Annotated in this window: 48 protein-coding genes and 3 pseudogenes (1 of these 51 running past the window's edge); 22 read left to right on the top strand and 29 right to left on the bottom strand. The window is 77.0% G+C overall.

All coding sequences use genetic code 11. From position 1 onward, the window contains the following. Positions 1–1,131: the 3' end of a putative bifunctional diguanylate cyclase/phosphodiesterase gene (locus ACRYMN_RS12615; protein ID WP_432495531.1), read on the top strand. It extends 1,251 nt beyond the left edge of the window; only the last 1,131 of its 2,382 coding nucleotides appear in the window; the start codon falls outside the window, past its left edge; its stop codon occupies positions 1,129–1,131. Beyond that, positions 1,128–2,051, top strand: a pseudogene (locus tag ACRYMN_RS12610) (GNAT family N-acetyltransferase); the annotation flags it as partial. The gene ACRYMN_RS12615 and the pseudogene ACRYMN_RS12610, both read left to right, overlap by 4 nt. Here ACRYMN_RS12610 and ACRYMN_RS12605 read toward each other — a convergent pair. From ACRYMN_RS12605 to ACRYMN_RS12595, 3 genes are all read right to left on the bottom strand, one after another. After that, positions 2,018–2,695 (bottom strand): metallophosphoesterase family protein, encoded by a 678-nt coding sequence (locus tag ACRYMN_RS12605; protein ID WP_432495529.1) that lies wholly within the window; start codon positions 2,693–2,695, stop codon positions 2,018–2,020. The pseudogene ACRYMN_RS12610 and the gene ACRYMN_RS12605 sit on opposite strands and share 34 nt — an antisense overlap. An 11-nt stretch (positions 2,696–2,706) precedes the next feature. Then, positions 2,707–3,945, bottom strand: a complete 1,239-nt coding sequence (gene serA, locus ACRYMN_RS12600) for a phosphoglycerate dehydrogenase (RefSeq protein WP_432495527.1) — start codon at positions 3,943–3,945, stop codon at positions 2,707–2,709. Between the two features lie 140 nt (positions 3,946–4,085). Continuing rightward, positions 4,086–4,796: an NAD(P)H-binding protein gene (locus ACRYMN_RS12595; RefSeq protein WP_432495525.1), complete on the bottom strand. Its 711-nt coding sequence runs from the start codon at positions 4,794–4,796 to the stop codon at positions 4,086–4,088. 103 nt (positions 4,797–4,899) lie between these two features. Between ACRYMN_RS12595 and ACRYMN_RS12590 the strand changes: the two genes are divergently transcribed. Next, positions 4,900–5,736, top strand: coding sequence for a transglutaminase-like domain-containing protein (locus tag ACRYMN_RS12590; RefSeq protein ID WP_432495523.1), 837 nt, complete (start codon positions 4,900–4,902; stop codon positions 5,734–5,736). A 45-nt stretch (positions 5,737–5,781) separates the two neighbouring features. Here the strand turns inward: ACRYMN_RS12590 and ACRYMN_RS12585 are convergent, their stop codons facing one another. After that, on the bottom strand, positions 5,782–6,159 hold the full coding sequence (locus ACRYMN_RS12585; protein WP_432495521.1) for a TraR/DksA family transcriptional regulator: 378 nt from the start codon (positions 6,157–6,159) through the stop codon (positions 5,782–5,784). Positions 6,160–6,292: 133 nt separating this feature from the next. Between ACRYMN_RS12585 and ACRYMN_RS12580 the strand changes: the two genes are divergently transcribed. Further along, positions 6,293–6,751 carry a pilus assembly protein CpaE gene (locus tag ACRYMN_RS12580; protein ID WP_432495519.1) on the top strand — a complete coding sequence of 153 codons (459 nt, stop codon included), beginning with the start codon at positions 6,293–6,295 and terminating at the stop codon, positions 6,749–6,751. A gap of 57 nt (positions 6,752–6,808) precedes the next feature. On the opposite strand, the gene ACRYMN_RS12575 is transcribed toward ACRYMN_RS12580, so the two are convergent. The 3 genes from ACRYMN_RS12575 to ACRYMN_RS12565 all read right to left on the bottom strand — a co-directional run bounded on the left by ACRYMN_RS12575 (position 6,809) and on the right by ACRYMN_RS12565 (position 8,949). Then, on the bottom strand, positions 6,809–7,714 hold the full coding sequence (locus ACRYMN_RS12575) for a proteasome assembly chaperone family protein (protein WP_432495517.1): 906 nt from the start codon (positions 7,712–7,714) through the stop codon (positions 6,809–6,811). 59 nt (positions 7,715–7,773) lie between these two features. After that, positions 7,774–8,268 carry a transcriptional regulator NrdR gene (nrdR, locus tag ACRYMN_RS12570; protein ID WP_432495515.1) on the bottom strand — a complete coding sequence of 165 codons (495 nt, stop codon included), beginning with the start codon at positions 8,266–8,268 and terminating at the stop codon, positions 7,774–7,776. A 174-nt stretch (positions 8,269–8,442) separates the two neighbouring features. After that, complete coding sequence (locus ACRYMN_RS12565; protein WP_432495513.1) at positions 8,443–8,949, bottom strand: LysM peptidoglycan-binding domain-containing protein; 507 nt, start codon at positions 8,947–8,949, stop codon at positions 8,443–8,445. 341 nt (positions 8,950–9,290) lie between these two features. On the opposite strand from ACRYMN_RS12565, the gene lexA reads away from it, so the two are divergent. Further along, complete coding sequence (gene lexA / locus ACRYMN_RS12560) at positions 9,291–10,013, top strand: transcriptional repressor LexA (RefSeq protein ID WP_432495511.1); 723 nt, start codon at positions 9,291–9,293, stop codon at positions 10,011–10,013. 45 nt (positions 10,014–10,058) lie between these two features. Here lexA and ACRYMN_RS12555 read toward each other — a convergent pair whose 3' ends face one another. The 3 genes from ACRYMN_RS12555 to hflX all read right to left on the bottom strand — a co-directional run bounded on the left by ACRYMN_RS12555 (position 10,059) and on the right by hflX (position 14,739). Beyond that, positions 10,059–10,727, bottom strand: coding sequence for an aspartate/glutamate racemase family protein (locus ACRYMN_RS12555; RefSeq protein ID WP_432495509.1), 669 nt, complete (start codon positions 10,725–10,727; stop codon positions 10,059–10,061). A gap of 95 nt (positions 10,728–10,822) precedes the next feature. Beyond that, positions 10,823–12,832: an ATP-dependent DNA helicase gene (locus ACRYMN_RS12550; protein ID WP_432495543.1), complete on the bottom strand. Its 2,010-nt coding sequence runs from the start codon at positions 12,830–12,832 to the stop codon at positions 10,823–10,825. A 260-nt stretch (positions 12,833–13,092) separates the two neighbouring features. Next, entirely contained in the window at positions 13,093–14,739 is a 1,647-nt protein-coding gene (gene hflX, locus ACRYMN_RS12545) for a GTPase HflX (RefSeq protein ID WP_432495507.1), read from the bottom strand. Positions 14,740–14,868: 129 nt separating this feature from the next. Here hflX and ACRYMN_RS12540 point away from each other — a divergent pair, with 129 nt between their 5' ends. After that, positions 14,869–15,501, top strand: coding sequence for a class I SAM-dependent methyltransferase (locus ACRYMN_RS12540; protein WP_432495505.1), 633 nt, complete (start codon positions 14,869–14,871; stop codon positions 15,499–15,501). 4 nt (positions 15,502–15,505) lie between these two features. On the opposite strand, the gene dapF is transcribed toward ACRYMN_RS12540, so the two are convergent. Continuing rightward, on the bottom strand, positions 15,506–16,468 hold the full coding sequence (gene dapF / locus ACRYMN_RS12535) for a diaminopimelate epimerase (protein ID WP_432495503.1): 963 nt from the start codon (positions 16,466–16,468) through the stop codon (positions 15,506–15,508). Continuing rightward, positions 16,465–17,430: a tRNA (adenosine(37)-N6)-dimethylallyltransferase MiaA gene (gene miaA / locus ACRYMN_RS12530; RefSeq protein ID WP_432495501.1), complete on the bottom strand. Its 966-nt coding sequence runs from the start codon at positions 17,428–17,430 to the stop codon at positions 16,465–16,467. The genes dapF and miaA overlap by 4 nt, the downstream gene beginning before the upstream one ends. 57 nt (positions 17,431–17,487) lie before the next feature. Here miaA and ACRYMN_RS12525 point away from each other — a divergent pair, with 57 nt between their 5' ends. Then, the gene (locus tag ACRYMN_RS12525) at positions 17,488–17,811 is read left to right on the top strand and encodes an antitoxin (protein ID WP_432495499.1); all 324 of its coding nucleotides are present in this window, start codon (positions 17,488–17,490) and stop codon (positions 17,809–17,811) included. Positions 17,812–17,839: 28 nt separating this feature from the next. Then, positions 17,840–17,989, top strand: coding sequence for a hypothetical protein (locus ACRYMN_RS12520; RefSeq protein ID WP_432495497.1), 150 nt, complete (start codon positions 17,840–17,842; stop codon positions 17,987–17,989). A 124-nt stretch (positions 17,990–18,113) separates the two neighbouring features. Here ACRYMN_RS12520 and miaB read toward each other — a convergent pair whose 3' ends face one another. Next, entirely contained in the window at positions 18,114–19,670 is a 1,557-nt protein-coding gene (gene miaB, locus ACRYMN_RS12515) for a tRNA (N6-isopentenyl adenosine(37)-C2)-methylthiotransferase MiaB (RefSeq protein WP_432495495.1), read from the bottom strand. Between the two features lie 108 nt (positions 19,671–19,778). Here miaB and ACRYMN_RS12510 point away from each other — a divergent pair, with 108 nt between their 5' ends. The 4 genes from ACRYMN_RS12510 to ACRYMN_RS12495 all read left to right on the top strand — a co-directional run bounded on the left by ACRYMN_RS12510 (position 19,779) and on the right by ACRYMN_RS12495 (position 23,199). Then, positions 19,779–20,564: an amino acid ABC transporter ATP-binding protein gene (locus ACRYMN_RS12510; RefSeq protein WP_432495493.1), complete on the top strand. Its 786-nt coding sequence runs from the start codon at positions 19,779–19,781 to the stop codon at positions 20,562–20,564. A gap of 71 nt (positions 20,565–20,635) precedes the next feature. Then, on the top strand, positions 20,636–21,535 hold the full coding sequence (locus ACRYMN_RS12505) for a glutamate ABC transporter substrate-binding protein (protein ID WP_432495491.1): 900 nt from the start codon (positions 20,636–20,638) through the stop codon (positions 21,533–21,535). Between the two features lie 99 nt (positions 21,536–21,634). Continuing rightward, positions 21,635–22,285, top strand: coding sequence for an amino acid ABC transporter permease (locus tag ACRYMN_RS12500; protein WP_432495489.1), 651 nt, complete (start codon positions 21,635–21,637; stop codon positions 22,283–22,285). After that, positions 22,282–23,199, top strand: a complete 918-nt coding sequence (locus ACRYMN_RS12495) for an amino acid ABC transporter permease (RefSeq protein WP_432495487.1) — start codon at positions 22,282–22,284, stop codon at positions 23,197–23,199. The genes ACRYMN_RS12500 and ACRYMN_RS12495 overlap by 4 nt, the downstream gene beginning before the upstream one ends. 168 nt (positions 23,200–23,367) lie before the next feature. Here the strand turns inward: ACRYMN_RS12495 and ACRYMN_RS12490 are convergent, their stop codons facing one another. The 3 genes and pseudogenes from ACRYMN_RS12490 to recA all read right to left on the bottom strand — a co-directional run. Beyond that, positions 23,368–23,664 carry a putative quinol monooxygenase gene (locus ACRYMN_RS12490; protein WP_432495485.1) on the bottom strand — a complete coding sequence of 99 codons (297 nt, stop codon included), beginning with the start codon at positions 23,662–23,664 and terminating at the stop codon, positions 23,368–23,370. 62 nt (positions 23,665–23,726) lie between these two features. After that, complete coding sequence (locus ACRYMN_RS12485; protein ID WP_432495541.1) at positions 23,727–24,233, bottom strand: regulatory protein RecX; 507 nt, start codon at positions 24,231–24,233, stop codon at positions 23,727–23,729. 95 nt (positions 24,234–24,328) lie between these two features. Then, positions 24,329–25,363: pseudogene (gene recA, locus ACRYMN_RS12480) on the bottom strand (recombinase RecA); the annotation flags it as partial. Between the two features lie 291 nt (positions 25,364–25,654). Between recA and ACRYMN_RS12475 the strand changes: the two are divergent. Continuing rightward, the gene (locus ACRYMN_RS12475) at positions 25,655–26,623 is read left to right on the top strand and encodes an SMP-30/gluconolactonase/LRE family protein (protein ID WP_432495483.1); all 969 of its coding nucleotides are present in this window, start codon (positions 25,655–25,657) and stop codon (positions 26,621–26,623) included. A gap of 28 nt (positions 26,624–26,651) precedes the next feature. On the opposite strand, the gene ACRYMN_RS12470 is transcribed toward ACRYMN_RS12475, so the two are convergent. Then, positions 26,652–26,873 (bottom strand): DUF3046 domain-containing protein, encoded by a 222-nt coding sequence (locus tag ACRYMN_RS12470; RefSeq protein WP_432495481.1) that lies wholly within the window; start codon positions 26,871–26,873, stop codon positions 26,652–26,654. A 176-nt stretch (positions 26,874–27,049) separates the two neighbouring features. Between ACRYMN_RS12470 and ACRYMN_RS12465 the strand changes: the two genes are divergently transcribed. Next, the gene (locus ACRYMN_RS12465; protein ID WP_432495539.1) at positions 27,050–31,831 is read left to right on the top strand and encodes an ATP-dependent helicase; all 4,782 of its coding nucleotides are present in this window, start codon (positions 27,050–27,052) and stop codon (positions 31,829–31,831) included. Positions 31,832–31,873: 42 nt separating this feature from the next. Then, positions 31,874–32,779, top strand: coding sequence for a DNA-formamidopyrimidine glycosylase family protein (locus tag ACRYMN_RS12460; RefSeq protein WP_432495479.1), 906 nt, complete (start codon positions 31,874–31,876; stop codon positions 32,777–32,779). A gap of 217 nt (positions 32,780–32,996) precedes the next feature. Here the strand turns inward: ACRYMN_RS12460 and ACRYMN_RS12455 are convergent. From ACRYMN_RS12455 to ACRYMN_RS12430, 6 genes and pseudogenes are all read right to left on the bottom strand, one after another. After that, positions 32,997–33,368: pseudogene (locus ACRYMN_RS12455) on the bottom strand (helix-turn-helix domain-containing protein); the annotation flags it as partial. A 204-nt stretch (positions 33,369–33,572) separates the two neighbouring features. Beyond that, on the bottom strand, positions 33,573–34,067 hold the full coding sequence (locus ACRYMN_RS12450; protein WP_432495537.1) for a CinA family protein: 495 nt from the start codon (positions 34,065–34,067) through the stop codon (positions 33,573–33,575). Between the two features lie 38 nt (positions 34,068–34,105). Further along, positions 34,106–34,687 carry a CDP-diacylglycerol--glycerol-3-phosphate 3-phosphatidyltransferase gene (pgsA, locus tag ACRYMN_RS12445; RefSeq protein WP_432495477.1) on the bottom strand — a complete coding sequence of 194 codons (582 nt, stop codon included), beginning with the start codon at positions 34,685–34,687 and terminating at the stop codon, positions 34,106–34,108. Continuing rightward, positions 34,684–36,165, bottom strand: a complete 1,482-nt coding sequence (rimO, locus tag ACRYMN_RS12440; RefSeq protein ID WP_432495475.1) for a 30S ribosomal protein S12 methylthiotransferase RimO — start codon at positions 36,163–36,165, stop codon at positions 34,684–34,686. The genes pgsA and rimO overlap by 4 nt, the downstream gene beginning before the upstream one ends. Before the next feature lie 52 nt (positions 36,166–36,217). After that, the gene (locus ACRYMN_RS12435) at positions 36,218–37,099 is read right to left on the bottom strand and encodes an NYN domain-containing protein (protein WP_432495473.1); all 882 of its coding nucleotides are present in this window, start codon (positions 37,097–37,099) and stop codon (positions 36,218–36,220) included. Between the two features lie 190 nt (positions 37,100–37,289). After that, positions 37,290–39,869, bottom strand: a complete 2,580-nt coding sequence (locus ACRYMN_RS12430; RefSeq protein ID WP_432495535.1) for a DNA translocase FtsK — start codon at positions 39,867–39,869, stop codon at positions 37,290–37,292. 494 nt (positions 39,870–40,363) lie between these two features. Between ACRYMN_RS12430 and ACRYMN_RS12425 the strand changes: the two genes are divergently transcribed. From ACRYMN_RS12425 to ACRYMN_RS12415, 3 genes are all read left to right on the top strand, one after another. Beyond that, entirely contained in the window at positions 40,364–41,473 is a 1,110-nt protein-coding gene (locus tag ACRYMN_RS12425) for a heparan-alpha-glucosaminide N-acetyltransferase domain-containing protein (RefSeq protein ID WP_432495471.1), read from the top strand. Positions 41,474–41,573: 100 nt separating this feature from the next. Then, a complete protein-coding gene (locus tag ACRYMN_RS12420; RefSeq protein WP_432495469.1) occupies positions 41,574–43,010 on the top strand; it encodes an Nramp family divalent metal transporter in 1,437 nt (478 codons plus the stop codon). A gap of 306 nt (positions 43,011–43,316) precedes the next feature. Further along, positions 43,317–46,424: an endo-1,4-beta-xylanase gene (locus tag ACRYMN_RS12415; protein WP_432495467.1), complete on the top strand. Its 3,108-nt coding sequence runs from the start codon at positions 43,317–43,319 to the stop codon at positions 46,422–46,424. Positions 46,425–46,520: 96 nt separating this feature from the next. On the opposite strand, the gene ACRYMN_RS12410 is transcribed toward ACRYMN_RS12415, so the two are convergent. Then, on the bottom strand, positions 46,521–47,156 hold the full coding sequence (locus ACRYMN_RS12410; protein WP_432495465.1) for a cyclase family protein: 636 nt from the start codon (positions 47,154–47,156) through the stop codon (positions 46,521–46,523). Positions 47,157–47,245: 89 nt separating this feature from the next. Between ACRYMN_RS12410 and ACRYMN_RS12405 the strand changes: the two genes are divergently transcribed. Further along, positions 47,246–47,674, top strand: coding sequence for a ChaB family protein (locus ACRYMN_RS12405; protein WP_432495463.1), 429 nt, complete (start codon positions 47,246–47,248; stop codon positions 47,672–47,674). Positions 47,675–47,731: 57 nt separating this feature from the next. Here ACRYMN_RS12405 and ACRYMN_RS12400 read toward each other — a convergent pair whose 3' ends face one another. Further along, on the bottom strand, positions 47,732–48,022 hold the full coding sequence (locus ACRYMN_RS12400) for a hypothetical protein (protein WP_432495461.1): 291 nt from the start codon (positions 48,020–48,022) through the stop codon (positions 47,732–47,734). A 109-nt stretch (positions 48,023–48,131) separates the two neighbouring features. On the opposite strand from ACRYMN_RS12400, the gene ACRYMN_RS12395 reads away from it, so the two are divergent. Continuing rightward, the gene (locus ACRYMN_RS12395; protein ID WP_432495459.1) at positions 48,132–48,911 is read left to right on the top strand and encodes a sporulation protein; all 780 of its coding nucleotides are present in this window, start codon (positions 48,132–48,134) and stop codon (positions 48,909–48,911) included. 95 nt (positions 48,912–49,006) lie between these two features. Here ACRYMN_RS12395 and ACRYMN_RS12390 read toward each other — a convergent pair whose 3' ends face one another. The 3 genes from ACRYMN_RS12390 to ACRYMN_RS12380 form a co-directional block, all read right to left on the bottom strand. Continuing rightward, a complete protein-coding gene (locus ACRYMN_RS12390; RefSeq protein WP_432495457.1) occupies positions 49,007–50,692 on the bottom strand; it encodes a ribonuclease J in 1,686 nt (561 codons plus the stop codon). Next, the gene (gene dapA, locus ACRYMN_RS12385; protein WP_432495455.1) at positions 50,689–51,666 is read right to left on the bottom strand and encodes a 4-hydroxy-tetrahydrodipicolinate synthase; all 978 of its coding nucleotides are present in this window, start codon (positions 51,664–51,666) and stop codon (positions 50,689–50,691) included. The genes ACRYMN_RS12390 and dapA overlap by 4 nt, the downstream gene beginning before the upstream one ends. A 124-nt stretch (positions 51,667–51,790) precedes the next feature. After that, positions 51,791–52,516, bottom strand: a complete 726-nt coding sequence (locus ACRYMN_RS12380; protein ID WP_432495453.1) for an HAD-IA family hydrolase — start codon at positions 52,514–52,516, stop codon at positions 51,791–51,793. A 157-nt stretch (positions 52,517–52,673) separates the two neighbouring features. Between ACRYMN_RS12380 and ACRYMN_RS12375 the strand changes: the two genes are divergently transcribed. Beyond that, a complete protein-coding gene (locus ACRYMN_RS12375; RefSeq protein ID WP_432495451.1) occupies positions 52,674–54,713 on the top strand; it encodes a sugar phosphate isomerase/epimerase and 4-hydroxyphenylpyruvate domain-containing protein in 2,040 nt (679 codons plus the stop codon). A 43-nt stretch (positions 54,714–54,756) separates the two neighbouring features. On the opposite strand, the gene ACRYMN_RS12370 is transcribed toward ACRYMN_RS12375, so the two are convergent. Further along, positions 54,757–55,677 carry a zinc-binding dehydrogenase gene (locus ACRYMN_RS12370; protein ID WP_432495449.1) on the bottom strand — a complete coding sequence of 307 codons (921 nt, stop codon included), beginning with the start codon at positions 55,675–55,677 and terminating at the stop codon, positions 54,757–54,759. Positions 55,678–55,961: 284 nt separating this feature from the next. Between ACRYMN_RS12370 and ACRYMN_RS12365 the strand changes: the two genes are divergently transcribed. Next, positions 55,962–56,930 (top strand): TIGR03557 family F420-dependent LLM class oxidoreductase, encoded by a 969-nt coding sequence (locus ACRYMN_RS12365; RefSeq protein ID WP_432495447.1) that lies wholly within the window; start codon positions 55,962–55,964, stop codon positions 56,928–56,930. Positions 56,931–57,047: the final 117 nt, after the last annotated feature.

The raw sequence follows: 57,047 nt of genomic DNA, 5'->3' as shown, positions 1-57,047 counted from the left end.
GTGCTGCTGCCGGCCGGCGCGGGCGCCGACGCGCACGCCGCCCAGGTGCACGCCCTGCTGGAGGCGCCGGTGGCGGTGGAGGGCGTGCAGGTGCGCGTGCGCACCAGCGTCGGCGTCTCCGTCCTGCCGGCCGGCGAGCTGGACGCCTCGGCGCTGCTGCGCCGGGCCGACGTGGCGATGTACCGCGCCAAGACGCAGGGGTTGGGCACCTTCACGTACAGCGTCGAGACCGACGAGTTCGCCTCCGGCGACCGCCTGGCCACCGCCGCGCTGCTGCGCGACGCCGTCGAGCGGCGCGCGCTGACGCTGCACTACCAGCCCAAGGTCGACACCACCACGGGCCACGTCGGCAGCGTGGAGGCGCTCGTGCGCTGGCAGCACCCCACCCGCGGGCTGCTCTACCCCGACGCGTTCCTGCCCGTCGTGGAGGGCGCCGGGCTCATGGAGGAGATGACCACCGCCGTCCTGGAGCAGGCCCTGGACCAGGCCGCCGCGTGGCGCCGCGCCGGGATGCCGCTGGCCGTGGCCGTGAACCTCTCGGCCTCCTCGCTCTCGGACCCGCGCCTGCCCGAGCGCGTCGCGCTGCTGCTGGCCGCCAAGGGCGTGCCCGCGCACCTGCTGGAGATCGAGATCACGGAGGACTTCCTCATGGCCGACCGCGAGCGCGCCCAGGTGATCCTGGCGGGCCTGCGCCGGCGCGGCGTGCGCGTGGCCGTCGACGACTACGGCACCGGCTACTCCTCCCTGGCCTACCTGCGCCAGCTGCCGGTGGACGACCTGAAGCTGGACCGCTCGTTCGTCACCGACCTGGTGGCCGACCCCCGCGCGCGCGCCATCGTCCGCTCGACGGTCATGCTGGCGCACTCGCTGGGCCTGCGGCTGGTCGCCGAGGGCGTCGAGGACGAGCCGACGTGCCGCGAGCTGACCGAGGCCGGCTGCGACGTCGTGCAGGGCTGGTACTACGCCAAGGCCCTGCCGCCGGCCGACCTGGAGGCGTGGGTGACCCGGCACCGCTCGGCCGCCCCGCAGCACGTCGCGCCGGTCGTGCCCTCCCCCGCGTCCCCGGCCTCCCCCGCGTCCGCGGCCTCCCCCGCGTCCCCGGCCCCGGCCGTCGCGGCGGTGGCCCCGTGAGCCTGCTCACCGGCGCCCTCCCGCGCCCGCGCACCGCCGGCGGCGGCGAGCTGCTGCACGGCGCCGAGCTGCTGCGCGGCGCCGCGGCCGTCGCCGCCGCCCTGCCCGAGGCCGAGGCCCTGGCCGCCGCGCTGGGGCAGCCGCTGACCGCGCGCCTGCCCTGGTGGCGCGCCCGCCTGTCGGTGCTGCCGGACGCGGCGCCCTGGGCCGCGCTCGTGCGCGGCGCCGACGGGCGGCTGCGCGCGGCCGCCGTGCTGGCCGAGGAGGCGGACCCGCTGCGCCCGGGCGCGCGCCGCAGCGTCCTGCTCTCCGGCGGCGAGGGCTACCTCGCCGGCGTGGCCGCCGCCGACCCGGCCGCCGCCGCCGCGCTGGGCCGGGCGCTGGCCGTCGGCGCGGCCGCCGGCGGCGGCGCCCTGGCGCTGGAGGACCTGCCCGACGACGCCGTCACCGCCGCGCTGGCCGACGGCGCCGGCGCGCGCGTGGAGGCGCTGGCCCCGGTGCCCGTGCAGCACCGCCCGGCCGGGGACGGCGCGCTGTTCAGCCACGGCACCCGCAAGACGCTGCGCAAGTCGCACAACCGCCTGGGGACGGACGGGGTGGCGGCCCGCTGGGCGAGCACGTCGGACCCGGAGCGGCTCGAGGAGCTGCTGCCGCAGCTGGAGCTCGCCCACCGCGACCGCGACGACGCTCACGGGCTGCCGTGCGTGCTGGACACCCCCGCCGGGCGCGCCGGCTGGCTGGCGCGCGCCCGCGAGCTGTGCGCGGCCGGGGTGCTGGAGGTGGTCACGCTGCACCTGGACGAGCAGCTGGCCGCCTACGTGCTGGGCGTGCGCGACGGGGCCCGCTACGGCGTGCTGGAGGGGCGCTTCAGCACCCGCTTCGCCCGCTACTCCCCCGGCCGGCTGCTGGAGGCCCACGTGCTCGAGCGCGCCCTGGCCACCGACGGCGTGGAGGTGCTGGACTGGATGACCGGCGTGGCGCCGGAGACGCTGCTGGCCGCCGACGGCGCCGAGGCGCGGGTGGCGGTGCGCCGGGGCTGAGGCGGGCGCGGCGGCAGCGCGTGCAGCACCACGTCGCGCACCGCGCCGCCGGCGGCCGTCAGCGTCAGGTACGTGCACGCCGGCTGCCGGCGCCGGTCGGTGGGCGAGCCGGGGTTGAGCAGCCGCAACCCTGACGCGGTGGTGGAGTCCCACGGCACGTGGCTGTGCCCGAAGACGAGCACGTCCAGCGCGCCGGCGTGCAGCGCGTCGCAGCGGCGCTCGCGCCCGGCGGCCGCGCCGGTCTCGTGCACCACGCCGAAGCGCACCCCGCCGGCGGTGAAGGACGCGAACGCGGGCACGAGCGCGCGCACGTCGGGGCCGTCGTTGTTGCCGGCCACGCCCACCAGGCGCCGGGCGCGCGCGGCCAGCGCCTCGACGGTGGCCGCGTCGACCCAGTCGCCGGCGTGCACCACGACGTCGGCGGCGTCCACCGCCGCCCACACCTGCGCGGGCAGCTCCCTCGCCCGCCGCGGCAGGTGGGTGTCGGCCAGCAGCAGCAGCCGCACCGCCGCGTCCCCGCCCACCGGCGCGCGCCTCAGCCCAGCGAGCCCAGCTGGCGCACCCGCACCGTCTCGGGCAGCTCGCGCAGGCGCCGGCCGACGTCCTCGGAGGCCGCGGCCGCGATGTCGGTGACCACGTAGCCCAGCTCGCCGCGGGTGGCGAGCTGCTGGCCCTCGATGTTCACGCCCTCGTCCGCCAGGATCCGGTTGATCGCCGCGAGCACCCCGGGCACGTTGCGGTGCAGGTGCGCCAGGCGCACCCGGCCGGGCGCGGTCTCCGTGGCCAGCGGCGGCAGGTTCACGCTCAGCGTCGTGGAGCCGTGCAGGGCGTAGTCGCGCAGCTTGGCGGCGACGAACCGGCCGATGTCCTCCTGCGCCTCCTCCGTCGAGCCGCCCACGTGCGGGGTGAGGATGACGTTGTCCAGCCCGCGCAGCTCCGACTCGAACGCCTCGCCGCGGCCCTTGGGCTCCTGCGGGAAGACGTCGACCGCGGCGCCGGCGATGTGGCCGGACTCCAGGTGCCGGCGCAGCGCGGCGTGGTCGACGACGAAGCCGCGCGAGAGGTTCAGGAAGATCGAGCCCGGGCGCATCCGGGCGAACTCCTCCTCGCCGAAGAAGCCGCTGTTGCTGCTGCGCCCGTCCACGTGCAGCGTCACCACGTCGGCGACCTCGAGGACCTCGTGCAGGCTGCCGCAGCGGCGCGCGTTGCCCAGCGCGAGGCGGTCGGCGGTGTCGTAGAAGAACACGCTCATGCCCAGCGCCTCGGCCACCACCGACAGCTGCGAGCCGATGTTGCCGTAGCCGACGATGCCCAGGCGCCGCCCGCGCACCTCGTGCGCGCCGGCGGCGGACTTGTCCCACACCCCGGCGTGCATGAGGCGGTCCTTGACCGTCAGCCGCCGCGTCAGGGCGATGACCTCCGCCAGCGCCAGCTCCACGACGCTGCGGGTGTTGCTGTACGGGGCGTTGAAGACGGCCACGCCGTGCGCGGCCGCGGCGGGCAGGTCGACCTGGTTCGTGCCGATGCAGAACGCGCCGATCGCGCGCAGCGCGGGGGCGTTCTCCAGCACCTTGGCGGTGACGTGGGTGGTGGAGCGGATGCCCAGCAGCTGCACCCCGTCCAGGCGCTCGACCAGCTCGCCCTCGTCCAGGGCGCCGGCGGCCGTCTCGACCTCCCAGCCGGCCTCGTGCAGCAGGGTCCGCGCGTCGGCGTGGATGTTCTCCAGCAGCAGCGCGCGGGGTGCGGGGGCCTGCGCGGGGTGCAGGGCGGGCACGGTTCCTCCAGCGGTCACGGGAGCGGGGGCACCCAGTCTGGCGCACCCGCGGACCGGCGCCGACCACCCCGCGACCGCCCCGCGAGTCCTCGGTGCGCGACCCGCGAGCCCCCGGTGCGCGGCCCGGCCGGCGCGGCCGGTCAGCCGGTGGCGCCGCCGTCGTGCGCCGCCAGGCGCGCCACCGCCAGCTCCACGGGCTCCGCGCCGCCGACCAGTTCCAGCACCCGCCCGCCGAGCGGCACCGTGGCGGCCACGTCCAGCAGCTCGCGGCACACCGCCGCCACGTCCGCGCGCGGCACGCTGCCGCGCTCGACGGAGGCGTCCAGGTGCACCCGCCCCGCGGGGGCCTCGTCGGTCAGGCCGCCGGGCCGCAGCACCGTCACGTGCAGCCGGCCGGCCGCGGCGCGCGCCAGCAGCTCCTGCTCGGCGGCCAGCTTGGCGCGCAGGTAGGCGACGAACACCTCGTCCAGCTCCGGCGGCGCCGCGCCGTCGCGCACGGCGTCCACCCCGTACGAGGAGATCAGCAGGTAGTCGCGCACCCCGGCCGCCTCGGCGGCGTCGGCCAGCAGCACCGCCGCCGCGCGGTCCACGGTGTCCTTGCGGGCCGCGCCGCTGCCGGGCCCGGCGCCGGCGGCGAAGACCACCGCGTCCGCCCCGCGCAGCGCGCCGGCCACCTCGACGGCGTCGGCGGACTCCAGGTCCAGCACCACCGCCCGGGCGCCGTCGCCGCCCACGTCCGCCACGTGGGCCGGGTCGCGCACGAGCCCGGTCACCTCGTCGCCGCGCTCGGTGAGCAGGCGGGTCAGCAGGCGGGCCACCTTGCCGTGGGCCCCGGCGATCGCGACGTGCACGCCCGCGACGCTAGGCGCCCCGGTCGGCGCGCGCACGCGCTGGCCCCGGCGCGCCGCCCGGGGACCCCTGCGCGCCCGGGGGCGCGTGCGGCAGACTCCCGCCGTGCCGGACACCGCCACCGCCCCCTCCCCCGCACCGGTCACCACGGTGCGCGCCCGCCTGGAGCTGGAGGCCGAGGCGCCCTCCGAGGCCGCGCTGCTGCTGGCCGTGGCACGCCGCCCCGGCCAGCGGGTGGTGGCCGAGGAGCTGCGCGTGGAGGGCCCGGACGGGCCCGTGGACGTCACCGCCGTCGAGGCCGGCGACGGGGCCGTGCTGCACCGCTTCACCGCGCCCGCCGGGGGCACGGCCGTGGCGTACGCCGCCACCGTGCGCGCCGGGCGGCGCACCGGGCAGCGCCTCGGCGCCCTGGAGCGCTGGGAGCTGACCCGGCCCAGCCGCTACTGCCCCTCCGACCGCCTCGGCGCCTTCGCCGCGCGCGAGTTCGGCGAGGTGCCGCGCGCGCAGCTGCCGGCGGCGGTGGCCGCCTGGGTGCACGAGCGGCTGGAGTACGTGCCCGGCTCCAGCTCGCCCACCGACACCGCGCTGGAGACCCTGCTGGCCCGCCAGGGCGTGTGCCGCGACTACGCGCACGTGACCACCGCGCTGCTGCGGGCGCTGGACGTGCCCGCCCGGCTGTGCTCCGCCTACGCCCCGGGGCTATCCCCGATGGACTTCCACGCCGTCGTCGAGGCGGCCCCCGAGGGCACCTGGGAGGTCGTCGACGCCACCCGCCTGGCACCCCGGCCGGCGCTGCTGCGCATCGCCACCGGCCGCGACGCGGCCGACACCGCGTTCCTGACGACCTCGGGGCCGGTGCGGCTCGAGGCCATCGAGGTGCTCGCCGTGGTCGAGGGCGAGCTGCCCCGCGACGAGCACGGCCCCGGCGCCGCGCTGCCCTGACGGGGCCGCCCCCGGTGCCCGCGCGGGGCACCGGGGCGCGCGGGGCTAGAGCTCCTCGCCCGCCAGCGTCGCCGCGTCGGGGCGCGCCTCCAGGCGCTCGTCCGGGATCGGCTTGCCGGAGACCACCGAGACGCCGTAGGTGCCGTCCTCGATGCGCTTGAGCGCGTCCTCGACGCTGTCCAGGCGGCGCCGGGCGCCGTCCAGCAGCCCCTCCTGCTCGGCGGCCTGCTGCTCGTGGGCGCCCTCGTCGCCGAAGTCGTGCCCGCCCGTGGGCAGGTCCGCGGTGGCGCCGGACTCCATCCGCGAGGTGATGCCCTCGATCGTCCCCTGCAGCTCGCGCCGCATCTCCAGCAGCCGCTCGCGCGCGACCTGCGTGTCCATCTCGTCCGTCCCCTCCTCGTGCCCGCCGGGCGCCGTGCCCACGGAGCCGCCCACCCGCCGTGCCGGTCGTGGCCGCGGCGGTGCAGGGCACGTGTCTACCCCGCCCCGGGCCGCCCGGCACGGCGGGGCCGGGCGTCGCCTCGCGGGCGCGGCGGGGCCGGGCCATGCTGGAGCGGTGATCCCCGTCGACCTCGCGCTGCAGCTGAAGGCCGCCGGCCTGGAGTGGCACCCGGCGCCGGGCGACCGGTTCGTCATCCCGCACCGCGGCATGGACGAGGACGTCTTCACCCTCAGCGACATGACGGTGGAGGTCCACGACCACCCCACGGGGCGGATCATCGGCTTCAACGGCACCACCGAGTGGGCGCTGGACTCCGTCGACCAGCCGGAGGCGTGCTGGCTGCCGGCCGAGCACCAGCTGCGCGAGCTGCTCGGGGAGCGCTTCACGCGCCTGGAGCGCCGCGACGTCGGCGACGCGGTCGTGCACCGGGTGCTGCTGCTGGACGAGCACGGCGCCGACGCCTTCGAGGCGGCCGACCCCGCGGAGGCCTACGGGCGCGCGCTGCTGCACCACCTCTCCGGCGCGCCGGGCGGCAGCACCGGCACCACCGGCTCCACGGCCGCCACCACCTGAGCGCCCCGCCCGGCACCCGGCGCCCCCCGTCGCGCCCCGGGCAGCCCGCCGGGCGCCTCACTCGGTGCCGGGCTCGTCCTCCTGCCGCGCCAGGAAGCGCTCGAACTCCGCGCCCAGCTCGTCGGCGGTGGGCAGGAACGCCTCCGCCGCGCCCGTGCCGCGGCCCTCGTCGCCCTGGGCGTCGTACTGCTCCTCCAGGGCGCGCACCACGGCGGCGGCCTCGGCGGAGTCAGCGACCTGGGCGTCGACCTCCACCCGCGTGGCCGAGGCGGCCTCCTGCAGGCTCTGCACCGGCAGCGAGAGCCCGGTGACGCCGGCGATGGTGCGCACGAGCACCGCGGCGGCGTCGGGGTACTCGTTGCCGGCGAGGTAGTGCGGCACGTGGGCGAGCACGGAGAGCACGTCGTGACCGCTCTGCCCGCCGCGCAGGGCCAGCAGCGCGGCGGCGTGGCCGGGCACCTGCGCCTCGACGTCCCAGGTGCGGAAGCCCTCCAGCAGCTCCGGTCGGGTGGCGCTGGCCGTCACCCCGCTGGGGCGGGTGTGCGGCACGGCGGTGGGCGCGGCGCTGAGCACGGTGGTGTGCACCACGCCGAGGCGGTCCGCCAGCTGCCACACCGCGCGCACGAACCGCTCCCACTGCACGTCCGGCTCCGGGCCGTGCAGCAGCAGCAGCGCCGAGCCCTCCGGGTCGCGCAGCACCTCCACCCGCAGCACCGGCGAGTCGACGTCCTCCCAGCGGTCGCCGCTGAAGGTCATCAGGGGCCGCCGCGCGCGGTAGTCGTGCAGCTGGTCGACGTCGAACGTGGCGACGACGCGGTGCTCGCACACGCCGCGCAGGTGCTGCACGGCCAGGCGCACCGCCCCGCCCGCGTCGACGAAGCCGGACAGGGCCACGACGAGGTGGGCCTCGACGAGGGGCGGCAGCTCGTCCTCGAGGGTGTACAGCGACGCGGGATCCAGCATGGGCACATTCTCGCCCCGCCCCGGTGGCGCGGCCCGGCAGGGTGCTGCCGCGGCGCGCCTCAGCCGCGGGCGGCCGCCGGCTCCCCCGCCGCGCGCTCCAGCTCCGCGGCGCGCTCGGCGCGCAGCTGCTCGATGGCGGCCTCGAAGTCGGCCAGGGAGTCGAACGCCTGGTACACCGACGCGAAGCGCAGGTAGGCGACCTCGTCGAGCTCGCGCAGGAACGGCAGCGTGGCCAGGCCGACCTGGTGGGCGTCGATCTCCGCGGCGCCCTGGGCGCGCACGGCCTCCTCGACGCGGTGCGCCAGCAGGGCGATGTCGTCCTCGCTCACGGGACGGCCCTGGCAGGCCTTGCGCACACCGCTGGCGATCTTCGCGCGGCTGAACGGCTCGCTCGCCCCGGAGCGCTTGAGCACGGACAGGCTCGCGGTCTCCAGAGTGGTGAAGCGCTTGGAGCAGTTCGGGCACTGGCGGCGGCGGCGGATGCTGCTGCCGTCCTCCGTCGTCCGTGAATCGACGACGCGCGAATCGGCGTGCCGGCAGAACGGGCAGTGCACCGCAGCTTCCTCCCACGCGACCCCGGGAGCGCCGGCGCCGCCGTCGGCCCGGGCGGCCGGGGCGGGACCCGCGCGCAGCCCGGGCTCCGGATCGTGCGCTGACGGTACGTCGCCCGCGGCGGCGGCGGCAAGCCGCCCGGCGCCGCACCCCTCGGCGGCCACGCCGGCCCGCCCTCAGCGCAGGTCGGGCAGGACCAGCCGCTGGCCGGCGCGCAGGGCCTGCGAGGGCAGGTCGTTGGCGTCGGCGATGCGGGCGGCCACCTCGCGCCAGTCGCGACCGGGAGCCAGGTCCGCCGCGATCTGCGAGAGCGTCTGCCCGGGCAGCACCGTCACCGCCGCGACCGGGCGCGGGGCGGGGGCCGGGGCACCGCCGGGAGCACCGGCCGCACCGGGCCCGGCGGCGGCGACCGCCGCCAGCACCGCACCGCCCAGGGCACCGGCGGCCGTGCACGTCAGCGCCAGCCGGCCGCGGCGCGTCAGGCGCAGCGGGCCGCGGGCGGCCGGCCTCCGGACCGGCGCGCGGACGGCGGCGGGGACGGCGGCGGGGACGGCGGCGGGGACCTGCGCGGGGACCGCGGCCGGAACGAGGGCGAGCGGGGCGCGCCGGGGTGCGCGCGGGAGGGTGCGGGGTGCGCGCGGGAGGGTGCGGGGCGCGGGCCAGGCGAGGGCGGTGCTGCTCACGGCGAGGACCTCCTGCTCGGGAGCCCGTTCGAACGGGTGTTCGAACGGGCGGGGCTGTTCTACCACCGGAGCGCCGGTGGTGCGCAAGCCCCGGCGGTGCTGCGCGCGCCGGTGGGCCGGTGCGCCGCCGCGGTCCGGACCGGGGTGCGGGAGGCACCGTGCCACCCGCCCCCGACACCGGGCCGCGACGCCGGGCTCCGCGACCGGGGCCCCACCACCGCACCGGCCGCGCACCGGCGCGCCGCGCGACACGTTCGAACACCTGTTTGAGGCCGTGGGGCGGCGGCGGTAGCGTCGGGGCAGCCGCGGGACGCCGCGGCCGGCGGACGTGGGGAGTGGGCGTGGACGACGTGCGGGACGGGACCGCGGACGAGGGCACCGGCGCGTCGGTGCACGCGCTGCCCGACGGGCCGCTGGACGGCGCCGGGCTGACCGCGCGCCAGCGCCGCGTGCTCGAGACGATCCGCGAGGCGGTCGAGCGCCGCGGCTACCCGCCGAGCATGCGCGAGATCGGCCAGGCCGTCGGCCTGACCAGCCCCAGCAGCGTGGCCCACCAGGTCAAGACGCTCGAGCGGCTGGGCCACCTGCGCAAGGACCCGCGCCGCCCACGCACGCTGGAGGTCGTCACCCCCGGCCCGGGGCACGGCGTGCTCACCGCCGACGCGGCCACCACCGCCGACGAGCGCCCCGCCGTCACGTACGTGCCCGTCGTCGGGCGCATCGCCGCCGGCGCGCCCGTGCTGGCCGAGCAGCTCGTCGAGGAGGTCTTCCCGCTGCCCGCGCAGCTGGTGGGCGCGGGCCGGCACTTCATGCTGCGCGTGGTGGGCGACTCGATGGTCGACGCGGCCATCTGCGACGGCGACTGGGTCGTGGTGCGCCAGCAGCCCACCGCCGAGAACGGCGACGTCGTGGCGGCCATGATCGACGGCGAGGCCACCGTCAAGGTGCTCCAGCGCCGCGACGGGCACGTGCTGCTGCTGCCGCGCAACGACCTGTACCAGCCCATCGACGGCGACGACGCCACCGTCCTGGGCCGGGTGACGGCGGTGCTGCGCAGCCTGTGAGCCGCCCGCGCCGGCGCCCGCGGGGTGCCGGCGCGCCGGCGCCCGTCAGCGCCCGACGGGCACGACCAGCTCCACGGCGGCCTCGACGGCCAGGCGCGGGGAGGTGAGCACCGGCACGTGCAGGTCGCGCAGCAGCGGCGCGGCGCCGACCATGCTCGCCTGGGCCAGGACGACGACGTCCACCGGCGGCTGCAGCGCCCGCACCGCCCGGCGCACCGCGTCGGCCACGCCGGTGGCGTAGGTCACCAGGTCGCCGGACTCGAAGGCGGACCAGGTGTCCGGGCAGCGCACGTCGACCAGCTCGACGTCGCGGCCGGTGGCGTCGGCCGACTCGCGCAGCAGCGGGCGCAGCTGGTCGGCGGCGCCGTCCAGGGAGCTGACGACCGCGATGCGCCGCCCGGCCAGCACCGCGGCCTCGGCCATCGGCCGGTCCACGCGCAGCACCCGCACGCCCAGCTCGGCGCCGACGCGCTCGGCCTCCCCGCCGGTCTCCGAGCAGGTGCCCACGACCACGTCGGCGCCCTCGGCGACCAGGCGGCGCAGCCGGTCGGCGAGCGCACCGCGCACCGCGGCGGTGCCGCGCTCGCGCGCGGAGGCCAGCAGCCCGGTGTCCACCAGGTGCCGGTCCTCGACGGTGTCGTCACGCTGACCCAGCAGCTCGCGGAAGGTGCGCACGTGCGCGTGGGCGGTGTGCAGGAAGCCGACGGTGGGCACGCAGGGAGGATGCCAGCCCGCGGCGCCCGGGGGCAGGGGCGTCGCACGATCGACACACTCCCCCACCCGCACGGCCCCGGCGGCTGGCCGGACCCTCACCCGCGCGGCGCAGCCGCGTCCAGCCGGCGCAGCGCCTGGCGGGCCACCTCGCCGTCGGTGGTGGGCCAGAAGCCCGGCAGGCTCTGGCGCAGGAAGCCGCCGTAGCGGGCGGTGGCCAGCCGCGCGTCGAGCACGGCGACGACGCCGCGGTCCTCGGCGGCGCGCACGAGCCGGCCGGCGCCCTGCGCCAGGCGCACGGCCGCGTGCGCGGCGGAGACCGACAGGAACCCGTTGCCGCCGGCGGCGTCGGCCGCGCGCGCCCGCGCCGCCATCAGCGGGTCGTCCGGGCGCGGGAAGGGGATGCGGTCGATGACGACGAGCTGGCAGCTGGGGCCGGGCACGTCCACGCCCTGCCACAGCGACATCGTCCCGAACAGCGAGGTGGCCGCCTCGTCGGTGAAGCGCCGCACCAGGCGCGGCAGGCGGTCCTCGCCCTGGCACAGCACGGTGCGCCCGGTGCGCGCGCGCACCGCAGCGGCGGCCTCCTCGGCGGCGCGGCGCGAGGAGAACAGCCCCAGGGTGCGCCCCCCGGCGGCGTCGAGCAGCGCGGCCAGCTCCTCCAGCACCGCCTCGGGCGTGCCCGCGCGGCCGGGCGCCGGCAGGTGGCGGGCGACGTAGAGGATGCCCTGGCGGGCGTAGTCGAAGGGGCTGCCCACGTCCACGCCCGTCCACGCGCCCTGCTCGCGCGCGCCGGCGCGCAGGCCGAAGGCGCCGGCTACCGGCTCGAAGGAGCCGCCCAGGGTCAGGGTGGCGCTGGTGGCCACCACGGTGCGCTCGGTGAAGACCCGCTCGCGCAGCAGCCCGGCCACCGACAGCGGCGCCACGTGCAGGGACGGCGCGCGACCGCCCGGCCCACCGCCGCCGCCGACCCAGGCGACGTCGTGCTCGGAGCCCGCGGCGAGGCGCTCGGCGACGGTGAAGACCTCCTGCACGGCGGCGCGCGCCAGGTGCCGGGCCCCGCGCGACTCCGCGTCCTCCTCCTTCGCCGCGCCCTCGGTGGCGGTGCGCAGGTCGCTCAGCGCGGTGCGCGCGCCGTCGCGCACCGCGGTCACGGCCGCGGCCAGCGCTCCGGGCCAGCGCTCCAGGCGCCCGGGGGGCGCCTCCTCCAGCGCCGCCTCCAGCGCGGCCCCGGCGTCCTCCAGGGCCTCGCCGACCACGCCGGAGGAGCGGCGCAGCCGGCGCGCGGCGGCGGCGACGACGGCGCCGGAGAGCTCGGCGGTGGCCACGGCGGTGACGCGGTCCGCCAGCTCGTGGGCCTCGTCGACGACGAGGACGTCGTGCTCGGGCAGCAGCTGCCCGGAGCCCTCCAGGGCGTCGATGGCGGTCATGGCGTGGTTGGTGACGACGACGTCGACCTCCCTGGCCCGGGCCCGCACCCGCTCGGAGAAGCACTCGGCGGCCACCGGGCAGCGCTGCGCGCCCAGGCACTCGCGCGCGGAGACGGACACCTGCCGCCAGGCGCGGTCGCTGACGCCGGGGTCGAGCTCGTCGCGGTCGCCGGTGCGGGTGCGCGCGGCCCACTCGCGCAGCCGCACCACCTCCCGGCCCAGCCGGCCCGCGTCGGGCGCACCCGCGCCGGGCGCGTCGGGAGCGGGGGCGGCCACGTCGAAGAGGGCCGCCTCCTCGGCGGGGAAGCCGCCGTCGAGCTTGTTGCGGCACGCGTAGTTGGCGCGGCCCTTGAGCAGCTCCCAGGTGGGCTCGCGCCCCAGGGCGGGCGCCAGCGCCCGCGCCAGGCGGGGCAGGTCGCGCTCGACGACCTGCGCCTGCAGCGCCAGGGTGGCGGTGGTGACGACCACGCGGGAGCCGGCGTGCACGGCGTGCGCGACGGCGGGCACCAGGTAGGCCATGGACTTGCCGGTGCCGGTGCCGGCCTGCACGAGCAGGTGGCGCTTGTCGCGCACGGCGCCGGTGACGGCCTGCGCCATGCGGGCCTGCCCCTCGCGGTGCTGCCCGCCGAGCGCGGCCACGACGGCGTCGAGCAGGTCGGCGGCCTCGGGCCCGTCCACCTCACCGCCGTCGCCGCCGGCGGCCCCGCCGGGCGCGTCGGCCCCGCCGGGCCCGCCGGTCTCCACGGGGGCGTCCTCGTGGACCTGCTCGGTGCTCGGCGCGCTCACCGGCACATCCTCGCCGACGCCGCCGACACCGGCGGACGCCGTCCACGCGGCGGCGCGGCGCGGCGCCGTCCACACCCCCGCCGCGCGCGCGGTCGCCCGCACGCGCGAGCGCCGGCGGCCGCGGGTGCGGCCACCGGCGCTCGGCGCAGGGCTCAGGCGCGCGCGGCGCTGAGCCGGTACGGCTCCAGCTCGGCCGCCAGGCGCGGACGCACCCGCGCGAGCAGCCGGGTACCGGTGCCGGTGTGCTCCTCGGCGAGGACCTGACCGGTGGTGTGCACGCGGTGGACCAGCTCGCCGCGGTCGTAGGGCACGCACACCTCCAGCTGCACGTCCGGCACGGGCAGCTCCTCCGCGAGGCGCTCGCGCAGCCGCTCGATCCCCTCGCCCGTGCGGGCGGAGACGACCACGGCACCGCGCTCGCGCGCCAGCAGCCGCTGCAGCACCTCGGGGTCGGCCACGTCGGCCTTGTTGATCGCGACGAGCTCGGTCACCTTGTCGGCGCCGACCTCGGCGAGCACCGAGCGCACCGCGGCCAGCTGGCCCTCGGGGTCGGGGTGCGAGCCGTCGACCACGTGCAGGACCAGGTCGGCCTCGCCGACCTCCTCCAGGGTGGAGCGGAACGCCTCCACCAGCTGGTGCGGCAGCTGCCGGACGAACCCGACCGTGTCGGCCAGCGTGTACGGGCGCCCCTCGGGCGTCTGCGCGCGCCGGACCGTGGGGTCCAGGGTGGCGAACAGCGCGTCCTCGACGAGCACGCCCGCCCCGGTGAGGCGGTTGAGCAGCGAGGACTTGCCGGCGTTGGTGTACCCGGCGATGGACACCGACGGCACCGCGCGCGCCACGCGCAGGGAGCGCTTGGCGTCGCGGGCCGTGCCCATGCCGCGGATCTCCCGGCGCAGCTTGGCCATGCGGGAGCGGATGCGGCGGCGGTCCAGCTCGATCTTCGTCTCACCGGGACCGCGCGAGCCGATGCCGGCGCCGCCGGCGACGCGGCCACCGGCCTGGCGGGACATCGACTCGCCCCAGCCGCGCAGGCGCGGCAGCAGGTACTCGAGCTGGGCGAGCTCGACCTGCGCCTTGCCCTCCCGGCTCTTGGCGTGCTGGGCGAAGATGTCGAGGATCACGGCCGTGCGGTCGACGACCTTGACCTTGACGATGTCCTCCAGCCCGCGGCGCTGGGACGCGGACAGCTCCCCGTCGCACACCACGGTGTCGGCGCCCTCGGCGGCGACGAGGTCGGCCAGGGCGGCCGCCTTGCCCGCGCCGAGGTAGGTGGCCGGGTCGGGGGTGGAGCGGCGCTGCAGGACGCCGGCGAGGACGTCCGAGCCGGCGGTGGCCGCCAGGGCCGACAGCTCCTGCAGGGAGACCTCGGCCTCCTCGCGGCTGGAGCCGGCGCTGGACCACACGCCCGCGAGGACGACGCGCTCCAGGCGCAGCTGGCGGTACTCGACCTCGGTGACGTCGGCGAGCTCGGTGGACAGCCCGGCGGCGCGGCGCAGGGCGCGGCGGTCGGCCAGGTCGAGCTGGTCGCCGTCGTAGTCGCTGCGCCCGGCGTCGCTGCGCTCGGCCCGGGACCCGCCGTCGAGGTCCACGGGGTCGTGCCGGGGGGAGTCGTGCCGGGCCGGTTCGCGGTCCGCGCCGTCGTGCCCGGCGAGGATGCGGGCCAGCGCGCGGTCGAAGTCTGCGTCGCGGTCCACGGCGCGGGGGGCGTCCTGCGCGCTGGTGCGCACGTCGTCCCCGGTGCCGGTCGGCGACGGCTGCGTCGCGGACGGCTGGACCGGCGAAGAGCGGTGGTTCATGGACCTCCCAGGTCGTGCTGCCCCTGACGGGCTCGAGGGGACCAGCATCCTCATCAACGACCGCGCGGTCCACGGGATTCCGCGCGGGCGCGTCCGGCGGCGACCCGGCGGCGCCCTACGCTCGGGGCCGTGGCGAGCGCGCGAGCGGACGACGAGCACTACTTCACCGCCCGGCCCGCCTCCCCGGACGAGCGGCGCGAGATCGGCGTCGAGCTGGCCGGCCGGCCGGTGGTCGTCGAGACCGCCCGCGGCGTCTTCAGCGCCGAGCGCCTGGACCCGGGCACCTCGGTGCTGCTGCCGCTGGTGCCCGACGAGCCGGCCGCGGGCGGCGACGTGCTCGACCTGGGCTGCGGCTGGGGCCCGGTGGCGCTGACGCTGGCGCTGCGCCAGCCGCGCCGGCGGGTGTGGGCGGTGGACGTCAACGAGCGCGCCCTGGACCTGGTGCGGCGCAACGCGCAGCGGCTGGGCGTGCCGGTGCGCGCCGAGCTGCCCGACGCGGTGCCGGCCGACGTGGTCTTCGAGCGGGTGTGGTCCAACCCGCCCATCCGGGTGGGCAAGGAGGCGCTGCACGAGCTGCTGCTGCGCTGGCTGCCGCGCCTGGCGCCCGGCGGCGAGGCGCACCTGGTGGTCCAGCGCAACCTCGGCGCGGACTCGCTGCACCGCTGGCTGGACGAGCGGCTGCCGGCGGTGCTGCCGGGCGCGAGCACGGAGCGCACCGCCTCGGTCAAGGGGTTCCGGGTCCTCACCGTCCGGCGCGGCTGAGCGCTCAGGCGGGGACGGGCTCGGCGACCAGCTCGGGCGCCAGGGCGCCGGCGGCCACGAGCACGGCCGGGCCGGTCAGCCACACCGTGCCGGCCACCAGGCTCGAGCCCTCCCCCACGGTGACGACGACCTCCCCGCCGGGCACCTCCACCCGCCACACGTCCGGCGCGCCGGGCCCGGCCCAGGCGCGGGTGGCCAGCGCCGCCGCGCACGCGCCCGTGCCGCACGAGCGCGTCTCGCCCACGCCGCGCTCGTGCACGCGCATGCGCACGTCGCCGATGTCGGCGACGTGGTCGCCGGTGACGTCCACGGCCAGCAGCGGCACGACGAGCTCGACGTTGGTGCCGTGCGGCGGTTCGGGCTGCACCTGCGGGGCGTGCAGCAGGTCCGCCTCCTCCAGCTCGCCCTCCTCGGCGAGGGCGACGACGGTGTGCGGGTTGCCCAGGTCCAGGGAGAGGGCGGGGCGCACCACGCCCAGGCCGGCCACGGAGACCAGCGCGTCCGAGCCGTCCGCCAGGGCGCGCTCGCCGCCGCTCAGGCGCCACGGGCCCATGTCGGCCGTCCAGCGCCCGTCGGGCTCGCGGCGCAGGCGCTTGACGCCCGCGCGGGTGCCCACCGCGAACCAGCGGCCGTCGCCGGCGCCCGCCGGCAGCAGGTCCTCGCGCAGCAGGAACTCGGCGAAGACGCGCACGCCGTTGCCGCACATCTCGGCGATCGAGCCGTCGGCGTTGCGGTAGTCCATGAACCACTGCGCCTCGCCGGCCAGCGCCGCGCCCTCGGGCAGCGCGTCGCAGCGCACGACCCGGATCAGCCCGTCGGCGCCCAGGCCGGCGCGGCGGTCGCACACGCGCGCCACGACGGCCGGGGACGGCTGCCAGGCGCCGCGCGGGTCGGCGACGAGGACGAAGTCGTTCTCGGTGCCGTGGCCCTTGACGAAGCGCACGCCCTCGGTGGTGCTCTCGCTCACGCGGCCGACTCTACGGCCAGCACCTCCAGCACCCGCCGGGCCAGCTCCTCGGGCTGCGCGCCGTCGGGGGCGGGCACCCAGCGCACGCGCGGGTCGCGGCGGAACCACGACTCCTGCTTGCGCGCGAAGCGGCGCGTCAGGCGCGCGGTCAGCTCCGCGGCCCCCTCCTCGGTGCTCGTCCCGTCCAGGGCGTCGAGGACCTGCGCGTAGCCCAGGGCGCGCGAGGCGGTGGGCCCGGCGCGCAGGCCCCGCTGCGCCAGGGCGCGCACCTCCTCGACGAGCCCGGCGTCCCACATGCGCCGCACCCGCGCGTCGATGCGCGCGTCGAGCTGCTCGCGCGGCACGGCCAGGCCCACCTGCACGGCCGGGCGCGCGTAGCGCTGCTCGGGCAGCGAGGCGGCGAACGGCCCGCCGGTCAGCTCGCCGACCTCCAGGGCGCGCACGAGGCGGCGGCCGTTGCTGGGCAGGATGCGCTCGGCCGCGCCCGGGTCGCGCGCGGCCAGCTCCGCGTGCAGGCGCTCGGGACCCACCTCGGCCAGGCGAGCCTCCCAGCGGGCGCGCACCGCCGCGTCGGTGCCCGGGAAGCGCATCTCGTCCAGCGCGGCGCGCACGTACAGCCCCGAGCCGCCCACGAGCAGCGGGGTGCGCCCGCGGGCGGCGACGTCGTCGAACGCCGCGCGCGCCAGGCGCTGGTAGGTGGCCACGTCCGCGCCCTCGGTGACGTCCAGGACGTCGAGCAGGTGGTGCGGCACCCCGCGCATCTGCGCCGCGCTCAGCTTGGCGGTGCCCACGTCCATGCCGCGGTACAGCTGCATGGCGTCGGCGTTGACGACCTCCGCCCCGCCGGGCAGCAGCTGCGCCAGGGCCACGGCCACGTCCGACTTGCCCGAGGCGGTGGGGCCGACGACCGCCACGACCGGGGCGGCGGCCGCGCCCTCGCGCGGTGACCTGGACTGGACCACGCGCCGATGGTGGCAGAGAGTGGGCGCTGCACGGACGCGAGGACGGGAGGAGACGCCGTGGGCACCATGAAGTACCTCGGGCTGAAGCTCGACGAGGCGGTCGGGCAGGCGCGCGTGGCCGCCGAGCAGGCGCGCACCCGCGCCGGCCAGTTCGCCGGCCAGCACTCCCAGCAGGCCGACACGGTCATCCGCAGGGCGACGACCTTCCTCAACGAGCGCACCGAGGGCCGCTACGCCGGCCCCCTGGAGCGCGTGGAGCGGGTGGCGCAGACCGGCTGGCAGCGCGCCGCGGGCGTGCGCCCCGGCTTCGACGGCTGGGGCACGCCCATGCGCGGGGGCACCCGCACCGAGGGCACGCCGATGTCCGGCCCCGTCCGCTGAGCGGCACGGGTCGCAGGAGGAGGAGCAGGTGAGCATCCCCACCCCCGCGCCGGGACCGCTGGAGCCGCCGGTCCCGCCCAGCCCGGTGCCGCAGCCGGGCACGCCCGGCGAGCCGCCGCTGCCGGAACCGGGCCCGGAGCCCGGGCCCGGGCCGGGACCGGGCGTGCCGCCGCTGTGAGCGCTCCCTGAGCACTACGTGAGCGCTCCCTGAGCGCGACGGGGGCGCTGCGCGAGGCACGAGGGCCCCGCACCTCGCGGTGCGGGGCCCTCGTGCTGCTCGGCCGCCGGGGTCGTCGTGGCGCTCAGCGCCTCCTGATCGTGGGCAGGCCCAGGCCCACCGGGCGCGGGCCGGCCGGGGCCGCGTCCGCGGCGGCCGGGCGCGCCTGCCGCGCCTCCCACGCGTCGCCGGCGCGGGTGCGGCGCACGGCGAAGGCGTCGGTGGCGTCGGCCTCGAGGTAGTGCGGGGCGCCGCGGCTGATCGTCACGGTCGCCACGTCGCCCGGGCGCGGGGCCTGCGCGCCCCCGGGCAGCGAGAAGTGCACGAGGCGGTTGTCCGGGGCGCGCCCGGACAGCCGGCGGGTCTCGGCGTCCTTGCGGCCCTCGCCCTCGGCGACGAGCACCTCCAGGGTGCGCCCGACCTGCGCGCGGTTCTCCGCGTACGCGATCTCGTCCTGCAGCGCGGTCAGCCGCTCGTAGCGCTCCTGCACCACCGCCTTGGGCACCTGCTCGCCCATGGTGGCCGCCGGGGTGCCCGGGCGCGGGGAGTACTGGAAGGTGAAGGCGCTGGTGAAGCGCGCCTGCTCGACGACCTCCAGCGTCTGCCGGAAGTCCTCCTCGGTCTCGCCGGGGAAGCCGACGATGATGTCGGTGGTGATCGCCGCGTCCGGGATGCGCCCGCGCACCTCCTGGAGGATCGACAGGAAGCGGCTGCGCCGGTAGGAGCGGCGCATCGCCTTGAGCACGCGGTCGGAGCCGGACTGCAGCGGCATGTGCAGGCTCGGCATGACGTTGGGCGTCTCGGCCATGGCGTCGATGACGTCGCTGGTGAAGCTGGAGGGGTGCGGGCTGGTGAAGCGGACCCGCTCCAGGCCGGCGACGCCGCCGGTGGCGCGCAGCAGCTTGCCGAAGGCGAGCTTGTCGCCGAACTCCACGCCGTAGGTGTTGACGTTCTGCCCCAGCAGGGTCACCTCGAGCACGCCCTCGGAGACCAGCGCCTCGACCTCGGCGAGCACGTCGCCGGGGCGGCGGTCCTTCTCCTTGCCGCGCAGCGAGGGCACGATGCAGAACGTGCACGTGTTGTTGCAGCCCACCGAGATGGACACCCACGCCGCGTAGGGCGACTCGCGGCGCGTGGGCAGCGTGGAGGGGAAGACCTCCAGCGACTCCAGGATCTCCACCTGGGCCTTCGCGTTGTGGCGGGCGCGCTCGAGCAGCGCCGGCAGCGAGCCGACGTTGTGGGTGCCGAAGACGACGTCCACCCAGGGCGCCTTGCGCACGATCTCGCCGCGGTCCTTCTGCGCCAGGCAGCCGCCGACGGCGATCTGCATGCCGGGGCGGCGCTCCTTGACGGGCGCGAGGTGGCCGAGGTTGCCGTAGAGCTTGTTGTCGGCGTTCTCGCGCACCGCGCACGTGTTGAAGACGACGACGTCCGGCTCGGCGGAGCCGTCGCCGGCCTCGTCGAAGCGGACGTAGCCGGCGTCCTCCAGCAGCCCGGACAGGCGCTCGGAGTCGTGGACGTTCATCTGGCAGCCGAAGGTGCGCACCTGGTAGGTGCGCGCGGCGGGCTCGGCGGCCCGCGCCTCGGCCTGGACCGGCGCGCTCAGCGGGCCGGTCGTGCGGGGGACGGTGGGCGTGCTCATCGCGCTCCAGGGTAGGTCACCGCCGGTACGTCACGCTCGGATCACGATGTGCCCACGAGCGTGCCCGTCCGGTGGGCACCGTGCGCGGTACCTGTACGTTCTGGCCGCATGAGTGACCCCTCCGCGGCCACCGGCCCGTCCGGCGCAGCACCCGCGCGCCGGCCGCTGGTGCGGCTGGAGCACGTCGACAAGCACTTCGGCGCCCTGCACGTGCTGCGCGACGTGGACCTGACGGTCGCCGAGGGCGAGGTCGTCGTCGTCATCGGGCCCTCCGGCTCGGGCAAGTCGACGCTGTGCCGCACGATCAACCGGCTGGAGACGATCGACTCCGGCCGCATCACCATCGACGGCGAGGAGCTGCCGGCGGAGGGCAGGGCGCTGGCGAAGCTGCGCGCCGACGTCGGCATGGTCTTCCAGTCCTTCAACCTCTTCGCCCACAAGACGGTGCGCGAGAACGTCACGCTCGGCCCGGTGAAGGCGCGCGGGGCCAGCGCCGCGGAGGCGCGGAAGCGCGCCGACGCGCTGCTCGAGCGCGTCGGCGTGGCGAACCAGGCCGAGAAGTACCCCGCGCAGCTCTCGGGCGGTCAGCAGCAGCGCGTGGCCATCGCCCGGGCGCTGGCGATGGAGCCGCGCGTGATGCTCTTCGACGAGCCGACCTCCGCGCTGGACCCGGAGATGATCAACGAGGTCCTCGACGTCATGACGGGGCTGGCCAGGTCCGGCATGACCATGGTCGTGGTCACCCACGAGATGGGCTTCGCCCGCCGGGCCGCCGACCGCGTCGTCTTCATGGCCGACGGGCAGATCCTCGAGGACGCCCAGCCGGAGACCTTCTTCACCGCGCCGCGGCACGAGCGCGCCAAGGACTTCCTGTCCAAGATCCTCACGCACTGACCCCCGCGCACGACCCCGCGCACGACCCCCGCGCACCACTCCCGCGCACCGACCCACTCCAGGAGGACCCCATGAGGAAGACCCGCGGCGCGAGCGTGGCCGCCACGGTGAGCGCCCTGCTCGTCCTCACCGCCTGCGGCGGTGAGGACGCCTCCACCGGCGAGGCGCCCGAGCCCAGCGTGGAGCCCAGCGCGTCCTTCGAGGCCGGCACGACGATGGCCGAGATCCAGCAGGCGGGCACCATCACCGTCGGCACGAAGTTCGACCAGCCCGGTTTCGGCCTGGCCAACCTCGAGGGCACCCCCGAGGGCTTCGACGTCACGGTCGCCGAGCACGTCGCCGGACAGCTGGGCATCGCGCCGGAGGACATCGAGTGGGTCGAGGCCCCCAGCGCCCGGCGCGAGGACCTCATCGCCAACGGCGACGTGGACATGGTCGTGGCCACCTACACCATCAACGACCGGCGCCGGGAGCGGATCACCTTCGCCGGCCCGTACTACGTGGCCGGCCAGCAGATCATGGTCAACGCGGACAACACGACCATCAACGGCCCCGAGGACCTGGCGGTCAACCCGGACGTGCAGGTGTGCTCGGTGACCGGCTCGACCCCGGCGGAGAACATCCGCCAGTACCTGGCCAGCCCCGACCAGCTGACGACGTTCGAGGTCTACGACGACTGCGTCACCGCCATGCAGAACGGCCAGGTCGACGCGCTGACCACCGACAACGTCATCCTCACCGGCTACGTGGCCGAGAACGAGGGCCAGTTCAAGCTCGTCGGCGAGCAGTTCACCGAGGAGCCCTACGGCATCGGCATCGAGAAGGGCGACACCGCCTTCTGCGAGTTCATCAACGACGCGCTGCAGCAGATGGCCGACGACGGCGCGTACGAGGAGGCCTGGACGTCGACGGCCGGGCAGTACGAGGGCACCGAGGTGCCCCAGCTGCCCGAGCCCGACCCCTGCGTCTGACCCGACCCGGCAGACGCCCCCGCCGCGCGGGGGCGGACGGCGGCCCCGACGACGTGGCCGCCGTCCCCCTCCGCGCCCCACCCCGGGAGGCCCCACCCCGTGGACCCCGTCCTCGAGAACCTCGACCTGTTCGCGAGCGGCTTCCTGCGCTCGCTGGGCATCGCCGCCTGGGGGCTGCTGGGCAGCCTCGTGTGGGGCACCGTGCTCGCGGTCTTCCGCATCTCCCCCGTGCCGGTGCTGCGCGCCTTCGGCGCCTTCTACGTCACGTGGCTGCGCAACACCCCGCTGGCGATCGTGCTGTTCACGATGGCCTTCGGCATCCCCGCCGCGGGCGTGAACCTGTCCTTCTACGCGTTCGGCGTGGTGGGGCTGGTCCTCTACACCTCCGCCTTCGTCTGCGAGGCGGTGCGCTCGGGCGTGGCGACCGTGCCGGCCGGGCAGGCCGAGGCGGCCCGCTCGATCGGCCTGACGTTCGCGCAGACGCTGCGGCTGGTGGTGCTGCCGCAGGCGCTGCGCGCGGTGGTGCCCCCGGTCGGCAACGTGGTCATCGCGATGATCAAGAACTCGGCCGTCGTCGGCGCGCTCGGCGTGGGCGGGGACCTCTTCAGCGTCTACAACCGGCTCACCAGCGCCTTCGGCTACCCGGCGCTGCCCGTCATCACCGGCATGGCGATCGGGTTCCTGGTCATGACCCTCAGCGCGAGCGCCCTGCTGGCCCTGTTCGAGCGGCGCACGGCGGTGGCCCGGTGAGCGCCCCCACCGCCGTCCTCTTCGACGCCCCCGGCCCCCGCGCCCGGCGCCGCACCCTCGTCGCCAGCGTCGTCGCGGGCCTGGTGCTCGCGGTCGTGCTGGTGCTCGTGGCGCTGCGCCTGGCCGAGCGCGGGCAGTTCGACGCGGAGCTGTGGGCCCCGCTGGTCGACCCCTCCGACGAGAACTTCCCCGCCGTGTGGCGGCGCATCGGCGAGGGGCTGGTCGTCACGCTGCGCGCGGCCGCGATCGCGGTGGTTCTGTCCGTGGTCATCGGGCTGGTGCTGGCCGCGGCCCGCCTGAGCCTGGGGCGCTACGGGCGCGTGCCGCTCGTGGCCGTCGTGGAGCTGCTGCGCGGCCTGCCGGTGATCGTGACGATCCTCTACGTCGACGTGCTCATGCGGGCGCTGGGCATCTACCGCGACTCCGAGACCACGCTGGTCATCGCCCTGACGCTCTACAACTCCGTCATCATCTCCGAGGTCGTGCGGGCCGGGATCCTCTCGCTGCCCAGGGGGCAGGTGGAGGCGGGTCTGGCCGTGGGCCTGACCCGCGGGCAGGTCATGCGCCTGGTGCAGCTGCCGCAGGCGGTGCGCGCGATGCTGCCGGCCCTCATCAGCCAGCTCGTCGTCATCCTCAAGGACACCGCGCTGGCGAGCATCGTGCTCTCGCAGATCGACGACCTGGGCCGGGTGGCGGACCAGCTGCGCGGCTTCCTGGACAACCCGCTGCAGACGTACTTCGTCATCGGGCTGATCTACATCGCCATCAACCTGCTGCTCGAGCAGCTGGCCAAGCTGGTGCAGCGACGGCTGGGCGGCGGGAGCCGACGCGGGCGCACCCCCGCCGTCGCCCCGGGCGGCCCGGTGGACGGCAGCGCGGACGCGACCGGCCGGGCGACCAGCACGCGGTTCTGAGGACGGCTCCCTCGACGGCTCCTACCGCTGCCACCGCAGCGGGGGCGGTGAGCAGCGCGGGGACGAGGAGCGCGGGCACGAGCAGCGCGGGGACGAGCTCGATGCGGGCAGGGGCGCCGTGCACCGCTCGGGTGCGCGGCGCCCCTGCGCGCGTCGCCGGGGTGCGGCTCAGATCCCGCCCTCGAGGCTCAGGCGCGTGAGGACCGGGGGCGCCGCGACCAGCTCCCCCAGGCGGGAAGCGCCCTCGGGGGTCTGCCGCCACGCGCGGTAGGCGTCGTCGGCCTCCAGCGACGCCCAGCGCTCCACGAGCACCAGGTGGGTCTCGTCGGCGGTGTCCCGCAGGACGTCCACGCCCAGGTTGCCCTCGAAGGCCCGGGTGGCCTCGAGGGTCTCGGTCAGGACGGCCGGGGCGTCGGCGACGGCCTCGGGCTTCAGGCGCAGTTCCAGCAGGGACGTGATGCTCACGGGTCCTCCTCGTGGGGTGTGCGGGGAGGCTAGCCAGGCACCGGTGCGAGCGCCCGCCGGGATCAGCGCAGCGCCTCGGCGGCCTCGTCGGGCTCGTGGGCCTCGGCGCTCTGGTCGGCCCCGTCGGCCTCCGCGGCCTCGTCCTCGCCGAGCGCCTCGCGCACCAGCCTCACCACCAGGCCGGGCGGGTAGCCGCGCCGGGCCAGCACGCCGGCGAGGCGGCGCTGGCGGGCGGCGCGCTCCAGGCCGCGGCTGGCGGCCAGGGGGCGGCGCAGCAGCTCGCGCGCCGCCTGCTCCTCGGTGGCGTCGTCGACGCCCTCCAGCGCCTCGCGGGCGGTCTGCTCGTCCACGCCCTTGCGGCGCAGCTCCTGCGCCAGGGCGCGCCGGCCGCGGTGGCGGCTGCGCGCGTGCACGTACGCCTCGGCGAAGGCGCCGTCGTCGACGAGGCCGACCTCCTCGAAGCGGTCGAGCACGTCGGTGGCGACCTGCTCGGGCACGTCCTTGGCGGCCATCTTCTCGGCGAGCTGGGCGCGCGTGCGCGGCGCCATCGTCAGCTGCCGCAGCGCGATGGTGCGGGCGACGTCGTGCGGGTCGGCCTCCCGGTCCGGGTTCTCGTCCGGACCGGGGGGCCGCCGACCGCGCGGGTCTGGGCTCAGAACGTCACCGCGGGCTCGGCCTCGGCCTCGGCCGGCGCGTCGAGGCGTGCGCCGATGCCGAGCTTCTCCTTGATGCGCTTCTCGATCTCGTCGCCGAGGTCGGGGTTGTCGCGCAGGAAGGCGCGGGCGTTCTCCTTGCCCTGGCCCAGCTGGTCGCCCTCGTACGTGTACCAGGCGCCGGAGCGGCGCACGAAGCCGTGCTCGACGCCGAGGTCGATCAGGCTGCCCTCGCGGGAGATGCCCTGGCCGTAGAGGATGTCGAACTCGGCCTGCTTAAACGGCGGGCTGACCTTGTTCTTGACGACCTTGACGCGGGTGCGGTTGCCGACGGGGTTGGTGCCGTCCTTGAGCGTCTCGATGCGGCGCACGTCCATGCGCACCGAGGCGTAGAACTTCAGCGCCTTGCCGCCGGTCGTGGTCTCCGGCGAGCCGAACATCACACCGATCTTCTCGCGCAGCTGGTTGATGAAGATCGCCGTGGTGCCCGAGTGGTTGAGCGCACCGGTGATCTTGCGCAGGGCCTGCGACATGAGGCGGGCCTGCAGGCCGACGTGGCTGTCGCCCATCTCACCCTCGATCTCGGCGCGCGGCACCAGCGCGGCGACGGAGTCGATGACGATGATGTCGAGCGCACCGGAGCGGATCAGCATGTCCGCGATCTCCAGCGCCTGCTCACCGGTGTCCGGCTGGGAGACCAGCAGGGCGTCGGTGTCCACGCCCAGCTTGGCGGCGTAGTCGGGGTCCAGGGCGTGCTCGGCGTCGATGAAGGCGGCGATGCCGCCGGCGCGCTGGGCGTTGGCCACGGCGTGCAGGGCCACGGTCGTCTTGCCGGACGACTCCGGCCCGTAGATCTCCACGACGCGCCCGCGCGGCAGGCCGCCGATGCCCAGGGCGATGTCCAGGGAGATGGCTCCCGTGGGGATGACCTCGATGGGCGGGCGGGTGTCGTCGCCCAGGCGCATGACGGAACCCTTGCCGAACGACTTGTCGATCGCGGCCAGGGCGGATTCGAGGGCCTTCTCGCGGTCCGCAGGAGCGGGCATGTCCTCACCTCGGGTAGGGGTGGCCGACAGCTTCGGCCCGGTGTGTTCTTCCGACCCGGGGAACGCTACGACCCGCCTCCGACACGACCCCGGCCCGCGGGCCCGGGTGTGGAGGGCGGGACCGGACGGCCCCCTGTGGAACACCCGCGATGATATCCGTACAGGTGTTCGACGCGCAGCCCTCGGCGCGCCGGGCGCGTCGGGCGCGTCGGGGCGGGCGCGGGTGCGCGCTCGCCTACGCTGCGGCCACCCCGCCGCGCGGCGGGCCCGGCGAGCAGCGAGGGGGAGCGCGTGGACGGCAGCCCGGGCCACCCCGTGGTCCTGGACGAGCGCGGCCGCGGCCTGGTGGCCGACGGCGCGCGCCTGGAGCACCTCGGCAGCGGCAGCACGTGGGCCGAGGGCCCGCTGTGGCTGCCGGCCGAGGGGGCGGTGGTGCTCAGCGACATCCCCGGCGACCGGGTGCTGCGCTGGGACGAGGCCGGCGGGCTGCGCGTGGAGCGCGAGCGCGCGGGCTTCACCAACGGGCGGACCCTGGACCGCGAGGGCCGGGAGGTCTTCTGCTCGCACGGGCGGCGCTCGGTCGAGCGGCGCGAGCACGACGGCTCGACCACGGTCCTGGCCGACTCCTTCGCCGGCGCGCGCCTGAACTCGCCCAACGACGTGGTGGTCGCCTCCGACGGCGCCGTGTGGTTCACCGACCCGCCGTACGGCATCAGCGTGCCCGTGGAGGGCCACGAGGGCGCGCGCGAGTACGGGGACAACCACGTCTTCCGCCTGGACCCGGCCACCGGCGAGCTGCGCGTCGTCGTCGCGGACGTGGAGGAGCCCAACGGCCTGGCGTTCTCCCCCGACGAGTCGCTGCTGTACGTGGCCGACACCTCCGCCGCCCCCGTGCCGGGCTCCGGCTCGAACCGGCTGATCCGCGCCTACGACGTGCGCCGCGGCACGCCGGGCGGGCGCGGGCCGCGAGCGCGCCCGGGCGGCCCGGTGGCCAAGAACGGCCGCGTGCTGGCCACGGCGCGCCGCGGCCTGGCCGACGGCTTCCGGGTGGACGTCGAGGGGCGCGTGTGGACCTCCGACGGCGACTCGGTGGCGGTCCTGGCCCCGGACGGCGCGCGCCTGCTGGAGGTCGTCGTCGGCGAGGTGGTCGCCAACCTGTGCTTCGGCGGGCCGCAGGGCCGCGACGTGTTCGTGGCGGCCTCCACGAGCCTGTACCGGCTGCGCACGCGGGTCACCGGCGCCGGGCTGTGGTGGCTGTGAGCCGCCCCCGGGCCGCGGGCGCCGGCGGTCAGCGCCGGGGCGGGCGGTCCCGGCCCAGGCGCCGCTGCGGCGGCACGTCCATGGCGTCGCACAGCGCCAGCCACACCCGCTTGGGGTCCTCACCGGCGTCCAGGGCCTGCAGCGGGGTGCGGTCGCCCAGCGCGAGCAGCACCTGGTCGTGCGCGAGGGAGCGCCCGTAGGCGGCGCCGAACTCGTCCTCCACCAGGGTCCAGAACTCGCTGACTCGCACGCGGGCAGGGTGCCACGCGGCCGCGCGGCCGTCGCGGGCGGGCACGTGTCGGGGCCGGGTGCTGGGATGGGTGCATGTCCCCCCGCGCCGCGCGCCCCGCCCCCGAGAGCACCAGCGCGCAGGGCGCGGACCGCGGCACGGGGCCGGACGAGCGGCCCGGCGCCCCGGACGGGGCGGTGCCTGCCGCGCAGGAGGTGCTGGCCCGCTTCTCGCCGGCCACGCGCGCCTGGTTCACCGGCGCCTTCGAGGCGCCCACGCCCGCGCAGCTGGGCGCCTGGGACGCCGTCAGCCGCGGGCAGCACGCCCTGGTGGTGGCGCCCACCGGCTCGGGCAAGACGCTCTCGGCGTTCCTGTGGGCGCTGGACGGCCTGGCCGGCGAGCCGGTGCCCGAGGACCGCGACCTGCGCTGCCGGGTGCTGTACGTCTCGCCGCTGAAGGCGCTGGCCGTCGACGTCGAGCGCAACCTGCGCAGCCCGCTGACGGGCATCCGGCAGGCCGCGCAGCGCCTGGGCCTGCCCGTGCCGGACGTGCGGGTGGGCGTGCGCTCGGGCGACACCCCCGCCGACGAGCGGCGCTCCTTCACCCGCACCCCGCCGGACGTGCTCATCACCACCCCCGAGTCGCTGTTCCTGCTGCTGACCTCCAAGGCGCGCGAGCAGCTGCGCGGCGTGCGCACCGTCGTGCTCGACGAGGTGCACGCCATGGCCGGCTCCAAGCGCGGCGCCCACCTGGCGCTGTCGCTGGAGCGCCTGGACGCGCTGGTGAGCGCGGCCGGCGGCGAGCCGGCGCAGCGGGTGGGCCTGTCGGCGACCGTGCGCCCGGTGCGCACCGTGGCCGAGTGGGTCTCCGGCGGGCGCCCGGTGACGGTCGTGCAGCCCCCCTCCACCAAGCGCTTCGACCTGCGCGTCGTGGTGCCGGTGCCGGACATGAGCGAGCTGGACTCCTCCGGGCGCGGCCCGGCCGACGAGGACGACCTGACCGGCCAGGCCGCCGGCGACCCGCGCCGGGCGAGCATCTGGCCGCACGTGGAGGAGCGCATCGTCGACCTCGTCGCCGAGCACCGCTCCACGCTGGTCTTCGCCAACTCCCGGCGGCTGTCGGAGCGGCTGACCGCGCGCCTGAACGAGGTGTGGGACGAGCGCCTGCACGCCGAGGAGGAGGGGTCCGACGGCGACGAGCGCGGCGCCGCGGCCACCGGCGGCGCCGGTGCGGCCCGCGGCGGCGCGCCCGCGCAGCTGATGGGCGGCGCGGGGGCGGCCGCCGGGGCGCCGCCGGTGCTCGCGCGCGCCCACCACGGCTCGGTCTCCAAGGAGCAGCGCTCCCTCATCGAGGAGGACCTCAAGGCGGGCCGGCTGCCGGCGGTGGTGGCCACCTCCAGCCTGGAGCTGGGCATCGACATGGGCGCGGTCGACCTCGTGGTGCAGGTGGAGTCCCCGCCCAGCGTGGCCAGCGGCCTGCAGCGCGTGGGGCGCGCCGGGCACCAGGTCGGCGCCGTCTCGCGCGGCGTGCTGTTCCCGAAGTTCCGCGGCGACCTGCTGCAGACGGCCGTGGTCGTCGAGCGCATGCGCGACGGGCGCATCGAGGAGCTGCGGGTGCCGGCGAACCCGCTGGACGTGCTGGCCCAGCAGGTCGTGGCCATGGTCGCCATGGACGAGTGGAGCGTGCCGGAGCTGCACGAGCTGGTGCGCCGGGCCGCGCCGTTCGCCTCGCTCTCGCGCGCGGTGCTGGAGGCGGTGCTGGACATGCTCTCCGGCCGCTACCCCAGCGACGAGTTCGCCGAGCTGCGCCCGCGCCTGGTGTGGGACCGCGTCACCGACACCCTCACCGGCCGCCCCGGCGCGCAGCGGCTGGCGGTCACCAGCGGCGGCACCATCCCCGACCGCGGCCTGTTCGGCGTCTTCCTGGCGGGCGGGGAGGGCCCGGGCCGGCGGGTGGGCGAGCTGGACGAGGAGATGGTCTACGAGTCGCGCGTGGGCGACGTCATCACGCTGGGCTCCTCGGCGTGGCGGGTGGAGGACATCACCCACGACCGGGTCCTCGTCACGCCCGCGCCCGGCCAGCCGGGCCGGCTGCCGTTCTGGCACGGCGAGGCGCTGGGCCGCCCGGCGGAGCTGGGCCGGGCGCTGGGCGCGTTCGTGCGCGAGCTGGGGTCCCTGGACGGCGGCTACACCGGCGCGGCCGCGCGCGAGCGGGTGCTGGCCTCGGGCATGGACGAGTGGGCCACCGACAACCTCGTGGCCTACCTGGCCGAGCAGCAGGAGGCCACCCGCCACGTGCCCGACGACCGCACGATCGTCGTCGAGCGCTTCCGCGACGAGCTGGGCGACTGGCGCGTGTGCGTGCACTCCCCCTTCGGCGGCCAGGTGCACTCCCCCTGGGCGCTGGCGCTGGGCGCGCGCATGCGCGAGCGCTTCGGGGTGGACGTGCAGGCCATGCCCGCCGACGACGGCATCGTGCTGCGCCTGCCGGAGGTGGACCTGCCCGAGGGGCAGGCCCCGGAGGTGGCCGACCTCATCGCGCTGGAGGCGCAGGAGGTCGCCGAGCTGGTGACCGCCGAGATCGGCGGCTCGGCGCTGTTCGCGGCCCGCTTCCGCGAGTGCGCCGCGCGCGCGCTGCTGCTGCCGCGCCGCCAGCCCGGCAGGCGCCAGCCGCTGTGGCAGCAGCGCCAGCGCGCCGCCTCGCTGCTGCAGGTGGCCAGCCGCTTCGCCAGCTTCCCGATCGTGCTGGAGACGGTGCGCGAGTGCCTCTCGGACGTCTTCGACGTCGCGGGCCTGGAGCAGCTCATGCGCGACCTCGCCGCCCGTTCGGTGCGCGTGGTGGAGGTGGAGTCGCAGCAGCCCTCGCCGTTCGCGCGCGGGCTGATGTTCGGCTACGTGGCGCAGTTCCTCTACGAGGGCGACTCCCCGCTGGCCGAGCGGCGCGCCGCGGCCCTGGCGCTGGACCCCAGCCTGCTGGCGGAGCTGCTCGGCCGCGGCGAGGGCGCGGCGCTGCGCGACCTGCTGGACCCGGAGGCGGTCGAGCGCACCGAGGCCGAGCTGCAGCGGCTGGCGCCCACGCGCCGCTGCGCCGACGCCGAGGACGTCGCGGACCTGCTGCGCGTGCTGGGGCCGCTGACCACCGCGGAGGTCGCCGCGCGCAGCGGCCGCTCCGCGCCCGACGAGGAGCCGGTCACGGTGCCCGAGGGCGAGGTGGCGCGCTGGCTGGTCTCGCTGGAGGAGTCGCGCCGCGCGATCCGCGTGCGCATCGCCGGCGCCGAGCACTGGGCCGCGATCGAGGACGCCGGCCGGCTGCGCGACGGGCTGGGCACCCCGCTGCCGGTGGGCGTGCCCGAGGCGTTCACCGAGCCGGTCGCCGACCCCCTGGGCGAGCTGCTGGGCCGCTACGCGCGCACCCGCGGCCCGTTCACCGTGGTGCAGGCGGCGGCGCGCTTCGGCGTGGGCCGGGCGGTGGCCCACGACGCGCTGCGCCGCCTGCAGGCCAGCGGGCGGCTGGTGGAGGGCGAGCTGCGCCCGGGGGGCACGGGTCTGGAGCTGTGCGACGCGGACGTGCTACGGGTGCTGCGCCGCCGCTCGCTGGCGGCGCTGCGCGCCGACGTCGAACCGGTCTCCCCGCGCGACCTGGCCCGCTTCCTGCCCGCCTGGCAGGGCGTGGGCACCGGGCTGCGCTCGCGCCTGCGCGGGGTGGACGGGGTGCTGCGCGCCGTGGAGCAGCTGGCCGGGGCGGTGGTGCCGGCCAGCGCGCTGGAGCCGCTCGTGCTCGCCTCGCGGGTGGAGGACTACTCCCCCGCGATGCTCGACGAGCTCACGGCCGCCGGCGAGGTGGTCTGGGCCGGGCACGGCAGCCTGCCCGGCGACGACGGGTGGGTCTCGCTGCACCCGGCGGACCTGGCGCCGCTGACGCTGCCGGACCCGGCCGAGTCCGAGGTGGTCGTGGACACCGAGCTGCACCGCGCGGTGCTGGGCGCCCTGGAGGGCGGTGGGGCGTTCTTCCTGCGCGCGCTGTCCGACGCGGTCTGCTCCCCCGACGACGTGGCGCTGACGACCGCGCTGTGGGACCTGCTGTGGGCCGGGCGGCTGACCAACGACACCCTCGCCCCGCTGCGCAACCGCCTCGGCGGCGGGCGCGCCGCGCACCGCACCAAGCGCGCGGCGCCCCGCTCGCGCTACGCGCGCTACGGCGCCGCGCGCCGCCCCGGTGCGGGCCTGCGCGGCGCCGAGCTGCCCTCGCGCGGCGGGCCGCCGTCGGCCGCGGGCCGCTGGTCGCTGCTGCCGCAGGTGGAGACCGACGCCACGCTGCGCGCCCACGCCGGCGCCGAGGTGCTGCTGGACCGGCACGGGGTGCTCACCCGCGGCGCGGTCGGCGCCGAGCGGGTGCCTGGCGGCTTCGCCGCGGTCTACCGGGTGCTGGCCGCCTTCGAGGAGGCCGGGCGGGCCCGGCGCGGGTACTTCGTGGAGGGACTGGGGGCCTCGCAGTTCGCCGGCTCCGGCGCGGTGGACCGCCTGCGCGACACCTCCCGGCCGCTGGGCGGGCACAGCCCCTCCCAGCAGCGCGAGGAGCGCGCCGAGGCCCGCCCCGGGGCGCTGGTGCTGGCCGCCACCGACCCGGCCAACCCCTACGGCGCGGCGCTGCCGTGGCCCGAGCGCCCGGAGGCGAGCGCCGGGGTCAGCGGGCACCGGCCCGGGCGCAAGGCCGGCGCGCTCGTCGTGCTCGTCGACGGCGAGCTGGGCCTGTACGTCGAGCGCGGCGGGCGCACGGTGCTGTCCTGGAGCCAGGACCCGGACGTGCTGCAGCCGGCCGCGGACGCGCTGGCCCTGGCGGTGCGCGACGGGGCGCTGGGCAGGCTGACCGTCGAGCGCGCCGACGGCGCCGAGGTGCTCTCGGCGGCCTCGCCGCTGGGCGCGGCGCTGGAGTCCGCCGGCTTCCACGCCACCCCGCGCGGCCTGCGGATCCGCTCGTGAGGCCCGCGCATCCCCGCCGGGGTGCCAGCGCCGGAGGGCCCCGTGCCCGAGGGTGACGTCGTCTGGCGCACCGCGCGGCGCCTGCACGCGGCGCTGGCCGGGCGCGAGCTGACCGGCTGCGACCTGCGCTGGCCGAGCCTGGCCACCGCGGACCTGTCCGGCCGGCGGGTGCTGGAGGTCGCCAGCGCCGGCAAGCACCTGCTCGCGCGCCTGGCCGCGCACGACGGCGAGCCGCCGTTGACGCTGCACAGCCACCTGCGCATGGAGGGTTCCTGGTACGTCGAGCGCACCGGCTCCGACGGGCGCGGACGGCGCTCGGCCTCCGGCGTGCGCGCCGTGCTGACCACCGGCGCGTGGACGGCCGTGGGTCACAAGCTCGGCATGCTCGACCTGGTGCCCACGTCCGCGGAGGCCGACCTGGTCGGCCACCTGGGCCCGGACCTGCTCGGGCCCGGCTGGGACGCGGACGAGGCGCTGCGGCGCCTGCTGGCGCAGCCGCGGCGCCACCTCGGCGAGGCGCTGCTCGACCAGCGCGTGCTGGCCGGGGTGGGCACCTTCTACATGGCCGAGGCGTGCTTCCTGGCCGGGGTCAGCCCCTGGACGGCGGTGGGCGAGCTGCCCGCGCCGGCGCGCTTCGTCGCGCTGGTGCACCGCCTGCTGGACGCCAACAAGGACCGCACCGGCCAGGTCACCACCGGCGACCTGCGCCGCGGCCGGGAGAACTTCGTGCACGCCCGCTCCGGGCTGCCGTGCCTGCGCTGCGGCACGACGGTGCGGGTGGCACCGGTGGGCGCGCCCCCGCAGGAGCGCACCGCCTTCTACTGCCCGCGCTGCCAGCCGGGCCCGGCGCCCACCGACGACGGCCGCCCCCAGGCGCCGCTGGGCTCGGCGCGCCGGCGCCCCGCACGCGCGTCAGCGGCGCCCCCGGGGAGCCGGGTGCGCCGCTGAAGGGGTCGGGGGTCGCTCAGGCGGCCGGCAGCAGCCGGCGGCGCAGGACGAGCTCGAGGTCGTCGGGCAGGCCGTCCAGCTCCAGGGAGAACTCGCTGCCGCGACCGGCGACGAGCTCCTCCAGGGCGGCGTCGACGATGTCGTCGACGGCCTGGTCCACCGGCTGCACCACGTCCTCACCGGCCGGGGCCTCGGCGAGCGGGGCCTCCACCAGGGGGGCGGCCGCGGCCCGGACGGGCTCGGCGACCGGCTCGACCACGGGCAGGCGCGGGGTGGTGACGGCGCCCTGGGGGGAGGTGCGCGGCGAGCCGGGCGTGGGCACCAGGCCCTCGGCCGCGTAGGGGCGCCGGCCGCCCTCCTCGTCGGCGATGCGGCGGGTCACCTCGCCGAGCACCTGCGACAGCGGCACGTCCAGCGCGGTGCAGATGGACGCCAGCAGCTCGCTGGAGGCCTCCTTCTGGCCCCGCTCAACCTCGCTGAGGTAGCCCAGGGACACCCGGGCGGTGGAGGAGACCTCGCGCAGCGTGCGCTGCTGACCGCGGCGCTCGTCGCGCAGCACGTCACCGATCGTCCTGCGGAGCACGACCATGCGACGACCTCCCTCGGGGAGACGAGGGGGCAGGCTCCGGAGGGCCGGTCGAGCGGTCGGCGCTCCCCGGTGGCTGCCCGTGGTGGAACCACCACCGTACCCCGGGGAACGTGTCGGGGTCGTGACGGGAACGGAGTTGCGCACGTCCAGCTCAACCCTCCGGGAGCTGCAGGTGTTCCGCCCCGGGCGCCGCAGCGACGAGCGTCACCCCGACGGGTGCAGCAGCGCGGCGAGGTCGGCCAGCACCGCCTCGACCGCGCCGCGGCGCACCGCGGCGCGGTCGCCGGCCAGCTCCAGGCGCCGGGCGGCGGCACCGCCGGGCAGGGCGTCGGCGGCCACGGCGACGAAGACCGTGCCGGCCGGGTGCCCGTCGGCCGGACCGGGCCCGGCCACCCCGGTGGTGGCCAGCCCCACGTCGGCGCCCAGGCGCTCGCGCGCGCCGCGGGCCATCTGGCGGGCCACCTCGGCGTCCACCGGCCCGCTGCGGGCCAGCCGGGCGGCGTCCACGCCCAGCAGCGCGGCCTTCAGCTCGGTGGCGTAGGCCACGACCCCCCCACGCACCACCGCCGAGGCGCCGGGCACGTCCACCAGCGTCGCGCACACCAGCCCGCCGGTGAGGGACTCGGCGGTGGCCACGCTCAGCCCGGCCGCGCGCAGCGCGGCCACCACGGCGGCCGCCGCGCCCGCGGGCCCGGGCACGGCCCCGGGCACGGACCCGGTGCCGTCCGCGGGGGCGCTCACGAGCGCAGCAGCCGCACGCCGGCGCTCAGGTAGCCGCGGGCGCTGGTCACGGTGAGGACCACCGCGACGAGCATCACGAGCAGGCAGGGCCAGCGCGCCCAGTCCGGCAGCGGCAGCAGGAACAGGCCCACGGCCGCCGTCTGCACGACCGTCTTGACCTTGCCGCTGCGGTCGGCGGGAATGATCACGCCGCGGCGGATGACGAGGAAGCGCAGCACGGTCACGAGCACCTCGCGGGCCAGCACGAGGACCGTCATCCACCACGGCACCCGCCCCTGCAGGGAGAGCACCACCAGGGCGCTGCCGATGAGCGCCTTGTCGGCCAGCGGGTCGGCGACCTTGCCGAAGTCGCTGACGGTGCCCCAGCGGCGCGCGAGCTGGCCGTCGTAGCGGTCGGTGATGCTGGCCGCGGCGAACACGCCGCTGGCGGCCAGCCGCCAGCGCCAGTCCCGGCCGCCGTCCTCGGCCATGAACCACACCAGCAGCGGCACGCACACCAGCCGCAGCACCGTCAGCGCGTTCGGCAGGTGCAGGCGGTGCGCGGTGCGCCACTCGAAGCGCTGCGCGCGCTCGCTCACGCCGGCACCGGCGCGGCGGCACCCACCAGCGGCTCGGCCAGCAGGTCGGCGCCGGAGACGCCGGTGACGCGGGCGCGCACCAGGTCGCCGACGGCGACGCGGGTGCCCGGCGGCAGGTCCAGCTCGGTCTCGCCGTCGACGTCGGGGCCCTGGTGCGCGGCGCGGCCGACGACGTGCGGGTCGCCGTCCTCGTCGAGCACCGACTCCACGAGGACCTCGACGACCTCGCCGAGGCGCTCTTCGGCGCGCTGGGCGACGAGCTCCTCCACCAGGCGCCCGACGCGCTCGACGCGCTCGGCGACGACCTCGGCGGGCAGGTGCCCGTCCAGGCCGGCGGCCTCGGTGCCGTCCTCGTCGGAGTAGCCGAAGACGCCCACGACGTCCAGGCGGGCGCGCTCCAAGAAGGAGCACAGCTCCGCCACGTCGGCCTCCGTCTCGCCGGGGAAGCCGACGATGACGTTGGAGCGGATCCCGGCCAGCGGCGCGCGCTCGCGCACCTGCTCCAGCAGCCCCAGGAACGGCTCGGTGCCACCGAAGCGGCGCATGCGGCGCAGCACGGCCGGGGAGGAGTGCTGGAAGGACAGGTCGAAGTAGGGCACCACGCCGGCGGTGGAGGTCAGGGCGTCGAGCAGGCCCGGGCGCACCTCGGCGGGCTGCAGGTAGGACACCCGCACGCGCTCGATCCCGTCCACGGCCGCCACGCGCGGCAGCAGCGCCTCCAGGGCGCGCAGGTCGCCGAGGTCCTTGCCGTAGCTGGTGGTGTTCTCGCTGACGAGGAACACCTCCTTCACGCCCTGCCCCGCCAGCCAGCGCGCCTCGGCGAGGACCTCGTCGGCGGGGCGGGAGACGAAGGAGCCGCGGAAGGCGGGGATGGCGCAGAACGTGCAGCGCCGGTCGCAGCCGGCGGCGATCTTCACCGGCGCCCACGGGCCCGAGCCCAGGCGCCGGCGCACCACGCGCGGGCCGCTGGCCGGGGCCAGCCCGGCGGGCAGGTCCGGCAGCACGACCGGCGCGGCGGCGGCGCGCGCGGCCTGCCGCTCGGCCGGCGCCAGGGGCAGCAGGGTGCGCCGGTCGCGCGGCACGTGCGAGCGCGGGCGCTCGCCGTGCAGCACCGCCTCGAGGTGGCCGGAGAGGTCCGCGTAGGAGTCGAAGCCGAGCACCGCGTCGGCCTCGGGCAGCGACTCGGCGAGGTCGCGGCCGTAGCGCTCGGCCAGGCACCCGACGGCCACGACGGCCCGGGTGCGACCGGACTCCTTCAGGTCCGCGGCCGCCAGGACCGTGTCGATGGAGTCCTTCTTGGCCTGCTCGACGAAGCCGCACGTGTTGACGACGGCCACGTCGGCGCCGTCGGGGTCGTCGACGAGGTCCCACCCGGCGTCGGCGAGCCGGCCCGCCAGTTCCTCGGAGTCCACGTCGTTGCGGGCGCAGCCGAGGGTGACGAGGGCGACGGAGCGTCGTTGCGCGGAGGTGCCTGGCACCCCCTCAGGGTACGCAGTCGCGCGCGGGCCGGCGGCGCGCGCGGGGGCGGCGTCAGAGCGCGCGGGTGCGCGGCGGGCCCGGGTGGGGCACCCGCCCGTCGCCCCCCGCCGCGTGGGCGGCGCGAGGACCGGTGACGTCCAGGGACGCGGGGGCCGGCGGCACCGCCGGCGCGAGGGGCACCGCGCCCGCCTGCACCGCGCCCGCCTGCACCGCGCCCGCCTGCACCGCAGCCTCCGGCCCGCTCGGCGCGGGGCCGGGAGCGGGCGCGGGGGCCGTGGCGAGCGCCGGCCCGACCGGCGCGGGGGCCGGGTGCTGCTCGTCCAGCAGCGCGCGCATGGGCCGGGTGGGGCGGAACCAGCCGCCCTCGGGGGGCAGGGCCGTCAGGCGGGTGCGCCCGAGGGAGACCTGGAAGGCGCCGGGCACGTCCTCGAGGTCGACGAACTCGATGTGCGGGGACTCCTGGGCGTACCCGGCGACCTCGGCGAAGGAGAGGACCACGCAGCGCACCCCGGCGCGGCGCAGCTCCTCCAGGGGGGCCAGGAAGTTGCGCCCGTCGCCGCTGGCGACGACGAGGCGGCGCAGGCGGTAGGTGGCGGCGCGCTCGGCGATGTGGTGCAGCATCGCGTCGTCGACGTCGTCCTCGGGCTGCAGCTTCGGGCGGGCGAAGACGGCGTAGCCGAAGCTGCGCAGCGCCTCGATCCAGCCGCGCAGCGAGACGGCCGCGGCAGGCTGGACGTTGGTGAACACGCACCCCTCGACCTCGTGGTCGCCGGCCTCGGCCAGGAACCAGCGGGCGATGGCGTCGAAGCGGGGCCGGTCGGAGGAGGCCGGGCGCGAGCCGAGGATCGCGGAGAGGGTCATGTCGATGTTCGGCGCGTCCCACACGAGCAGGTCGAGGTCCCGGGCGGGCTCGTGGGGGCGCGGCGAGTCCATGCGCTCAAGTTACACGGAGAGTTACCACTGTGCGACGCAAAGCGCATCGAGTCGTGACGCGGTGTGGTGGGACGGCGCCCCGCCCCCCGCGGGGCGGGCGCGCCGGGGCACCGGCGCCACCCGCCGGAGCCGGCCCCGGCACCGGGTCAGCGCCGGGTCGGGACCGGATCAGCGCTGGGTCAGCGCTGGGTCAGCGCTGGGTCAGCTCCCAGGCGTCCTCGGAGCCGTCGGCCTCGACCTCCTCCGGCTCGCCCGCCGCGCCGGGCTCGAGCGCCCTGGGGGGCTCCTCGCCGCGCAGCAGGGCCAGCGTGCCCGGCAGGTCCTCCGGCCGCACGAGCACGTCGCGCGCCTTCGAGCCCTCGCTGGGGCCGACCACGCCGCGTGACTCCAGCAGGTCCATCAGGCGCCCGGCCTTGGCGAAGCCGACGCGCAGCTTGCGCTGCAGCATCGAGGTGGAGCCGAACTGCGTGGTGACCACCAGCTCGGTCGCCTGCAGCAGCACCTCGAGGTCGTCGCCGACCTCCTCGTCGACCTGCTTCTTCTGCGCCGGGGCCACGACGTCGTCGCGGTAGGCCGGCGCCAGCTGCGACTTCACGTGCGAGACGACGGCCTCGATCTCGCTCTCGGTCACCCACGCGCCCTGCACGCGCATGGGCTTGGAGGCGCCCATCGGCAGGAACAGCGCATCGCCCTGCCCGACGAGCTTCTCCGCGCCCGGCTGGTCCAGCACGACGCGCGAGTCGGCCAGCGAGGAGGTGGCGAAGGCCAGCCGGCTGGGCACGTTGGCCTTGATGAGGCCGGTGACCACGTCCACCGAGGGCCGCTGGGTGGCCAGCACCAGGTGGATGCCGGCCGCGCGCGCCAGCTGGGTGATGCGCTGGATGGACGCCTCCACGTCGCGGGGGGCGACCATCATGAGGTCGGCCAGCTCGTCGACGATGACCAGCAGGTACGGGTAGGGCTGCAGCACGCGCTGCGAGCCCTCCGGCGGGTGGACCCGGCCCGCGCGCACCGCGGCGTTGAAGTCGTCGATGTGCTTGTAGCCGAAGGCGGCGAGGTCGTCGTAGCGCAGGTCCATCTCGCGCACGACCCACTCCAGGGCCTCGGCGGCCTTCTTGGGGTTGGTGATGATCGGCGTGATGAGGTGCGGGATGCCCTCGTAGACCGTCAGCTCCACGCGCTTGGGGTCCACGAGCACCATGCGCACCTCGTCGGGCGTGGCGCGCATGAGGATCGAAGTGATCATGGAGTTGACGAAGCTGGACTTGCCCGCGCCGGTGGCCCCGGCCACCAGCAGGTGCGGCATCTTCGCCAGGTTGGCGATGACGAAGCCGCCCTCGACGTCCTTGCCCACGCCCATGACCATCGGGTGCTCGGTGCGGGTGGCGACCTGGCTGCGCAGCACGTCGCCCAGCGAGACGGTCTCGCGGTCGGTGTTCGGGATCTCGATGCCGATCGCGGACTTGCCGGGGATGGGCGAGAGGATGCGCACGTCCGCGCTGGCCACCGCGTAGGCGATGTTCTTCGACAGCTGGGTGACCCGCTCGACCTTCGTGCCGGCGCCGAGCTCCACCTCGTAGCGGGTGACCGTCGGGCCGCGGGAGAAGCCGGTGACGCGCGCGTCGATGTCGAACTGCTCCAGCACCCCCGACAGCGCCTCGACGACGCGGTCGTTGGCGGCGCTGCGCTCCTTCGGCGGGGTGCCCGGGCTCAGGCTGGACGCCTCGGGCAGCGCGTACGTCACGTCCCCGGCCAGCGCGAGCTGCTCCACGCGCGGCGGCATCGGGGTGTGCGGCGGCGCGGGCAGGTCCCGGGGCCCGGCGGCCGGCACGGCGGCGGCGTCCCCGGCGTCCCCGGCGTCCCCCGCGTCCACGGCGGGCGGGGCGCCCGCGGCACGGGCCGCGGCACCGCCACCCGCACCGGCGCCACCCGCACCAGTGGTGTCGGCGGCCCCGGCGGGCACCGGGCGGCGCTCGCCCGGGCGCGGGCCGGTCGCGCCGCCGGCGGGCGCCGCGGCGGGCGCGGGCGCCCCGTCGGTGGTGACGGCCTGCTCGAACGCCTCGTCGCCCGGGCGGGCCGCGCCGGCGCGGCCGCGGCGGCGCTTGCGCGGCTCCTCGACCGGCGCGGCCCCGGGCTGGGGGCGGGCGGCGGCCGCGCGGGCCCTGGCCAGCGCGGAGGCGGGCAGGTCCGCGCCGCGCCCGCCGCCGGCCGCGCCGCCGGGGACGTGCGGGTGGTGCGTCAGGCGCTCGTAGCCCTCGCGCAGGCGCGCGGGGATGGCGTGCACGGGGGTGGCGGTGAGCACGAGCAGGCCGAAGAAGCCCAGCAGCAGCAGCAGCGGCACGACCACCCAGCCGGTCAGGGCGCTGGTCAGCGGCCCGGCGACGAGGAAGCCGACCATCCCGCCCGCGTCGGTGACGACGGCGGCGCCGCCCGGCCCGGTGGGCGAGGGCGCGTCGGCGGCCAGGTGCACCAGGCCCGCCGCGGACAGCGTCAGCGCCCCGGTGCCGACCACCGCGCGGGTGGTGGTGCGGGTGCGGTCCGGGTGGCGCAGCAGGTGCACGGACAGGCCCAGCAGCACCAGCGGCAGGGCCAGGACGACCTCGCCGAAGGTGCCGGCGGCGACCGTGTGGATCACCGCGCCGGCGCGGCCGGGCAGGCCCCACCACTCGCGCGCGGCGACGACCAGGGCGAGCCCGAGCAGGGCCAGGCCCGCGCCGTCGCGGCGCAGCTCCGGGTCGAGGTCGCGCGCACCGGTGCCCACGCGGCGCACCGCGCCGCCCACGACGTGCGCCAGGCCGCTCCAGGTGGCCGAGACGGCGCGCACGGGCCAGCTGGGGCCGGTGCGCACCGGGCGGGCGGGCGCGGCGCGCCGGGCCGGGGTGCGCGCGGGAGCGGGGCGGCTGCCCGAGCGGGCGCGCGCACCGGCCCCCGCGGCGGGGGCCCGGCCGGACGTCCTGGCGGTCCCGGTCTTGGCCACCGTCGATCCCCTTCCCTGGGGGGTGCGCGCGGACGCCGTGCGGGGCGCGGGCGCGCGGCCCCCGCTGCCCCTGCCCCCCCTGTCCGGCGCGGTGGAGCGTGCGTCGGTGCGGGGAGCCATGCGCCTCACCGTACCCAGGCGCGGCCCGCGCGGCCGGGCGGCGCGCCCGCACCCCGGCGCGCGCCCGCCGGCGGGGCGTCCAGACTGGCTCCGTGGCGCCCTCCTCCCCTCCCCCGCCGCCGGCTCCCCTCCCGCCCGTCCCGCCCGCACCGCAGCGGTCCGGGCGCGTGGTGGGGGTGGACCTGGCGCGGGCCGTGGCCATCGCCGGGATGATGGCCGTGCACGTGCTGCCGGCCACCGCGGTCGGGGCCGCCGGGGTGCTGTACGACCTGGCCGACGGGCGCGCCTCGGGCCTGTTCGGGGTGCTCGCCGGGGTCTCGCTGGGCCTGGCGACCCGGCGCACCGCGCCGAGCGGGCAGGCCCGGGCGGCGGCGCGCACGGGGATCGCCGTGCGCGGGCTGCTGGTGGCGCTGCTGGGCCTGGTGCTGGTGAGCGCCGGCAGCCGCATCGCGATCATCCTGCCGTACTACGGGCTGGCGTTCGTGCTCGTGCTGCCGGTGCTGTGGTGGCCCGCGCGGCGCCTGGCGGTGCTGGCGGGGGCGTGGCTGGTGGCCGGCCCCCTGCTGGGGGCGTGGCTGCGCGCCGCGCTGGAGCTGGCGCCCACCTACCGCCAGCCGACCCTGCTGGACCTGCTGGCGCCGGTGGAGCTGCTGCGCACGCTGCTGCTGACGGGCTACTACCCCGTGCTGGGCTGGACGGGGTACCTGCTGCTGGGCCTGGCGGTGGCGCGCGCGGGGCTGGGCGGCGCGCGCGCGGCGCTGCGGCTGCTGGGCACCGGCCTGGTGCTGGCGGCCGGGGCGTGGCTGGCCAGCGCGCTGCTGCTGGGGCCGGGCGGCGGGCTGGCGCGGCTGGCGGCGCTGGGCGCGGCACCGGGCACGCCGGCGTGGACCTTCCACGGGACGGTGCCCACGAGCTCGCCGTGGTTCCTGGCGGTGGCCGAACCGCACTCGGGCACCCCGCTGGACCTGCTGCACACCTCGGGCACGGCGCTGCTGGTGCTGGGCGCCGCGCTGCTGCTGCCGGCGGCGGCGACGCGGTTCCTGGCCCCGCTGGCGGCGTTCGGCTCGATGCCGCTGTCGGTCTACACCGGGCACGTGCTGGCGCTGGCGGCGCGGCCGGGCGACACCGCCGGGCTGTGGGCGCTGCACGTGCTGGTCGGGGTGCTGCTGGCCGGCGCGTGGCGGGCGGCGCTGGGGCGCGGGCCGCTGGAGGGGGTCCTCTCCGGCGCCGCGCGCGGCGCGGCGGCGATGGTGGACCCGGAACCCGCCCGGCGCTGAGCGGGCGCGCACCGCCCCGCGCCGCGCCCGCGGCGGTGCTTGCAGGGCGTGCAGGCACGGTGACACGATCACCGGCGCAGACACCGTCGAGGAGGCCGGCATGTCCGAGGACCACGACACGCGCAGCACCGTGCTGCAGCGTTTCCCCACCAAGAACCTGCCGAGCCCGCAGCTGCGCGACCTGCCCCCCGGGCCGCCGCGGCTGCTGCCGGTGCTCGGCCCGGGCGTGGTGGCCGCCGGGGTGGGCCTGGCCAGCGGGGAGTTCATCCTCTACCCGTACATCGCCTCGCAGGTGGGGCTGGTGTTCGTCTGGGCCGCGCTGGTCGGCCTGGCGACGCAGTTCTTCATCAACATGGAGATCGAGCGCTACACCCTGGCCACGGGCGAGACGGCGCTGACCGGTTTCAGCCGGTTCTGGAAGCACTGGGGCCTGGTGCTGGCGCTCCTGGCCTACTTCGCCAACCTGTGGCCGGGGTGGGTGACCAGCTCGGCGACGCTGCTGACGTACCTCGTCGGCGGCAGCGTGACCCCCATCGCCATCGTCATGCTGCTGGCCATCGGGGCGATCCTGACCCTGGCGCCGGTGGTGTACACGGCCCTGGAGCGCGTGGAGACCTTCAAGGTGGTCGCCGTGCTGGCCCTCGTCGTCGTCGGCGCGACCTTCGCCATCGACGCCGGGGCGTGGGGCGACGTGCCGGACATCGTCACCCGGGCCACCGTGCCCTCGGAGCTGGGCTACGCCCTGCTGACCGGGGCGCTGGCGTTCGCCGGTGCCGGCGGCGGGCAGAACCTCTGCCAGAGCAACTGGATCCGCGACAAGGGCTTCGGCATGGGCGCGTACGTGCCGCGCATCGTCAGCCCCGTCACCGGCAAGCCGGAGGCCGCCCCCAGCACCGGGTACGCCTTCGAGCCGACCGAGCAGAACATGGCGCACTGGCGGCGCTGGTGGCGCGTGGCGAACATCGAGCAGCTCGTGACGTTCGTGCTCATCACGTTCATCACCATCACGTTCACCTCGCTGCTCGCCTACGCGACGGTGTTCGGCAACCCGGACGTGACGAACGACATCTCCTTCGTGCAGGTCGAGGGCGAGGTGCTCAAGGAGGCCGTCGGCGACTGGTTCGGCACCCTCTTCTGGGTGGTGGGCGTGATCTCGCTGTTCGCCGCGGCGCTGGGCATCGTGGACTACACCAGCCGCCTGGGCGCGGACGTGGTCCGGGTCAGCTACCTCAAGCGCACCCCGGAGAGCAAGGTCTACTTCGTCCTGGTGTGGGGCCTGGTGCTCTTCGGCTGCATCGTGCTGCTGGCCGGGCTGACCGCGCCGCTGGTGCTGCTGGTCATCTCCGCCGTCGTCGGCGGGTTCATGATGTTCATCTACTCCGGTCTGCTGCTCATGCTCAACCGGCGGGTGCTGCCCGCCGCCCTGCGCCCGCGCGGGGTGCGCATCGCGGTGCTGGTGTGGGCGGTGCTGCTGTTCGGCACCCTGTCGGTGCTGACGTTCGACCAGCAGATCGACAGGCTGCTGTCGGGCGGCTGACCGCCACCCCGGACGGGGGGTGACCGACGGGGGCGTCGCCCCGCAGCGGCCGGTGGGGGCGGCCGCCGCGGGGCGGCGCCCCCGTTCGTCGGCGGGGGACGCGGCAGGTCCCTGACGACCTCCCTGGTGCGGTGCTGCGACGTCTGGCAAGCTCGCGCCGTGGGCACGGTCAGTGACGACGTGTCACACAAGGGCTGACTCGCCCCCGCACGAGCCACCGCCGCGGGGTCCGCGACCGCCGAGCCGCTCACCGCTGAACGGTTCGCAGGACCCCGAGAGCGTCCCGAACGACGAGAGGACCCCCGAGTGAAGGCGATCCACGCCCGCCTGTCGGCGCTGGCGACCACGGCCCTGGCGGCCGCGGCTCTCGCCGGTGCGCCACCGGTCGCCAGCGCCGCCACCGGAGCGCCCCAGGGCCCCGGCCTCAAGGACGTCTACGAGGACCACTTCCTCGTCGGCACCACCATCAGCCCCGGCGACTGGACGGCGAACGGCGGTGCGAAGTGGGCGCACGTGCTCCAGCACTACAACGCCGTCACGCCGGAGAACGCCCTGAAGCCCGACAGCATCTGGAGCGGGGACCCCGCGACGGGCCGGCCGGCGGCCGACCCCACCGGGCTGGCGAACGCGGACGCCGTCGTGGCGCGGGCGAAGGAGGCCGGCCTCTACACGATCGGGCACGCGCTGGCGTGGCACAACCAGTCGCGGTACTGGCCGGCCAGGTCCGCCGACCGGAACACCCTGACCTCCGACATGATCATCCACTGGGACCACGACGAGGCCCGCTCCCAGCTCCAGCGGTACATCCAGACGATCGCCGGGCGGTACGGCGAGGGCCCGAACGCGCTGGACGCCTGGGACGTCGTCAACGAGGCCATGCGGGACAACCCGGAGAACCCCACGGACTGGCGCAACGCCCTGCGCTCCGTGGAGCAGCCGAAGTACCGGGCCGCCGCGTGGGCCGGTGCCTACGCCAAGGGCGGGAACCCGTGGGACTACGTCTACGACTCCTTCCTCTTCGCGCGCCAGGCCGACCCGGACGCGACCCTGTACTACAACGACTTCAACGACCTGGAGCTGCCGAACAAGGCGATCGCCATCGCCAGCATGGTGACGGAGCTCAACGAGAGGTACGCCCGGGAGCACCCCGAGGACGAGCAGGAGCTGATCCAGGGGATCGGCATCCAGGCGCACTACAACACCAGGCTCGACCTCGACAACCTCGAGCGGACGCTGCAGACCTACATCGCGACGGGCGTGGAGGTCTCGCTCACCGAGCTCGACATGAGCATCACGGGCACGCAGGACACGGGGACCACCGTGCCCCCCACCGCCGAGCAGCTGCAGGTGCAGGCGGACAAGTACGCCGAGCTCTTCGTGCTCCTGAAGAAGTACTCGGACCACATCGCGCGCGTGTCCTTCTGGGGGACGAGCGACACCGAGAGCTGGCGCTCGAACTACTTCCCGCTGCCGTTCTCCAGGGACGGCGACACGTGGGTCGAGAAGCCGGCCTACCGCGCCGTGGCCGACCCCGAGGGCTGGCTCGGCTTCGAGCACGAGGCCCCCGAGCTCACGTCCTTCACGTACGGCGGTGAGGTCTTCGACCTCGACCCCCAGCGCACGGAGCACGACGTCCACGTCCCCGACGACGTCTCGACCGTGGACTTCTCCGTCGAGGACGTCGCCCACGACCACGGCGACGAGCTCGACGTCGAGGTCTCGCTCGACTCGCCGGGCTGCGCCGTGGGCCCGGGCGACCCGTGCGTCGCGACGGTGACGGCGGCGTGGGAGGACGAGCCGGCCAACACCTCGACGTACACGATCAACTTCGGGCACATGCAGGCCGAGTGGGAGCAGGACGTCAACCACCCCGACACCGGCTACCGCTCCACGGTCGACGTGCGGTTCAGCGACGGCCGCAGCGACCTGACGCTGTTCCAGGAGTTCCTGCACGACGGCCGTCCCGCCTCCACGACCAGCGCGGACCACCCCGCTCCCCCGAAGCACGGCAGCGCCCGCTACACCGTCAGCACCGACGAGCCGATCGCCCAGGGCGACCTGGCGGGGACGACGGTGCGCAAGCACGTGTGGGACCAGGACTGGGCACCGCTCACCGACGCCAGGGTCACCGACCTCGACCGGCCCCAGAGCACCTGGCGAGCGGCGGGCTCCATCGAGGACGACACGACGTACCTCGTCGTGGCCGGCGACGACACCGGCCGAGCGCTGACCCACGAGGGCCTGAACCCCGTGCCGGCGGGCGAGGGCGTCAGCGAGGCGCGGCAGGGCTACTACGGCACCCCCGTCGTCGTCGAGGGTGACGCGGTCGTCGAGCCGGAGCCGGTGCAGGACAACATGCGGTGGTTGTTCAGCGAGGCCGAGAGCAGCGACCCGGGCCGCTACACGGAGGCGAACGGGTACACGGGCTTCACCATGACGAGCCTGGTCCACGGCGGCCTGATCCAACCCTTCACCGTCCACCGCGCGGAGCACCCCGACCGCGTGAACACCGACGCGCTCGTCTCGGACAGGCTGGTCGGGGACGCCAACCTCGACCGCGCGGTGTGGTTCGACACCGGGCTGGACGAGGACGGCGGGACGACGCTGTTCACGCACAGCGCCGACACCGACGAGACGTACGCGCTGCACGGCTCCAGCGCCGGCTTCGTCGCGGAGGGCGGCCGAGGCGACCTGGCCGAGTACGCCGACGCCAGCCGCGTCAGGCTGTACGAGAACGTGGTGGACCGGACGTTCGAGGAGACCGACAGCCTCGGCGTCGGCATCGAGCCCGGTGCCGCCGACCGCGTGGTCGACGGATCGGGCGTGCACCACGAGCTGCCCGTCGCGGCGGACGTGCCGGACGGTCGCCGGGCGGTCCTGCTCAGCGACGGCGACACGGTGGCGACGGCGACCTTCGCCGGCGGCCGCGCGATGCTGCGGGTCGACGAGGGCGACGTCGAGCCCGGCGCCCGCCTCGTGGTCGTCGTCCTGGGCGGCGCCGAGGTGCTGGGGGCCACCCCGCTCCCGGAGGGCCTGATCGTCGTGCCGGTGACGGTCGAGGCGACCTCCCGCGGGGTCGTCGACCCCCGGAGCAGGGGCACCGTGGAGGTCACCCTGCTGTCCCAGAGCGGGTTCGACCCGGTCCGGGACGTCGACGTGGACACCCTGCGCGTGGGCGTCGAGGGCACCGAGGACTCCGTGGCCGGGTGCAGGGCCGGCCGGGACGCCGACGCCGACGGCGTGGCGGACCTCGACTGCGCCGTCCGCGTCCGGCTGACCGGCGTGGCGCTCGGCGGCACGCGGCTGCTGGTCACCGGCTCCACGGTGGACGGCACCGCGCTCGAGGCCGCGGTGGCGATCCGCACCGCGCCGGGGCACCGCGGTGGCCGGCCCGGCGGCTGGCCCCGCGGCTGACCTCCCCGGGCCCCGACGGCCCGGCTGCGCGCGCGAGCCCCGCACCGTCCACGGTGCGGGGCTCGCCGCCGTCGCGGGACCCCCGGGCGGGCACCCTCAGGCGGGCACGAGGAACGCGCGGGCCGGGGCGCCGTCGGCGCCGGGCAGCAGCAGCGGCAGGCACGTGAACCCGTAGCGCCCCGGGGCGACGCGGCGCAGGTCCAGCGCCTCGACGACCACGACCCCCGCCCGCAGCAGCTCCTCGTGGGCTGGGGCGGGGTCGTCGAACGGCGCGATGGACAGGTAGTCGATGCCGACGAGCCGCACCCCGCGCGCGACGAGCGCGGCCGCGCCGTCGCCGGTCAGCGCCGGGAAGTCCTCGCTGAAGACCGGGCCGTCCCACAGGGCGCCGCCGCGGGTGCGCAGCAGCACCCGCCCGGTGCCCTCGGCGAACTCCAGGGCACGCACCGCGGCGGCGTCCAGGTGCCCCTCGGGACCGGTGGCGTCGACGACCTCGCAGGGGCCGGTGAGCACCTCCAGCGGCACCGCCTCGATGCCGCCGGCGCCGGGCAGGAAGTGCACGGGGGCGTCGACGTGGGTGCCGCAGTGCGCCGAGCACGACAGCCGGGAGACGTTCGCGCCCTGACCCGCCAACGTCTGGTGGCGCTCGACGACCAGCTCGGTGTCCCCCGGGTACAGCGGCACGCGGCCGGGCACGAGGGGGACGGTCACGTCGATCGGGGTGCGCTCCACGTGCGGCCTCCTCGGCGGCGGCGTCCTCGGCAACGGCGTCCTCGGCGGCGGCGCGGTTCGGCGCGCCCCGCCGCGGGTAAGCCTCCCGCATGGCTGAGGAGGAGGGGACGTCGGGGACGCCCGACCCCGGCGACCTGCCGAGCACGATCGCGCGCTCGGACGAGAAGGCGCAGCGCACCTACGCGAAGACGCTCGAGCACGCCGAGGAGGAGTACGGCGACGGCGAGCGCGCGCACCGGACGGCGTTCGCGGCGTTGAAGCACACCCACGAGAAGGTCGGCGACCACTGGGAGCCCAAGGGCCGCAAGGGTCCCTCCGACGCGCAGGCCGAGGGCGGGCGCGACACCGACCGGCCCACCGCCGGCGGGGTGGACGCCAACGCGACCAAGGAGCACCTCATGGACGTCGCGAAGCGGCTGGACGTGCCCGGCCGCTCCTCGATGAGCAAGGACGAGCTGGTCTCCGCGATCCAGAGGGCCAACGACCGCGCCACGCGCCGAGCCCGCGAGCAGGGCTGAGCCGCCGTCCCGCGGGCCCGGCCGCACGGCGGGCCGGGCGCGCGGGACGGCGCGCCCTCAGACGACGACGTCGACCGTGTAGTCGGTGTCGTCGAAACCCAGCCGGCCCAGCGCCTCGACGACCTCCGCGCGCGCCACCCGCTCGGTCTCGGCGTCGTCCCCGGCGGTGACGTGCAGGTGGGCGGTGAAGCCGGAGCCGTCGTCGGCGCGGGTCACCGGGCCCGCCGGGTCGGCGGTGGTGGCCAGGTCCGGCAGCGACTCGCGCAGCCGCTCCAGCAGGTCGGCGGAACGCTCACGGTCCTCCGGACGCACGAGGGAGATGTCCACGGTGGCGGGTCGCACGCTCATGGCCCCACCGTGCCGCACCCGCCCGCCGGGCGCGCGCCGGGAACGCCGCACCGGCCCCGCCCGTCGACCACGGTGGGGGCCGGCCGGCGGCCCGGGGACGGGGGACGAGATGGGCTTGCGCAACCTCGCGGCGCGCTTCGGCGCGGGCGCGGCGTCGGTGGACACGCAGCTCGAGCGCGACGTGGCCCAGCCGGGCGGCCCGGTGGGCGGGCGCGTCGTCGTGGTCGGCGGGTCGGTGGCGCAGGACGTCGAGGAGGTCGTCGTGGCGCTGCAGGCCCGGGTGGAGGTGGAGAGCGGCGACTCCGAGTGGCGCGAGGACGTCGTCTTCGCGCGGGCGCGCGTGGGCGCGGGTTTCACCACCGCGCCGGGCGAGCGCACCGAGCTGCCGTTCTCCCTGCTGCTGCCCTGGCAGACGCCGGTGACGGCGATCGGCGGCTGGCGCCTGCGCGGCGTGCACGTCGGGGTGGTGACGAAGCTGGTGATCGCCGGGGCGGTGGACCCCGGGAACCTCGACGCGCTGACCGTGGTGCCGCTGCCGGTGCAGCAGGCCGTGGTGGACGCCCTGGGCTCGCTGGGCTGGCGCTTCACGCACGCCGACGTGGAGAAGGGCCGCGTGCGCGGCTCCGACCTGCCCTTCTACCAGGAGCTGGAGTTCGCCCCGCCGCCCGGCACCCGGCGCGTGAACGAGCTGGAGGTCACCTTCCTCACCGACGCGCGGGGCGTGGACGTGGTGCTGGAGGCGGACCGGCGCGGCGGGCTGCTGAGCGAGGGGCGCGACGTCGTCACCCGGCTGCGCCTGGGCCACGGCGACACCGACCGGGCGCGCGTGGCGGCGGCGCTGGAGGGGGCCGTGCGCGAGCTGGGCTCCCGGCGCGGCTGGGGCTGGTGACGGGACCGGCGACGGGGCCGGCCACGACCCCGTGAGCGCGACGGCCGGCGCGCGACGCGGGGTCGCGGGCCGGCCGTCGCCGGGGCGGTGCGCCCTCAGGCGGTGACGACCACCGGGACGATCATGGGGCGGCGGCGGTGCTTCTGGCTGACCCAGGAGCCCACGGTGCGCCGCACGATCTGCTGCAGCTGGTGGGTGTCGACGGGCCCGGTGGAGGCCTCGTTGAGCGCCGCCTCCACCTTCGAGCGGATCCCGGCGAAGCGGTCGTCGCCGTCGCCGATGAAGCCGCGCGCGTTGAACTCCGGGCCGGAGACGACCTTGCCGGTCACGGAGTCCACGGCGACGAAGATGGAGATGAAGCCCTCCTCGCCGAGGATGCGGCGGTCCTTCAGGTCGGCCTCGGTGATCTCCCCGACGCTGGAGCCGTCGACGTAGACGTAGCCCACCGGCACCGCGCCGGTGATGCTGGCGCGCCCCTCGACGAGGTCGACGACGACGCCGTCCTCGGCGATGACGACGCGCTCGCGCGGCACGCCCGTCCTGACCGCCAGCTCGGCGTTGGCGACGAGGTGGCGGTACTCGCCGTGCACCGGCATGACGTTGCGCGGCTTGAGGATGTTGTAGCAGTAGAGCAGCTCGCCGGCACTGGCGTGGCCGGAGACGTGGATCTTCGCGCTCTGCTGGTGCACGACCGTGGCGCCCAGGCGGGTCAGGCCGTTGATGACGCGGAAGACGGCGTTCTCGTTGCCCGGGATGAGCGAGCTGGCCATGACGATGGTGTCGCCGGCGCTGATGGAGATGCGGTGGTCGCGGTTGGCCATGCGCGAGAGCGCCGCCATGGGCTCGCCCTGAGAGCCGGTGCACATGAGGACCACGCGGTCGTCGGGCAGGTCGTCGACCTGCTTGAGGTCGATGAGCACGCCCGGGGGCACGTGCAGGTAGCCCAGGTCGGCGGCGATGCCCATGTTGCGCACCATCGAGCGGCCCACGAACGCCACCCGCCGCCCGTGGGCGTCGGCGGCGTTGAGCACCTGCTGCACGCGGTGCACGTGGCTGGAGAACGACGCCACGACGATGCGCCGCTCGGCCCGGCCGAAGAGCTGCTCCAGCACCGGGCCGATGTCGCGCTCGGGGGCGGTGAACCCGGGCACCTCGGCGTTGGTGGAGTCCACGCAGAACAGGTCCACGCCCTCGTCGCCCAGGCGGGCGAAGGCGTTGAGGTCGGTGATGCGCCCGTCCAGCGGGAGCTGGTCCATCTTGAAGTCGCCGGTGTGCAGCACCAGGCCGGCGTCGGTGCGGACGGCCACGGCCAGCGCGTCGGGGATGGAGTGGTTCACCGCGACGAACTCGCAGGAGAACGGCCCCAGCTGCTCGGTCTGCCCCTCCTTCACGCCCAGCGTGTAGGGGCGGATGCGGTGCTCCTTGAGCTTGGCCTCCACCAGGGCGAGGGTCAGCTGCGAGCCCACGAGCGGGATGTCCGGGCGCCGGCGCAGCAGGTACGGCACGGCCCCGATGTGGTCCTCGTGGCCGTGGGTGAGCACGAGCGCGACGACGTCGTCGAGGCGGTCGGCGATGTGGCTGAAGTCCGGCAGGATGAGGTCGACGCCGGGCTGGTGCTCCTCGGGGAAGAGCACGCCGCAGTCGACGACCAGCAGCTTGCCGCGGTGCTCGAACACCGTCATGTTGCGCCCGACCTCGCCCAGCCCGCCGAGGCCGACGACGCGCAGGGCGCCGTCGGGCAGCGGCGGCGGGGCGGACAGCTCGGGGTGGGGGTGGCTCATGCGGCTCCTCCTGCGACCGGGGCGGTCGCGACCGTGGGGTGGGTGGACCAGGCGTCCTCGGGGCCGGGCAGCAGCCCGGCGGCGGCGAGGTCCGCGGCGATCGCGGCGACCTCCTCGCCGGTGGCCTCCAGCAGCGGTGCGCGCACCGCGCGGCGCGGCAGCGCGCCGGTCAGCTCCAGGGCGGCCTTGACGGCGACGACCCCCTGGGTGCGCGTCATGATCCCGCGCACGGCGGGCAGCAGGCGGGTGTGCAGCGCGCGGGCGGCGGGCAGGTCCCCGGCGTCCACGGCGCGCACCATCGCCGCGTACCGCTCGCCGGCGACGTGGGCGACGACGCTGACGACGCCGGCGGCGCCGTGCGCCAGCAGCGCGAGGTTGAGCGCGTCCTCGCCGGAGTAGTAGGCCAGGTCGGTGCGGGCCATGACCCAGGAGGTGGCCGACAGGTCGCCCTTGGCGTCCTTGACCGCCACGACGCGGTCGTGCTCGGCCAGGCGCACCAGGGTCTCGGTCTCGATCGGCACGCCCGAGCGGCCCGGGATGTCGTAGAGCATCACCGGCAGGGCGGTGGCGTCCGCGACGGCGCGGAAGTGGTGCGCCAGCGCCGCCTGCGGCGGCTTGGAGTAGTAGGGGGTGACGACCAGCAGCCCGTGGGCGCCGGCCTTCTCCGCGGCCTGCGCCAGCTCGACGCTGTGCGCGGTGTCGTTGGTGCCCACGCCGGCCAGCACGTGCGCGCGCTCGCCCACTGCCTCCAGGACGGCGCGCAGCAGGCGGTCCTTCTCGGCGTCGGAGGTGGTCGGCGACTCCCCCGTCGTGCCGCTGACGACGAGCCCGTCGTGCCCCTGCGCCAGCAGCCGCTCGGCCAGCGCCGCCGCGCCGTCGACGTCCACGGCGCCGGAGGCGGTGAAGGGCGTGACCATCGCGGAGAGCACCGCTCCGAACGGGCGGGAGGGCTGCGCGGCCGTGGCGGGGGGCATGCCCCGAGGTTACCGCCGAGCACCGACGACCCGGCGCGCACGTGCGAGGACCCGGTCGCTGCCCGCTCGGGGGTCCGGGCAGCGACCGGGTCCGGGGGTGTCATCGGCGCCCGGCGCCGGGGCGTTACACGCCGCCGGGCACGCCACCGGGCACGCCACCGGGCACTCCCCCGCCCGCCCCGGCCGGCGCGTCCTCGCGCAGCACCTCCACGCGCACGCCGCCGTCCACGGCGCGGGCGCGCACGTCGCTGAGCAGCGCCACGACGGCGTCGGCCTCCAGCGGGCCGGTGGGGTGGGTGGTGCGCACCGCGAGGGTGGCGCAGCCGGCGGCGCGGGCGGCGGCCAGGCCGGCGGGGGCGTCCTCGACGACCAGGCAGTCGGCCGGGTCCACGCCCAGGCGGCGCGCGCCCAGCAGGAAGCACTCCGGGTCCGGCTTGCCGCGCGCGACGTCGTCGTAGGTGACCAGGGCCGGCGGCTCGGGCAGGCCGGCCGCGCCGCGGCGCGCGTCGGCCAACGCGCTGCCGCAGGAGGTCACCACCGCCCAGCGGCCGGCGGGCAGGGCGGCCAGCAGCTCGGGCACGCCGGGCAGCTGCACGACGTCGGCGACGTCGGCCACCTCCAGCTCTCCGATGCGCGCGGCGGCGAGCTCGGCGCGCTCGGCGCCGACGAGGTCGCGCACGATCTCCGGGGCGGGGCGCCCGTGGCCGCGCACGGCCGCCAGCTCCTCGCCGGTGACCCCGTGCTCCAGGGCCCAGGCGGTCCAGCTGCGCGCGATGGCGGCCGTGGAGTCCACGAGGGTGCCGTCCATGTCGAGCAGGACGGCGGCGAAGGTGCGGTCGGGCAGGCTCACCGTCGCACCCTACGAGCCCGCGCGCAGCGGTGCCCGGCTGCCCCGTCCGGGTGGACGCGCGCGGGTGCGGGCCCCGGCGGCCCCCGCGGCGCGGGCGGGCGTGCCAGTCTGGGCGCCGACCGGACGGAGCCTGGGGGGGACCATGTCGCAGGGAGCGGTGAGCGCGACGAGCACGGCGGGTGCGGGGAGGGCGGCGGGCGCGGGGGGCGCGGGCGCGGCGGTGGCGGTGCTGGACGGGTCGGCGCGGGGGGTGGCGCCGTCGTGGCCGGGGGGCACGCACGAGCTGCGCGCCTCCATCGCCACGGTGTGCCTGGCCGGCACGCTGGACGAGAAGCTACGCGCGGTGGCCGCGGCCGGCTTCGACGCCGTGGAGGTCTTCGAGCCGGACCTGCTGGCCAGCCCGGAGAGCCCGGCGGCGCTGCGCCGGCGGGTGGAGGACCTGGGGCTGTCGGTCTCGCTGTTCCAGCCGTTCCGGGACGTCGACGACGTCGACCCGGCGGTCGTGGCCCGCAACGCGCACCGGCTGCACCGCAAGTGCGAGCTGGCGCTGGAGCTGGGGACCGACCTGGTCCTGGTGTGCTCGGCGGTGCACCCGGGCGCGGTGCGCGACGACGGGCTGCTGGCCGCGCAGCTGCACGCGGCCGCTGAGGTGGCCGCCTCGCACGGGGTGCGCCTGGCCTACGAGGCGCTGGCGTGGGGCGCGCACGTGTCCGACTACCGGCACGCCGCCCGCCTGGTCAGCGCGGCCGACCACCCGGCGCTGGGCAACTGCCTGGACTCCTTCCACGTGCTCTCGCGCGGGGACGACCCCTCGGACATCGCCTCCCTGCCGGCCGGGAAGGTGTTCTTCTACCAGATCGCCGACGCGCCGCGGCTGTCGATGGACGTGCTGCCGCTGAGCCGGCACCACCGCTGCTTCCCGGGCCAGGGCGAGTTCGACCTCGAGCGCTTCCACGCCGCCGTCGTCTCCAGCGGCTACCGCGGCCCGGTCTCGCTGGAGGTCTTCAACGACCTGGCCCGGCAGGCGGACCCGGTGGCGACGGCGGTGGACGCGATGCGCTCGCTGCGCTACCTGCGCGACCGCACCTTCCGGCACCGCCCCGCGCTGCCGCCGGCCTCGCCGTCGCCGTCGCTGCCGCAGCCGCCGGCGGTGCGCTCGTGGGCGTTCACCGAGGTCTCCGCCTCCCCCTCGGCCGCCGGCGCCGTGGAGCGGCTGCTGGCGCAGCTGGGTTTCACCCGCACCGGCGAGCACCGCAGCGGGCCGGTGGAGCTGTGGTCCAACGACGACGTGCGCGTGGTGCTCAACCGGCGCCGCGAGGACGTGCGCGCGCAGATCTCCGCCCTGGGGCTGGCGACCACGCAGGCGCAGGCGCTGCACGAGCGCGCCCGCACCCTGCTGGCGCCCGTGGTCAACCGCGCGGTGGGCCCGGGCGAGGCGGAGATCCCCTCGGTGGTGGCCCCGGACGGCACGTGGGTGCAGTTCTGCGAGGACGCCCCCGGCGCCTCGAACGGGACCGGCGCGTCGAACGGGACCGGCGGGTCCGGGGCGGTCGCCGGCGGCTGGCTGGCCGACTTCACGCCCAGCGCCCCGGCGGGCCCGGCGCCGGAGCCGGTGCCGCTGACGGGCGTGGACCACGTCGCGCTGCCGCAGCGCTTCGCGGGGTTCGACGCGGCCACCCTGTTCCTGGCCGCGGTGCTGGGCCTGGAGCCGGGCCCGACGACGGTGGTGCCCGGACCGGCGGGGCTGGTGCGCAGCCGGGCGCTGACCTCCCCGGGCGAGGAGGTGCGCATCGCGCTGAACGTGGCACCGACGTCGGCGATGCTGCGCGGGCGCCCGCTGGGCGCCGGGCACGTCGCCTTCGCGACCCCGGACGCGCTGGCGGCCGCGCGCGCCTTCCGCCGCAACGGCGGCGAGCCGCTGCCCGTGCCGGGCAACTACTACGACGACCTCGAGGCGCGCTACGCGCTCGAGGACGGCGTCCTGGAGCAGCTGCGCGAGCACCACGTGATGTACGACCGCGACGAGGACGGCGAGCTGCTGCACTTCTTCACGCGGGCCCCGAGCAGGGAGTTCTTCATCGAGGTGCTCCAGCGCATCGGCGGCTACCGCGGCTACGGGGCGGTCAACACCCCGGTGCGGCTGGCGGCGCAGAGCGCGCCGGCGGCGGCGCGCCCGGGCGGACCGGCCGACTCCTGAGCACGGCCCCGGGCCCGGCCCCGGGCGCCGTGCGCGGTGGCGCTCAGGGCAGCAGCACCACGCGCCCGCACCGGCCGGGCCGCTCGGCCTCGACGGCCGCGGCGCGCGCGTCCGCCAGCGGGTAGGCGCCGGCGATCGGCACGCTCAGCCGGCCCGTGGCCACCAGGGCGGCCAGCTCGGCGAGCACCTCCGCGCGGCGGGCCGGCGCCGGGGCCGGGGGCCCGCCGAACTCCACGGCCGCCTCCACCTCCACCGTGGACACCGCGCGCGGCGGCGCCACGCCCAGCGCGGCGGCCAGCGGCGCCAGGTCGGCGCCGGCGGTCTCGAGCAGGACGTCGGCGCGCCCGGCGCGCGCGAGCACCCGGCGGGCCAGCTCGCCGGGGTCGGCGGCCGGCGCGACGGCGTCGCAGCCGTGCGCGTGCAGCCAGTCGTGGTGCTCGGGGGCCGCCACGCCCACCACCGCCGCCCCGCACAGGCGCGCCAGCTGCACCAGCAGGGACCCGACGTCGCTGGTGGCGCCGTGCACGACGGCCACGTCGCCGTCGCGCACCCCGCTGGCGCACACGCACGCGTGCGCGGTCACCCCGGCCACGTACAGCGCCCCGGCGGCCTGCCACGGCAGCCCGGCGGGCTTGCGCACGAGGTGCGCGGCGGGCACGAGGACCGCCTCGGCGTGCGCGTCGCGGCGCGCGCTCCAGCCGAGGACCTCCTCGCCCACGGCGAACCCGCAGCCGGGCGCGGCGGCGGTGACCACGCCGGCGAACTCGGCGCCCTCGGAGCCGGGGAAGGCGGTGGGGTACAGCTCGGCCAGGGCGCCCTCGCGCGCGGCGGAGCCCACGATGCTCACGCCCGCCGCGCGCACGGTCACGCGCACCTGCCCCGGGCCGGGCTCGGGCGCGGGCACGTCCACCACGCTCAGCACGTCGGGACCGCCGAACCGCTCGAAGCGCACCGCCCTGGTCACCGCGACCCCTCCCCCGTGGACCCGTCCACGCAGCGCGCCCGGCCGGGCGGCAGGGCGAGGTTGTCGCGGATCCCGGTGCCGGGCAAGCCCTGCGCCCCCGCACGTCGGGTTGCTGCCGGGGTGCCGCCCGACGGGCGCTCCCCTAGGGTCGCCAGCGCCGGGCCGGGTCCCGGCGCGCACCGCTGGCAGCACGGGCACGCGGGCACGCGGGCACGCGGTCCGCGCGTCGCGGGTGCGCGGGGGCGGCGGGGCGGACGGTCCGAGCGGCGAGCACGGAGGAACGCATGCGCATCGGGTACAAGCTGGCGACCGAGGCCTTCGACCCGAAGGAGGTCATCCGGCAGGCCGTCGAGGCGGAGCGGGCCGGCTACGACTTCGTGGAGATGAGCGACCACTACCACCCCTGGCTGGACGTGCAGGGGCACTCCGGCTTCACGTGGAGCCTGCTGGCGGCCATCGCCGCCAAGACCGAGCGCATCGGCCTGGTCACCGGGGTGACGTGCCCGTCGGTGCGCTACCACCCGGCGATCATCGCGCAGGCCGCCGCGACGATGGCGATCATCTCCGACGGGCGCTTCACGCTGGGCGTGGGCGCCGGCGAGCGCCTCAACGAGCACGTGGTCGGCCGCGGCTTCCCCGGCGTGGCCGAGCGCCACGAGCGCTTCCGCGAGGCGCTGGAGATCATCCGCCTGCTCTGGAGCGGCGGGTACCGCACGTACGAGGGCAAGCACCTGCGGCTGGAGGACGCGCGGGTGTTCGACCTGCCCGAGGAGCTGCCCGTCATCGCCGTGGCGGCCAGCGGCCCGGCGTCGGCGCGCATCGCCGCCGAGCTCGGCGACGGGCTCTTCGCCACCGAGCCCAAGGGCGGCATGGTGGCCACCTGGAAGCAGCACGGCGGCAGCGGCCCGGCCTACGCCGAGGTGCCGATGGCCTGGGCGCCCGACGAGGAGTCGGCGGTCGCGGCCGTGCTGGAGAAGAGCCGCTGGGCGGTCACCGGCTGGAAGGTGATGGCGGAGCTGCCGAACCCGGTGAACTTCGACGCGGCCACGCGGACGGTGACGGCGCAGGACGTCACCGCCCAGTTCGCCGTGGGCCCCGACCCGGCGGGGTACCTGCGCAACGCGCAGCAGTACGTCGACGCCGGCTTCGACCACCTCGTCACCCAGAACGCGGGCCCCGACCCCGACGGGTTCCTGGGGTTCTTCGCCGACGAGCTCGCCGCACCGCTGCGGGCGCTGACGCCGTCCTCCTGACGGCGCGCCCGCTGCCGGGCCCGGTGGCGGACGCGGGGGCGGGGGGGGGGGGGGGGGGGGGGGGGGGGGGGGGGGGGGGGGGGGGGGGGGGGGGGGGGGGGGGGGGGCGGGGGGGGG

It is taken from the genome of Kineococcus gypseus, from assembly GCF_050871305.1.
Classification (GTDB): Bacteria; Actinomycetota; Actinomycetes; order Actinomycetales; family Kineococcaceae; genus Kineococcus; species Kineococcus gypseus.
The sequence above is the reverse complement of the archived record's forward strand: the minus strand, read 5'-3'. Positions and strand labels throughout refer to the sequence as shown.

Excerpts from the sequence above, each read along its gene's own strand:
- ACRYMN_RS12575 (WP_432495517.1), bottom strand. The coding sequence starts at position 7,714 with ATGCTGGATCCCGCGTCGCTGTACACCCTCGAGGACGAGCTGCCGCCC.
- hflX (WP_432495507.1), bottom strand. The coding sequence starts at position 14,739 with ATGAACCACCGCTCTTCGCCGGTCCAGCCGTCCGCGACGCAGCCGTCG.
- miaB (WP_432495495.1), bottom strand. The coding sequence starts at position 19,670 with ATGAGCACGCCCACCGTCCCCCGCACGACCGGCCCGCTGAGCGCGCCG.
- ACRYMN_RS12510 (WP_432495493.1), top strand. The coding sequence starts at position 19,779 with ATGAGTGACCCCTCCGCGGCCACCGGCCCGTCCGGCGCAGCACCCGCG.
- ACRYMN_RS12505 (WP_432495491.1), top strand. The coding sequence starts at position 20,636 with ATGAGGAAGACCCGCGGCGCGAGCGTGGCCGCCACGGTGAGCGCCCTG.
- ACRYMN_RS12435 (WP_432495473.1), bottom strand. The coding sequence starts at position 37,099 with ATGGACTCGCCGCGCCCCCACGAGCCCGCCCGGGACCTCGACCTGCTC.
- ACRYMN_RS12420 (WP_432495469.1), top strand. The coding sequence starts at position 41,574 with ATGTCCGAGGACCACGACACGCGCAGCACCGTGCTGCAGCGTTTCCCC.
- ACRYMN_RS12405 (WP_432495463.1), top strand. The coding sequence starts at position 47,246 with ATGGCTGAGGAGGAGGGGACGTCGGGGACGCCCGACCCCGGCGACCTG.
- ACRYMN_RS12400 (WP_432495461.1), bottom strand. The coding sequence starts at position 48,022 with ATGAGCGTGCGACCCGCCACCGTGGACATCTCCCTCGTGCGTCCGGAG.
- ACRYMN_RS12395 (WP_432495459.1), top strand. The coding sequence starts at position 48,132 with ATGGGCTTGCGCAACCTCGCGGCGCGCTTCGGCGCGGGCGCGGCGTCG.
- ACRYMN_RS12390 (WP_432495457.1), bottom strand. The coding sequence starts at position 50,692 with ATGAGCCACCCCCACCCCGAGCTGTCCGCCCCGCCGCCGCTGCCCGAC.
- dapA (WP_432495455.1), bottom strand. The coding sequence starts at position 51,666 with ATGCCCCCCGCCACGGCCGCGCAGCCCTCCCGCCCGTTCGGAGCGGTG.
- ACRYMN_RS12365 (WP_432495447.1), top strand. The coding sequence starts at position 55,962 with ATGCGCATCGGGTACAAGCTGGCGACCGAGGCCTTCGACCCGAAGGAG.